The following is a 56990-nucleotide window of genomic DNA, read 5'->3' on the forward strand; positions in this document are numbered from 1 at the left end:
GGCCTCGGCGCGCGCGATGACGGCGTCGCGATGCAATATCTGATTCCGAACTGGAAGTTCGACAACAAGAAGCCTTGTCTCGTGCGTTGATGGACCGGAAAGCCGTGAGCGGCGTCGGCTCGACGCCGCCATACCGTCATGACGAAGCGCCGTCCGGCCTCGCTTCTTCGGTCGCACGCGCGGGACTGAATCGTACTGGCCGCCGGTTGCCCCGCCACACGCGCCTGACGATCGCAGGGCCGAGCAGCGACGACGGCGGCATCATCAGATTGACGACCTTCAGAAATGCAGTCGCCAAGTCACTGTCACGTGTCGCGGCGAGATGAAGCTTGCCGAGGTACCAGTTGATGAAACGCAGCATCGGAGGTCGCTCACCCTTGACCTGGGGATGACGAAGGTCGTTGCCAACCGCGATGTGCCACGGAATATCGACGATCCTTTCGACCGCGCCGAAGAAGCGGCGCGCGAGATCGGCCGTGCCTGCCCGCAAGCACCGATGCAGCGCCAGCGCTTCTTCCGCCGCGACCGTCATGCCCTGTCCGTAGACCGGATTGAAGCTGCAAATGGCGTCTCCGAAAGCCAGATAACGTTCGGGGAAGCGTGCGAGCCGCTCATACCGCCGGCGCAGACTGGCGACGTGGCGGTAGCGCCTGTAATCGCTTAGCGGCTCCGCCCGTGCGACGACGTCATGAATCTCCATCGTCGGCAGCGTCGCCAGATAGGCGAGGAAGCCTTCGTCGTTGTCCGGTGCGTCGTCGCCGAGATAACCGCCGGTACTGACGATCCAGCTTTCGTTTTCCTGCGCGAGCATGACGCCGTTGCGCCAGTTGGGCGCACTGCCGGCGACGACGATTCCCTGCTTGCCGTCGAGATCGGTCGGCCGACGCCGATAGGTGCGGGTCATGTAGCCGATTCCGGTTTCGACTTTTTCATCGACGGGAGGCTCGTAGCCCAGTTCCGCGAGCCACGCGGCGCCGCATGAGCCGCGCCCGGTCGCATCGACGACGAGGTCCGCGTCGATGATCTCTTCCGGCTTGCCATCGGCGCAGATGCGTACGCCCGTCACGCGCGTGCGGGCGGGATCGGTGACAAGCCCCCGCACAGCGCAATGCTCGATGGCGTGCACGTTCGGCAACGCCAGCAGCCGCCGGCGCAGATGGCCTTCGAGCACGGGACGGCTCGCGAGCAGCCCGATCAGGTCGCTCGCGCCATTGGCCAGTCTGACGTTGCGACCGATCCAGATCACGTCGTTGGCGACATCGCCGACAAGACCGCCGCTTTGCGTGACGACCTCGTGGTTATATCCCGGGAAGAGCTGCTCGAATATCGCACTCCCGCGCGCCAGGAGCCCGTGGGTATGGCGACCCTGCGGCACGCCCTTGCGCGGCGTGTCGGCCAACGGAAACGCATCGCGTTCGAGCACGGTCACGATCGCATGGAACTCAGACAGCACGCGGGCGGCCAGGAGCCCACCCATGCTGCCGCCGATCACGATCGCATGTTCGCCCAGCTTCTTCATGGCAATCCTCCGGTTGAATCTGTCGCGATGAGCCTGCGGCCATCGTCTGCAGGCAATGCTAGGATTGCGTCGTCCCCTGAGCGTCCCCCGGACGCCGTCATCGAGGGTCGCCTCGCCATGGCCTTGTTCAGCGTCCGAACGCTTGGATTTCCGGAGATTCGCCGGGACGGCCGGCTGTGCCCAGTTGCCTTGCGCAAGGGCTTGGCGCTGCTGGTCTTTCTGGCCGAAGCGAAGACGTCGGTCGGGCGCGACGCGCTCGCCACGATGTTGTGGCCCGAAGACCGCGAAGAAGTGGTGCGGGCGCGGTTGCGTCGTCTGTTGCATCGCCTCCTGCTCACGCTCGGCGACGATGTCCTGATCACGGACAGATCGACCATTCGATGGTCGCCGGCGATCGACCTGCAGGTAGATTCCCGGCTATTCGAGCAAGCCTGCGACCGCGGCGAGTTCGAGCGGGCGTGCCGCGAATATGCCGGTGACTTTCTCGACGGTTTTTCGCCCGGCAACTGCCCCGCGTTCGACGAGTGGGCTTTCTTTCGCCGCGAGGCTTTGCGGGGCCGGGCGATTCAGGCGTTCGAGCGCGTGGTGCACGACAGGAATGCAGCCGGCGACTACGCGGCGGCGGTCGGACATGCGAGCCGGCTTGTCGAGTTCGATCCCCTCAGCGAGGTGTACGGCCGTCACCTCATCCGCAACCTTTTGCTCGCCGGAGACCGGGCCACGGCCCAGCGGCATTTCGAAGCCCTGACGCGACGCCTTCGCGACGAGCTGGGCGTGGCGCCCGAATGCGAGACTCGCGCGCTATTGGGCACCAGCGCTGCATCGGCGATCGAGAATCTTCCGTCCACACGCTACGCCAGCGGTGACGGCATCCATCTCGCGTTCCAGACCCACGGCGCCGGACGCTTCGACGTATTGGTGCTGCCCGGTTTCGTGTCCCATGTCGAACGGGTCTGGGAGGAGCCCCGTTGCCGCGCGTTTCTGTCCGCGCTCGCCGGAATGGGCCGCCTCATCCTGCTCGATCGTCGCGGCATCGGGCTTTCCGATCGTGTCGGCTTCAATCCCGGCGTCGATGCGACCGCGCGCGACATCGGCACCGTGCTCGACGCCGCCGGCAGCCGTCGGGTCGTGCTGTTCGGCGCGTCGGAGGGCGGTCCGGCATGCATCAGGTTTGCCGTCGATCACCCCGATCGTGTCGCGGGCCTCATTCTGTTCGGCTCGCTGGCGAAGGGGACCGCAACGCACGACTACGCTCACGTGCTGCAGGCAAGTCAGTACGACGCGTGGCTGAGCCAACTCATTGCAGGGTGGGGCGGTCCCGCGGGCATCGAGACATTCGCCCCAAGCCTGTCCGGAGATCCTCAGGCGAGAGCCTGGTGGGCTGGCATGCTCCGGGCGGCGTCCAGTCCGGGCGCCATCAAGGGCGTGCTCGAGACCTTGCGCGATATGGATGTGCGGCATCTGCTGGATCGCGTATCCGTGCCGACTCTGGTGTTGCACCGCCAGGGCGACCGCGCGGTTCGCATCGGCGCGGGGCGACATCTCGCCAGCCATATCGCGCAGACGCGCTTCGTCGAACTCGACGGGGCCGATCACTGGGCTTTCGCCGGAGACCAGCAAGCCGTGCTGGACCACGTCAGGCGGTTTGTCGGCAGCCTTGCCGCGTAGGTGCAACCTGCGCCGACTTGCTTGCGGCATGCCAGCCGTATAGCTTTAGATAAACAAAAATGAAAGCTCACGTACCAGGAGACACGCATGGTCATCACGAACTCGCAGTCGTCCACGAACGTCGAGGAAATCGCCGCTGGCGTGTATCGCATCAACACGCCGGTGGTGCTGCCTGGCGACGCAGGCGGCTTCTCTTTCAACCAGTATCTGATCGTCGACGACGAACCGCTGCTCTTTCATACCGGTCCGCGCAGGATGTTTCCGCTCGTGCTGGAAGCGCTCGCGAGCGTCATCGAGCCGGCGCGTCTGCGGCATATCGCGTTCTCGCACGTCGAAGCAGACGAATGCGGTTCGCTCAACGAGTGGCTGGCGGTGGCGCCCGATGCTGCGCCGCTGTGCGGTACCGTGGCGGCGATGGTGTCCATCACCGATCTCGCCGATCGCGCGCCCGTCGCGCTCGCCGATGGACAGGCGGTTTCGCTCGGACGGCACAGCGTGCGATGGATCGACACGCCTCATCTTCCGCACGCGTGGGAATGCGGATTCATGATGGAGGAAAGCACGCGCACCCTGCTGTGCGGCGACCTGTTCACGCAAGGCGGCGCGACGCTGCCCGCGCTCACGACGTCCGATATCCTGGGTCCAAGCGAAGCGTTCAGGCGCAGCATGGACTACTTCTCGCACACCCGGAACGCCGACGCGATGTTCGAGCGCCTCGCTCAACTCGAACCCACGACGCTCGCTTGCATGCATGGCAGCGCGTGGAGCGGCGACGGCGCCGGATTGCTGCGCGCATTGGCTCGGAGTGTGCATCAATGAAACGCGCTCGCGTGGCGTTTCGTTCGATGGACGCTAGCGACGCCCGCTGCGGCCCCATACATATCGCACCCATCGCTGCCATCGGCTTTTTGGCGCGATGGTGCTATGCGCAGCCTGCGCCTCACGGTCTCGCTGGACGGACTTCTGCACCTGCTCGTGAATCTGCCGCAATGTCATGCCACCCGGGCCTTTTAGATCATCGGGATCGGATGGAGGATCGCTGTCGGAATGGTTCGTCATCGGAGTCGCCTGGCGAGAATATCGGTCGTCTTGGAAGAGCATGAAAGAAACGCGTATCGTGTCTTACCTCCAGAACCTTCCATCTGCTTCATGAATAACTCTATTCGCATTGCCCGGGCGCGGACAGTCACGATTGCCGTGGCCGTCTTCATGCTTGCGCTGACAGGTTGCGCATCCTCGTCTTCCGATTCTTCACATGATTCGCAATCCCTCGATGCGGCCATAAGCGGTTCGCAGCGCAGCGACAGGGCACGCGCCCGCGACGTCTATCGCCATCCGAAGGAAACGCTGCAGTTCTTCGACCTCGGCTCGGCCCAGACGGTGCTGGAAATCGCGCCGGGCGGCGGATGGTACACGGATATTCTCGCGCCGTATCTGCGCGACGCTGGCCGGCTCTATGAAGCGCAGTATCTCAGCACCTCCGCCGATCTCGCCGCCGAGGACAACGCGACCGATGCCGCCTACCGGCGCAAGCTCGCGGACAATCCGGCGGTGTATGGAAAGGTCGTCGTCGGCACGCTGCACGCGGGCCAGTTCATGGGCTTCGATGCGCATGAACGTTTCGACCGCGTGCTCACGTTTCGAAACATCCATAACTGGATCAAGGACGGACAAATCGATGCGAATCTGCGCGCGTTCTATGGCGCACTGAAGCACGGCGGCGAACTCGGCGTCGAGGAGCATCGCGCGCGGGCGGGGGCGTCCGTGCAGCAGATGATCGATTCGGGTTACGTGACGGAAGCGTACGTCATCGAGCACGCGCAGGCGGTCGGGTTCAGGCTGGTCGCGCGCAGTGAGATCAACGCGAACGCGAAGGATACGAAGGATTATCCGCACGGCGTGTGGTCGCTGCCGCCGACCTACGAGGGCGGTGATGTCGACCGGGCGCGCTATGCGGCGATCGGGGAATCGGATCGCATGACGCTCAGGTTCGTCAAGCCTTAGAAAGGCGCTCGGGGGCGAAGTCTTCGAACGCGAAGGTTCGCGTGTGAAGATCTCGCTCCACGGCCATGAATGGCGCTGCCACCGGCCGCACCCAGGCAAGGAAGCGAAGCGCTATCAGGTTGAAGAAGGCACGGAGTTTTTCGAACGAGCGGGAGTCAGGCCATGAACACCATGCACTACAGCGGATACATCCACGCGTCGAATTCGACGAGCGCGACGAGATCTTCGTCGGGCGCGTGCTCGGCGTGAATTCGATCATCAGTTTTCACGGCGAGTCCGTTACAGAGCTGCGAACCGCGTTCGTTGATGCAGTCGACGATTACCTCGCGGACTGCAAGGAGCGCGGCGTTGCGCCCGACAAGCCCGCATCGGGAAAGCTGATGCTACGTATCGATCCGAACGTTCACGCAGCGATCAGCGTCGCGGCGTCCGCAGCCGGCGAGAGCATCGACCAATGGTCCGAGGAAGTTTTGGGTCGGGCCGCGCGCGAGGTCCTTGCTCGCGCTGTGCACGCGTAAGTCGCGCCGTGCACCACGACGAACCAAGACACAGCAGGGCGAAGGTCGACGGCGCGATCGAGGCGATGAAGTAGGACGGCACGTACCTCAGGAATGGCCAGCGCTACCTCGACTTCGACATAACGCGCAGTTGAGCGCGGCCCACCATCCTCAAATCAGCAGTTCGACGGAACGCAGGACATTGCGCGTTTGCTGCGAGGAGGATTCCAGCCCATCGCGAATCGTCCCGATCAGGCACGCGATGAAACACTCGGACGCTTCGCTGAGCGGCTGGCCGCTGCGCGAGATGACGCCGACCATCGCGTCTTCGAGCTGCTCGCGCAGCGGAAACGCGCACAGGCGTTCGCGCGGCGCGCTGAGTTCCACGAGCGGCCAGGGAAAGACGCTCACCATGTCGGTCTGCCGCAGCAGCGAAATGGCGATCGAGAACGAATGCGCCAGATGAATCTTGCGCGGCATCGCCATGCCGTGCCGAGAGAACATGTTCTCGACGTGCGGTCCGTCATTGGCCGGGTCCCACGTGAGCACCCAGTCGAGTTCGCCCAGATCCGCGAGCGCGTGACAGCCGAGCAGCGGATGACCTTCGCGGCCCACCACCGCGCATGTCGAAGAAAAGAGCGGCCGATAGTTGAATTCGACACCCGACGTGCCCGGCGCCGGCCGGCCGATGAAGAAGTCGAGGCTGCCGTCGCGCAGTCGCGGATTGGCGATCGACAACAGGCCTTCGAAGAATTCGAGCCTTACGTCGGGCATCTTCTCGCAGAACCGCGTGATGGTTTCCGGCAGGAACGTCATCGCGATCCACGGCGTCACGGCGACCGTGAGCTTGCCGCGCGGCGCCCCGCGCAACGCGCCCATCGCTTCGTGCGCGCGTGTCATCTGACCCACCATCAGCCGCGCATGAACCAGCAGCGCCTGGCCCGCCTCCGTCAGCATGACCCCCGATGACGTGCGGTTCACGAGCGCCAACTGCACGTCTTCTTCGAGCTGGCGCAGGCTTTTCGTGATCGCCGCGGGCGATGCGTCGAGCAGGCGCGCGGCGCCGCGAATGCCACCGGCCTCGGCGACGGCCACGAGTGTTCGAAGTTGCTGGAGCTTCATGCGGCGCCGGGTGTTAGCCATTGGTTGTCACGTTCACGATTCTAGCTCTCCCCCGCCCGATTCTGTCGCGCTACGTTAGTGCCATCCCCAGAGCCTTCGCCTGCCGGAAAACCCTGACATAGCGAGACATAGCGAGACGCGAACGATGAATGCTCCAGACGACTTCCTTGCGATCCGCGATGAAATGATCGCGTTGCGGCGCCAGATTCACGCCCATCCCGAACTCGGCTACGAGGAGTTCATGACGAGCGATCTCGTCGCGCAGCGCCTGCTCGACTGGGGCTACGAAGTCCATCGCGGACTCGCGGGCACGGGCGTGGTCGGCACGCTGAAATGCGGCGACGGTCCGCGCCGGATCGGCTTGCGCGCGGACATGGACGCGCTGCCGGTCCATGAGCGCACCGGTCTGCCCTATGCCAGCGTCACGCCCGGCAAGATGCACGCGTGCGGTCACGACGGCCACACGGCAATGCTGCTCGCCGCCGCTAAAGAGCTGGCCCGCACCCGCGACTTCGACGGCACGCTGCACCTCATCTTCCAGCCTGCCGAAGAAGGGCTCGCCGGCGCGCGGCGCATGCTCGAAGAGGGACTGCTGGAACGCTTTCCGTGCGACGCCGTGTTCGCCATGCACAACATGCCGGGCTATCCCGCCGGTCATCTCGGTTTTCGCGCGGGACCGTTCATGGCGTCGGCCGATCAGGTGACCGTGCGAGTGATCGGTCATGGCGGCCACGGCGCGATGCCGCATATGACGATCGACCCCGTCGTCGTGTGCTCGGCGATCGTCCTCGCGCTGCAGACCGTGGTGTCGCGCAACGTCGCGCCGCTCGACATGGCCGTGATCACCGTGGGCGCGATCCATGCGGGCGAGGCGTCCAACGTGATTCCCGACGAAGCGTGCATGAACATCTCGGTGCGGGCTTTGCGCCCCGCCGTGCGCGACGAACTGGAGCGGCGCATCACGCAGGTGATCGAAAGCCAGGCCGCTGTGTACGGCGCACGCGCCGAGGTGAACTACGAGGCGAGCTATCCGGTGCTCGTGAACGACGCGGAGATGACCGCGTTCGCGCAGGACGTGGCGCGCGAATGGCTCGGCGACGATCGCCTGATCGCCGATCTCCAGCCGTTCACCGGCAGCGAAGACTTCGCGTGGATTCTGCGCCAGTGCCGCGGCTGCTACCTGATCATCGGCAATGGCGACGGCGCAGGCAGTTGCATGGTCCACAACCCCGGCTACGACTTCAACGACGACATCCTCATGACGGGCGCGCGTTACTGGGTGCGTCTCGTCGAACGCTTCCTCGCGTGACGCGCGCCGCGCCCGAGCATCCATCCCCACACTTCGGAAATCGCTATGAAACGTGCATTGCTTCCCGTGTTGCTCGCGCTCGTCATGGCGCCCGCGATGGTGCAGGCGCAGGACCCCCAGACGCTGCGCTTCGGCGTCGATCCGAGTTATCCGCCGTTCGAGTCGAAGGCGGCGGATGGCTCGCTCGTCGGCTTCGATATCGAGCTCGGCAATGCGATCTGCGCGCAACTGAACCAGAAATGCGTGTGGGTGGAGCAGAGCTTCGACGGCATGATCCCGGCGCTGAAGGCGCGCAAGTTCGACGCAATCCTCTCCGCGATGTCGGCCACCGAATCGCGCCGTCAGCAGATCGACTTCACGCATCGTCTCTACAACGGCCCGTCGGCGCTGATCGCGCGTTCGGGCACGAAGCTGCAGCCGGATGCGAAAGCCTTGCAGGGACAGCGCGTCGGCGTCGTGCAGGGTTCGACGCAGGAGAGCTTCGCGCGCACCGAATGGGCGGCGAAGGGCGTCACGCTCGTGTCCTACCAGACGCAGGACCAGATCTATCAGGACCTCGTGACGGGCCGCCTCGACGCCGCGTTCCAGTCGTCGGTGCAGGCCGACTACGGCTTTCTGCAGACGCCGCGCGGCAAGGGCTTCGCGCTGGTCGGCGAGCCGGTGAAGGACAATCGCGTGGCGGGCGATGTCGCGATCGGTCTGCGCCGTGGCGACGCCGCGCTCGAAGACCGCCTCAACCAGGCGATCGACGCGATCCGCAAGAACGGCAATTATCAGCGCGTGGCGTCGAAGTACTTCAACTTCGACATCTACGGCAATTGAATGCATGATCAACCCACTCACAGGGAGCGAGCGATGCACGAAAGCCTGAAAGAGCGTCTTGCCCGTGCCGTGACGCCGGCGCTGACGGACGCGTTTCGTCGCGACGGCGCCGTGTGCGTGCGCAATATCTTCACGGAAGAAGAAGTCGCCTTGCTGCGCGACGGCATCGAGCGCAATCTCGCCGCGCCGAGCGAACGCGCCAAGGTCGCGAGCCGGCCCGACGATCCGGGCTGGTTTTTCGAGGACTTCTGCAACTGGCAGTCGAACGATGCGTACCGGCGCTTCATCGGCGGGTCAGCCGCGCCTGCGGTGGCCGGCGCGCTGATGGGCTGCGAGACCGTGCGGCTGTATCACGACCATGTGCTCGTGAAGGAGCCGAACACGCGACAGCGCACGCCGTGGCATCAGGATCAGCCGTACTACAACATCGTCGGCGGGGACAACGTGAGCATGTGGATTCCCGTCGATCCCGTGGCGCGCGAGTCGACGCTCGAATTCGTCGCGGGCTCGCATCGCGGGCCCTGGCTGATGCCGCGCACGTTCATGGAAAACGAGGCGAAGTGGTTTCCGGAAGGCAGCCTCGCGGACCTGCCGGACATCGAAGCCGATCGCGCCGCGCATCCGATCGTCGGCTGGGCGCTCGAACCGGGCGACATGGTCTGCTTCAACATGCTCACGCTGCATGCGTCGGGCGGCGTCGGCGGCAGCGTGCGGCGGCGCGCGTTCTCGATCCGCTTCATCGGCGACGACATCCGCCACGCGCCGCGCCCGTGGCGCACCTCGCCCGAGTTTCCCGGACTCGCCTCCGTCCTGGCCGACGGCGCGCCGATGGATCATCCGCTGTTTCCGGTTTTGTGGACCGCGCGTGACTGATATCAGGATTCCTGTTTTTCAGACTGCGTACGCATCGCACGCGACAACGCATCGAGACTCGCGGTGAGCCGTTCGACGGGCAATGCATCGAGCGACATCACGATGTCGGCCAGCTCACGCGCCGCATGCCGAATCTCCCGCGGACCATCGCCTGCCGCATCGAGACCGACCATCACGCCGAACTTGCTGCGGATCTGCGCATCGGAAAAACGCGTCGCCGATGTCCACGGATCGCCGCTCGCATGATCGGCCGTGGCGCTGAACACCGCGCCGCGCGCATGGATGTCGACGCCGCCCGGCACGCCGCGCCATTGACCGCCCGTCATCCATTCGGCGATGTTCGATGACGAAGGCTCCGCCGTGACCGTCACGCGCTCGCGGAAGGCCGCGATGCGCGCATCGTTCATCGTCGCGGCTTCATACCAGCGCGGACCCGGCGCAATCGCATAAGCAAGGGCGGCGAGCGCATGCGCATGACTGAACTCCGCGCTCAGCGGATCGCGCGGCTGCTGTTCGCGGAAAATCGGCGTGAGCGCGAACGGGTTGGCGCGCACCACGACACGTGTGATCTCGTCCGGGCGCAGCGCATGCCGGTCGAGCAACTGCGCGAACGCGCTCAGCGGATGATGAATCCAGCGGCAGCAGGGCCAGGGCTTGTACGTCGTGTTGAGAATCTGCCAGTCTTCGCCGAGGCCGGCGAGCAGCGCGTGATCGTCGTGACCCGGCGAGCCGTAGAACTTCCAGAACGCGTTGTCGCCGTCGAGTATGTCCGTGAAGCCCGTACTGCCGAGCCGCGCGAGCAGGGCGGACGATACCCCGATCTCCGCGCACCAGCCGGCGTCGGCATATTTGTACATCGGCTGTTCGACGGATTCCGCCCACTTGCGCAAGGTGGGCTGCGGCGAATTGCTGCCGCCGATGCCGAACGCGTGATTGGCCTGTCTCGTGTCGAGCCGCGCGATGTGCGCCGACGCGCCGATGGCCGCCCACGCGATCGTCGCGGCAGGCCCGCCCAGCTCGTTCCAGCCGATCACCTCGCCGTTCTCGATCTGCATGGGCGCACCCATCCAGCTGCCGATGCGCGCGCCCACATCGAAGCCAACGGCAATCGCGCCAAGCAGATCGCGGCCGCTGCGCCGGTCCAGCTCCGCCAGCGCCAGCGCCGAGAACACGGTGGCGTTGCCGAAGTGCGTCGAGGTCGGGAAGGTGTCGTCGGCGTCGAGCACGTTGGCGAGGCGCGCGTTGGCATAGGCGGCCGCCGTCGCCGAGCTGCGCCGTGGCGAGCCGACGACGCTCGCGTGCGGCGCACCGCCGAGCGTGTTCACGTACTCGAGCGCGATCCTGCCGCTCGGCGTATCGACCGCGCCGAGCGCGCAGCCGATCGTATCGAGCAACAGGCGCTTTGTTTCGTGCACGACGGCTTCCGGAAGGTCGTCAAAGCGCGTCTGTACGGTGAAATCGGCCAGTGTCTGTGTGAGCGAGGTCATATCGAATCATCCTTAGCGAACACGCTTCAGAGCGCGTCCTGAAGTTGCGGCAGCGCCTCGAACAGATCACCGACGAGGCCGTAGTCCGCGACCTGGAAGATCGGCGCATCGGGGTCCTTGTTGATGGCGACGATCACCTTCGAATCCTTCATGCCGGCGAGATGCTGGATCGCCCCCGAGATGCCGACGGCGACATACAGTTGCGGCGCGACGATCTTGCCCGTCTGCCCGACCTGCAGATCGTTCGGGGCAAATCCGGCATCGACGGCCGCGCGCGATGCGCCCACGGCTGCGCCGAGTTTGTCGGCGAGCGGATAGAGCAACGCGAACCGTTCTTCGCTCTGCATGCCGCGCCCGCCGCTCACGACGATCTCCGCCGCGTCCAGCTCCGGGCGGTCCGAGCGCGCGATTTTTTCATCGACGAAAGCCGATGTACTGCTCGTCGCCACGGTCTCGACGGGCACGATGTCCGCGTTGCCGCCGCTCGCGTCCACCGGTGCGAAGGCGCTTGCGCGCACGGTCGCGCAGATCACCGACGCGCACGACTGCACGGTCGCGATCGCGTTGCCCGCGTGAACCGGGCGCTTGAACGTATCGGCGGCAAGGACCGCGATGATGTCGGAGACGGGGTCCGCATCGAGCAGCGCGGCGACGCGCGGCAGCACGTTCTTGCCGTGCGAGGTCGCCGCGCAGAGGACGTGGCTGTAGTCCGCCGCCAGCGATGCGACCAGCGGCGCGAGGTTCTCCGGCAACCGGTGCGCGTGCGCGCTGTGATCCGCGACGAGCACTTGCCTGACATGCGCGATGCGCGCCGCCTGCCGCGCCACGTCCTGCACGTCGTGACCGGCGACGAGCAGCGCGATGTCGCCGCCGATCGCATGCGCGGCGGCGACCGCGTTCAGGGTAGCCGCGCCCAGCGCGCCGTTCGAATGTTCAGCGATTGCGAGAATAGCCATCAGATCACCTTTGCTTCCGTCCTGAGCCTGTCGACGAGTTGCGTGACGGACTCCACCTTGATGCCGCCCTTGCGGTCCGCGGGCGGCTCGACGCGCAGCGTGCGCAGCGTGGTGCCGGCGGGCACGCCGAGCGCGCTGGCCGCGAGCGTCTCGAGCGGCTTCTTCTTCGCCTTCATGATGTTCGGCAGCGTTGCGTAGCGCGGCTCGTTGAGGCGCAAGTCCGTCGTGATGACGGCAGGCAGTTGCAGCGACACGGTTTGCAGCCCGCCATCGACTTCGCGCGTGACCGCGATGCGTTGCCCGTCGAGCTCGACGGCGGAGGCGAACGTGCCTTGCGGCCAGTCCAGCAACGCGGCGAGCATCTGGCCGGTCTGGTTGTTGTCGCTGTCGATCGCCTGTTTGCCGAGCAGCACGAGCCGCGGCGCTTCGCGTTCGACGACGGCCTTCAGCAGCTTCGCGACGGCAAGCGCGCCCGGCGTCTCCCGGGTTTCGACCAGAATCGCGCGGTCCGCGCCGATCGCGAGCGCCGTGCGCAATTGCTCCTGCGCGGCGGCGGGTCCGATCGACACGGCGACGACTTCCGTCGCGATGCCCTTTTCCTTCAGACGCACCGCGTCCTCGACGGCGATTTCGCAGAAAGGGTTGATCGACATCTTCACGTTGTCGAGTTCGACGCCGCTGTGATCCGTTTTCACGCGCACCTTCACGTTGTGATCGACGACGCGCTTGACCGTAACCAATACCTTCATGCTGACGACCTCATTGCTCGGCTCCTGAATAAAAAATGAACGGGATCGCTAGTGCGTCAATTGCGGACCACCGACATCCACGTAGCCTTCCTCGCGCGTTTCGGCATTGAAGCGTTCGAGTTCCGCATGCGCGGCGGCCTCGCCCTGCAACAGCGAACGGCTCGCGAACAGCAGCGCGCCGATCGAAACGGGCAGCACGCCGATCGCGCAGAGGATCGCGAGACGGAGATCGCCGGATGCGTCGCTCACGAGACCGACGAAGTAGGGTCCGAGACCCAGACCGAAGATGTTCGGGCCGAGCGAGAACGCGGCGAACGCCGTGCCGCGCAGGCGCGGAATGACGAGATCCTGCGTGGTCGCCTGAAGCGGGCCGAACCACATCGGCACGAAGAACGTCGCGACCGCGTAGGCGCAATAGAACAGCGTGACGCTTGGCGTGAGGTACTGCAGCACGGTCGCGGCGCTGAATGCGGTCGCCGTCACGCAGACGAAATACAGCCGGCCGAACGCGTGCTTGCGCTTGGCCCAGTCGCACAGATAGCCGCTCAGGCTGATGCCGGCGCCGCCCGCGATGATCGCGATGATGCCGAGATGCAGGCCCGCCTGCGCCGTCAGGCCGAGCGTGCGGCTCGCGTAGACGAACACGAAGGCATTGACGGCGTTCATCGCGAACGCGAGAAACGCGCCCGCCACGGTGACGGCCGCGAACGTGCGCGAGCCGGTGATGAGACGGTGCGCGTAGGCATCGCCGAGACGCGTGGCCTGATACCAGTTCGAGCACACATAGAACGCGACCGCGATGGCGATCCACTGCACGAGATTGCTGGTGATATCGAAGCCGCCGACCGTGGCGATCACGGCCTTGCGACCCGCGGAGAGCACCTGATTGCTGCCCCAGGTGGCCACGATCACCAGCGCGACGGCAAGCAGCAGATAGACGACATTGCGCAGATATTCGCGACGCGGCGCGCCGAGCGCCTGCAGGCGCATCCAGCTCCACGGCGGAATCATCGCGCCGAGATCGCGCAGCGCGCTCGCGAACGGATGCGGGTCCTTTCTCGCGGGCACGGTGTCGAGCCTGCCACGCACCGGCTCGCGAACGGTCAGCATGACGACCAGTGCGAACAGGATGCCCGGCACGCCGACGCCGATGAACGACGCCTGCCATCCAGTCAGTCCGAACGGCGCGTTGCCGCCCGCGAAGGTCCGCTCCCACGCGGACACGATCGAGCCGCCGATCGCAAGCGATGCGCCCGCGCCCACATACACGCCGACGGAATAGAGCGCGAGCACCGTGCCGCGCCGCGCGCGCTCGAAGTAGTCGCCGAGCAGCGAGACCGCGGCGGGCGTCGCGCTCGCCTCGCCGATACCCACGCCGATGCGCGCCGTGCCGAGCTGCACGAAGCTGCGTGAGAGCCCCGACAGCGCCGTCATCAGCGACCAGAACGACAGCCCGAGCGCGAGCGTACGCACGCGGCTCCAGCCATCGGCGAGACGCGCGAGCGGGATGCCGAACACGCAATAGAAGAGCGCGAACGACGTGCCGTACAAGAGGCCGAGCTGCGCGTCGGATACCCCGAGATCTTTCTTCAGATAGGGCGCGAGGATGGTCACGATCTGCCGGTCGACATAACTGAAGGCATAGATCAGCGTGAGGATGAACAGCACATACCAGCGATACCAGGGGCGTTCATGAGTCGTCATGGCGAGCCTTTGAAATGCGGCGCCGCGGCGGACAGGCGCGCGGCGCGGATGCGAATCGACGGCCATGCGCTCGCGCTTGCGGGCAGGCCGGCCTGTTTGAAAAGCGTCGTGCGAGGCGACTAGCCGGAACGGTTGATAGGCATGGCGTCGTGTCTCCTGATCTTGTTCGTTATCGGTGCCCGAGCGTCTGCGCTCATCGGCTGGTTCACAGAATAGCCATGCATATCGCCCCGAAACCAATACGTTTTTCCGATCCAATGAGAGGAAGAACCTTGCGTGCGTATCAGAGGGAAATCCTCTGAATTCCTCTGCAAACAGTATTGGTCGAGCCACGGGAGTGCTTGCTAGAGTGGCTTCACATCGAGGCGCCGCTGTGAGCAAGCGTGGCGGCGCGACGTAGGTTCTAACGACACGTAAAGCGTGATGGAGCATTCAGCTATGGCAAGAATCGAAGCGAACGGACGTGTACCGGTCGTCATCGTCGGAGCGGGGCCGGTCGGTCTTTCCCTCGCGGGCGATCTCGGCTGGCGCGGCATTTCCTGCGTGCTGATCGAGCGCGGCGACGGCACCGTGTTTCAGCCCAGGATGGACATGGTCGGCATTCGCACGATGGAGTTCTGCCGCCGCTGGGGCATCGTCGACGACGTCGAAACCGCGGGCTACAACCGCGACTATCCGCAGGACTACGCATGGGTGTCGCAGCTCGCGGGCGGCTATGAATTCGGCCGCGAACCGTTTCCGAGCGTGCGTGACGAAGCGCGGCCCGAGCAAAGCCCGCAAAAGCGCGAGCGCTGTCCGCAAAATTTCTTCGATCCCGTGCTGACGCGCTTCGCGAAGAAGACCGGCAGCGCGCAGATCCGCTACTGCACGGAATACGTTTCGCACGAAGAGCGCGAGGACGGCGTCACGGTGACCGTGCGCGATCTCGCCTCGGGCAAGGAAGAAACCATCGAGTGCCAGTATCTCGTCGGTTGCGACGGCGGTGCGAGCCGCGTGAAGGAGCGTCTCGGCATCCGCATGACGGGCACGCCCGCGCTCACTTACACGACGAACGCGATCATCGAGTGCAAGGGGCTCGAAGCGCTGCACGACAAGAAGCCCGGCTACCGCTATATCTTCATCGGGCCGGAGGGCACGTGGAGCACGGTCGTCGCGATCAACGGGCGCGACTGGTGGCGTTTCTCGATCGTCGGCGACGGCACGATGCGCACGCTGTCGGAAGACGACGTGGCGGCGGCCTTCCGGCGCGCGGTGGGTCGCGACGATGTGGAGTTCAGGATTCTCTCGGTGATGCCGTGGATCCGCCGCCAGCTCGTCGCCGATGACTACGGCACGGCCCGCGTGAAGATTGCCGGCGACGCGGCGCATCTCACCTCGCCGACGGGCGGCTTCGGCATGAACATGGGCATTCAGGATGCCGTGGATCTCGGCTGGAAGCTGCAGGCGATGGTCGAAGGCTGGGGCGGCGCGCATCTGCTCGACACCTACGAATTCGAGCGCCGTCCGGTCGCGATACGCAACGTCAACGAGGCGACCAGCAATCTCAAGCTGATGCTCACGCCGCGCGAGAACCTGAGCGCGGCCGTGTTCGAGCCGGGCGAAGCGGGCGACGAGGCGCGCCGCATCTTCGGCGACGCCTATACGGCGATGATGAAGCGCGAGTGGTACACCATCGGCATTCATCTGGGCTTTCGCTACGAAGGCTCTTCGATCGTCGTGCCGGACGGCACCCCCGAACCGGAGGACACGGTCAGCACCTATGTGCAGACCTCGCGCCCCGGCCATCGCGCGCCGCATGTGTGGCTCGCGCCGGGCCGTTCCACGCTCGACCTGTTCGGCCAGACCTTCGTGCTGCTGCGCTTCGATCCGTCGCTCGACATCGAAGCGCTGCGCGACGCCGCGCAGCGCGCGGGCGTGCCGCTCACCGTGATCGACGTCGGCAACGATGCGGCGCGCGCCGCCTACGAGCGCGCGCTGGTGCTCGTGCGTCCCGACGGCCACGTTGCATGGCGTGCCGACGCCGCGCCCGAGGATGCGCAAGCGCTGGTCAACGTGATTCGCGGCGTCTATCCCGTGAAGCCCGAGGCAGTCGTCAGCGAAGAGGTGGTCACGCGATGAAGCTCGTTACCTTCGACCAGGGCCGCATCGGCATCGTGGCTGGCGAGCGCGTCATCGACGTCACCGATCTCGCGGACGCGCAATCCGGAGCATGGCCACCCGTCGGCATGGTGCGCCTGATCGCCGAGTGGAAGCAGCGCGGCGGTGCGCTGCGCGACGCGCTCGCAAATCGCAAAGCCCAGCCGCTCGCGGACGTGCGACTCGAAGCGCCGGTGCAATGGCCGAACAAGGTCATCGCGTTTCCGGCGAACTATCACGCGCATATCGACGAAATGAAGCACGGCACGGGCAGCGGCGTGATCTCGACGTTCAAGGCGAGCGGCCAGGGTTTTTTCCTGAAGGCCAGTTCGAGCCTGAGCGGTCCCGCCGACGACATCGTCCTGCCGCCGCTTGCCGGCCGCGAGATCCACCACGAATGCGAGCTGGGCATCGTGATCGGCAAGCGCGGTCGCGGCGCCACGCGCGCCGAAGCCCGCGACTACGTGTTCGGCTTCACTTGCCTGCTCGACATGGTCGTGCGCGGCAAGGAGGAGCGCGTGATGCGCAAGTCGTTCGACACGTTCTGCCCGACCGGACCGTGGATCGTCACCGCTGACGAGATCGCCGATTTCGACGCCATCACGATGCGTCTCTACGTCAACGGCGAGGAGCGCCAGCGCGCGTCGACCCGCGATCTGATCGTCGACATTCCCGAGATGATCGCGATGTCCTCGGCGGTGATGACGCTCGAACCGGGCGACATCATCGCGAGCGGCACGCCGGCGGGCGTCGGTCCCGTCGTGGACGGCGACGTGCTCGACATCGTGATCGACGGCATCGGCGCCATGACGCTGCGCGTGCGTCAGGGCGAGCTCGGCGCGCATCCCGTGTGGGACGAGGCGAAGGCCGGTCTCGCGGTGTGACGGACCAACGAACGGAGAACAGTGATGTCGCACACGCTCACGCAGGCGCCGCGCGCGCCCGATGGCTATTTCGATGACTTGCAGGCCCGCGCGCTCTCGCCGGGCTGGGCCAAGAAAGCGCCGCAGATGTGGCCCGCGCCGCGCCCGCGCTTCGTGCCGGCCGTGTGGCGCTACGCCGATGCGCGCGCCGCGCTCGATGCCGCCTGCGCATTCGTTTCGCCCGAGCAGGCGGAGCGGCGCAACCTGATCATGGTCGATCCGATCGCCGACAACATCTACCCGACCTGCCGCAACCTGGTGGCGGCCTATCAGCTCGTGCTGCCGGGCGAGACGGCGCGCTCGCACCGCCATTCGCCGAACGCGCTGCGGCTGATTCTGGACGCGGGCGAGTGCACCTTCACGATCGTCGACGGCGTGAAGATCGATGTCGCGCCCGGCGACGTCGTGCTCACGCCTTCGTGGCACTGGCATGGCCACAGCAATTTCGGCGACGAACCCGCCTTCTGGATCGACTTCCTCGATGTGCCGCTGGTGCAGAACCTCGAATGCATGTTCTTCGAGGATCACCCGCAACGCAACGAACCCGTGACGACGCATGCGCCGGATTCGCCGATGCGACACCAGCGCGCGGAGCTGGAGCGCGGCGCGCGGGAACACGGCGCGTTCGAACTGGACACGCAATGCCTGAACACCATCGGCGTGCATTCGATCGGCCTCGTGCACGGTGCGCGGCAGGACGAGCGGCCGCGCATCGACAACAACCTTTACACCGTCATGAGCGGCCAGGTGCGCGTGAGCGTCGAACCGCTCGGCGCGGTCGAGCTTACGCGCGGCGATGTGATCGCCATTCCGTGCTGGCACGCGTTCACGCTCGAAAGCCTGTCGGAACACGCGCAACTGATACGCGTGACCGACGAGCCCGCGCTGCGCGCGCTCGGCTTTCGCGACGTGACCCGGCCCTGACGCGGCGCACATGAGGAGAACAACGTGAAGTTCAGCGAAGAACAGGAGATGCTGCGAGACATGGTCCGCAGGGTCGCCGACGAACAGGTGCGCCCGCTCGTCGCGGAAATGGAAGAGACGCGCGACTTCCCGGAAACGCTCGTCGAGGTGTTCGGCGATCTCGGCCTGCTGCAGATGTGGGTGCCGGAGGAATACGACGGCCCGGGCGGCGATCTGACGTCGGTGTGCATCGCCAAGGAGGAGATCGGCAAGGTGTCGCTCGCCGCGTCGACGTTGTGCGCGAACAATTCGATCGGACTGATTCTGCCGCTGCTGCACTTCGGCACCGACGCGCAGCGGCAACGCTATCTGCCGGAAGCGGCGAAGGGCCGCACCATCTCGTGCGTGGCGATCACGGAGCCGGAGGCCGGCTCGGATGTCTCCGCGATCCGCACCGTGGCGCGCCGCGACGGCGCTTCATATGTGATCGACGGCCAGAAAAGCTGGATCACCTGGGCCGCGCAAGCACACACGATGCTCGTCTTCGCGCGCACATCGGAAGGACGCGGACACGAAGGCATCAGCGTGTTCCTCGTCGATACGAACACGCCGGGACTCAAGATCGGCCGCAAGGAAACGAAGATGGGCCGGCACGGTTCGCCGAGCTATCAGGTGTTCTTCGAGAACATGCGCGTCGATGCGGATTGTCTGCTCGGCGAGGAGGGCAACGGCTTCAAGGCCTGCATGAAGATTCTCGACCTCAACCGGCCATCGGTCGCGGCGTCGTCGCTCGGACTCGCGCAGGCCGCGCTCGACGAATCCGTGCGCTATGCGAAGGACCGCCGCCAGTTCGGCAAGCGCATCGGCGACTTTCAGGCGATCCAGTTCAAGCTCGCCGACATGGCGATGAAGATCGAGGCCGCGCGCACGCTGCTCTACACCAGCACGCAGGAAATCGACGCCGGCGACACGAGCCGCCTCACGCTGCTTTCGTCGATGGCGAAGTGCTTCGTCACCGATGTCGCCATGGAGGTCGCGCTGGAAGCCGTCCAGGTGCACGGCTCATACGGCTACTCGACCGAATATCCCGTCGAGCGCTTCATGCGCGACGCCAAGCTGAACCAGATTCTCGAAGGCACCAACGAGATTCATCGGCTGATCATCGCGCGGCAACTGCTCGGCAAGTGATGCGGGACCACTCCATTGACCTCGAAGGACTCTGACATGACGACGAATATTCATCCCGCGCTGGGGGAAGCCGCGCGCGCGTTTCTATCGCGCGAGCATCAGTTGCTGATCGACGGCCGCATGATCGCATCCGATGGCGGCAGACGCACCGAGATCCTCGATCCCGCGACGGGCGAGGTTATCGCCACGGTGGTGGAAGCGACGGCCAGCGATGTCGATCGCGCGGTCGCGGCGGCGCGCGGCGCGCTGGAAGGCGCGTGGCGCAAGGTCACGCCGGCCGAACGCACGCGCATGATGCTGCGCTTCGCCGGCCTGATCGAAGCCAACGCCGACGAACTCGCGCAGCTCGAATGCATCAACAGCGGCAAGCCGCTGCCGTTCTGCCGCAATGGCGACGTGCCGGGCATCGTCGAGATGCTGCGCTACATGGCGGGCTGGACGACGAAGATGGGCGGCGAGACGCCGAACGTTTCGCTCCCCGGCGAATGGCACGCGTACACGTTGCGTGAGCCGGTGGGCGTGGTCGGGCAGATCATCCCCTGGAATTTCCCGCTCAACATGGCGATGTGGAAGATCGCGCCCGCGCTCGCGGCGGGTTGCGCAGTCGTGATGAAGCCTTCGGAGCAGACGCCGCTCACGGCGCTGCGGCTCGGCGAGCTCGCGCTGGAAGCGGGCATACCGCCGGGCGTGCTGAACATCGTGACGGGCTTTGGCCATCCGGTGGGTTCGGCTCTCGCCGCGCATCCGGGCGTCGACAAGGTCGCGTTCACCGGGTCGGGCGAAACGGGACGGCGCATTCTGCAGGCGGCGAGCGGCAACCTCAAACGTGTCTCGCTGGAGCTGGGCGGCAAATCGCCGGTGATCGTGTTTCCCGACGCGAACCTCGAAGCGGCGGCGGCGGGCGTGTGTTCGTCGATCTTCTTTCACGCCGGGCAGATCTGCGCGGCGGGTTCGCGGCTGTATGTCCACGAGCGCGCCTACGAACCGATGCTCGAACTGATCGCGAAGCGCGCCAACGGCATGAAGATGGGCCACGGCCTCGATGCGGGCACGGACATGGGCCCGGTGATCTCGCGACGCCAGCTCGACCGCGTGGCGGGCTACATCCATAGCGGACAGGAAGAGGGCGCGACCTTGTACGCGGGCGGCGGCGCGTCCGGCGAGCGCGGCTTCTTCGTGCAGCCGACCGTGCTGACGGGCGTGAAGCCCGGCATGAAAGTGCACGACGAGGAAATCTTCGGGCCGGTGCTGTGCGCGATGTCCTTCGACGACGACGATCTCGATCGCATCGCGGCCACCGCGAACGCATCGACCTACGGGCTCGCGGCAAGCATCTGGACCAAGGACATCGGCCGCGCGCACAAGATGGCGCGCCGCATGCAGGCGGGCATCGTCAACGTGAATGCGTTGTCGTCGCCCGACGCGACCTTGCCGTACGGCGGCTACAAGCAATCGGGCTGGGGCCGCGAGCGGGGCTTCGAGGCCATCGAGCTGTACACCGAGGTCAAGGCGGTCGCGATCAACCTGAACAACTAGGAACGGGAGAAGACACATGACAGGCAGCATCGACTACGTCGCGAAGGATGGCCGGGCCTATATCACGATCGATCGCCCGGAGAAGAAGAACGCGATGACGAGCGCCATGCTCGATCAGCTGATGGACGGCTACGACCGCGCCGAAGCCGAAGACGACGTGCGCGTGGTGGTGCTTCGCAGTGCGGGCGACGATTTCAGCACCGGACACGATCTCGCGGAAGTGGGCACCGAATACGGCGCAACGACACTGGACGACAAGGGACGTCCGCGCAAGCCGAGCCAGCGCGCGCGGCTCCTGCACGACAAGCGCTATATCGAACGCTTCGAGCGCATCTTCAAGTTTCTGAAGCCGACGCTTGCGCTCGTGAAGGGCTATTGCCTCGGCGCGGGCCTGTATCTCGCGGAAGGCTCCGATCTCGTGATCGCGGCCGACACGGCGAAGATGGGTCATCCGGAACAAAAGCTCGGGCTGTCGGGCGCGGCCTACTTCGCCGCGTGGGAAATGATGGCGTTGGGCCCGCGCAAGGCGCGCGAGCTGTTGCTGATGGCGGACGTGTGGGATGCGCAGACGTGTCTCGCCAACGGCCTCGTCAACAAGGTCGTGCCGCTCGCGTCGCTCGACGACGCGGGCGAGGAATGGGCGGAGCGCATCGTGCGGCTGCCGCGCGATGGCATCGTGGTCGGCAAGGCGGCGACCAATCTCGCGATGGATTCGCTCGGCATCGCGAGCCAGTTCGCCTACGGTCACGTGCTGCACGCGCTCGCGACCAACGTGCGTTACGAATCGGACGAATACAACTTCATGAAGCAGCGCCGCGACAAGGGCGTGCGTGCCTCGAACCACGAGCGCGAAGCGTTCTACACCGAGAAGGAAAAGGCATGAAAACGGCGCTGCAAGGCCTCAAGGTGCTCGACTTCACGCAGATGATGACCGGCCCGTTCGCAACGATGATGCTCGGCGACTGCGGCGCCGACGTGATCAAGGTCGAGCAGCCGGAGGGCGATCCGTTTCGCCGCTCGGGCGAGACCACGCTCAACGGCGACGGCGCATTCTTTCTCGGCGTGAATCGCAACAAGCGCGGCATCGTGCTCGATCTGAAGACAGAGGAAGGGCAGGCCGCCGCGCGCGCGCTCGCCGCCGAGGCCGACGTGCTGGTCGAAAACTTCCGTCCCGGTTTCACGGAACGTGTGGGCATCGGCTATGAAGCGTTGCGCGAGCTGAATCCGCGCCTCGTCTATTGCTCGATTTCGGGCTTCGATCGCAACGGGCGCGACCGCAACCGTCCCGCGCTCGACATGATCATCCAGGCGATTTCCGGCGTGATGCAGGTCACGGGCACGGAACAATCCGGGCCGCTCAAGACCGGCTTTCCGTTCTCGGATCTCGTGACCGCGCTGCTCGCCGCGATCGGCATGCTCACCGCATTGCAGGCGCGCGAGCGCACGGGCGAAGGCCAGCGCGTCGATCTGTCGATGCTCGACGCCAGCATCTTCAGCCAGGTGCCGCGCGACGTGTACTTCGACCTGACGGCGCAGACGCCACGGCGCATGGGCAACCAGCACTGGGACATCGTGCCGAACAACACGTACGCGACATCCGATGGCCGCGACATCATGATCATCACCATCAACGACAAGTTCTGGCAGGTGCTGTGCGATGCGCTCGATGCGCCCGAACTAAAGACCGATGAACGATTCGCCACGAAGGCCGCGCGCCTCGCCAACCGCGAACTTGTCAACGCACGGCTCGCCGCGATCTTCGCCACGCGCGATCTCGACGCGTGGGACGAACGGCTCTCGGCGGCGGGCGCGATCTACGGCGCGGTGCGCACCTGGCCCGAAGTGTTCAGCGATCCGCACGTCGTCGACAAGCTGCTGAAGACTCTGCCGCATCCGAAGGGCGGCGAATTCAGGATCATCAATAACCCGCTGAATTTCTCCGGCACGCCGACGCACATCGACCGCTCGCCGCCGATGCTCGGCGAACACAACGGCGAAGTGCTCGGGCGGCCCGGCCGCGCATGGCCCGCCGTGGGCGCGTGATCAGGTGACGAACAGCAAGGAGGGCATCGTGGAGCAGACCTGCATCATCGTCGGCGCGAGCCATGCGGCGGCGCAACTCGCGCCGAGTCTGCGGCAGGAGGGCTGGCAAGGGCGCATCGTCGTGATCGGCGACGAACCGCATCTGCCCTATCAACGGCCGCCGCTGTCGAAAGCGTATCTGCTCGGCGAAAAGGACAGCAACGATTTGCTGATCCGCACGGCCGATGCGTATGCGAAGTTCGGCATCGAATTCCGTCTCGGCGAGCGGGTCGTGTCGATCGACCGTGAGCGCAAGTCGGTGACTTTGCAGGACGGCAGCGCGCTCGCTTACGACAAGCTCGCGCTGTGCACCGGCACGCGTGTGCGCACCGTGGCGCTGCCGGGCGCGCAACTGGAAGGCGTGCATTACCTGCGCGGCATCGCGGACATCGATCGCATTCGCCGGCATGTACAGCCGGGCGCGCATGCCGCGATCGTCGGCGGCGGCTATATCGGGCTGGAGACGGCGGCCGTGCTCAATCGGCTCGGCATGCGCGTGACCGTGCTCGAAATGGCGCCGCGCGTGCTCGCGCGCGTGACCGCGCCGGACGTGTCCGCGTTCTTCGAGCGCGTGCACCGCGAAGAGGGCGTCGATATCCGCACGGGTGTCACGGTCGATCGCTTCGAGGGTGACGCACGCGTCGAGCAGATCGTGCTGCGCGATGGAACGACGCTCGCCGCGAGTCTCGTGGTGGTCGGCGTGGGCGTGGTGCCGAACGTGGAACTGGCGCAGGCGGCCGGACTCGATGTCGATAACGGCATCGTGGTCGATGCGTGCGCGCGGACTGCGGACCCGGACATCGTCGCGGCCGGCGACTGCTCGTTGCATCCGTCGCCGTATTACGGGCGCATCCGGCTCGAGTCGGTTCCCAATGCGACCGAGCAGGCGAAGGCCGCCGCCGCGGCGCTGTGCGGCAGGGACAAGCCGTATCGCGCGCTGCCGTGGTTCTGGTCCGACCAATATGACATCAAGCTGCAGATCGCGGGTCTCAACGCGGGCTATGACCAGGTCGTCGTGCGCGGCTCGCGCGACACGGGCCGCAGCTTCAGCGCGTTCTATCTGAAGTCCGGACGGCTCGTCGCGGCGGACTGCATCAACCGCGCGCAGGAATTCATGCAGAGCAAGCGTCTGATCGCCGAAGGCATCGCCGTCGATGCCGCGCGGCTTGCCGACGAGACGTTTTCATTGAAGTCGCTGTTCGAAGCGGCGCAGCAACAGTCCGATTGATTCAGGTTGATTCAGCCAGAGAGAGGTGTGCAATGCCAGTCGTCAAATACGTGCAGGTGAGCGGCGAAACCACGGAAGTCGATGTTCCGCTCGGCAGTTCCGTGATGCAGGGCGCGGTCGACAACATGATCGCGGGAATCGTCGCGGAATGCGGCGGCGCGTGCAGTTGCGCGACCTGCGAGGTCCATGTCGACGCGACGTGGATGCGAGTGGTCGGAGAAGCCTGCGACATCGAACGTGAAATGCTCGAAGGCCTCGGCGAGCCGCGCAGCAACAGCCGCCTAAGCTGCCAGATCGAGATCACGCCCGAGCTGGACGGACTCGTCGTCGCGATTCCGGGCTGACGGGGAGGGCGCATGGCGGTGACGGTGAGCGATCTGCTGTCGGTATTGCGCGTGCGCGAGGGGCAGCGTCATGTGTTCTCGGGCGAGTCGCTCGTCGACGGCGTGCGCCGCATCTACGGCGGGCAACTGCTCGCGCAGTCGATCATGGCGATGGGACGCACCGTGCGCGACGCACACGGCCTGCATTCGATGCAGGGCTATTTCGTGCATCCCGGCGACGTGACGAAGCCGCTGCGCTTCGACGTGGAGCCGGTGCGCGATGGCCGCAGCTTCAGCACCCGCCGCGTGGTCGTCACGCAGGCGGCGCGCGTGGTGTTCATGGGCGCGGCGTCGTTTCAGGCGGCTGAAGGCTGTCACGAGCGATTGCCCGCGACGCCGGACGTGCCGCCTCCCGATCACATGCCCGCCGAAGCGGAATTCTTCGCGCGCGAAGCGCACTTGCTGGAACGGCGCCGCTCGCACGTCTCGACGATCATGCAGCTCTTCGAACGGCGCAGCGAGATGTGGCGGCCCTGGCTCGATCCGGGCGTCACGGCGCCCGTCAACGGACTCTGGTGCAGATTGCGCGAGCCATGCGGCGACGACCCGCTGCTGTGTCACGCCGTGCTTGCGTATGCGTGCGACCTCGATCTGATGACCACGGCGATGCGTCCGCGCGGCCACGGCACGATGGACCGCCGCACCCGCTCCGCGAGCCTCGATCACGCAATGTGGTTCCACGCGCCCGTGCGTCCCGACGCGTGGTTCTACTACGACATGACCGGGCCGTGCGCATCGAACAATCGCGGGCTCGGCGCGGGCGCGCTGTATCAGGATGGCCGGCGCGTCGGCACTGCGATGCAGGAAGGGCTGATGCGGGTCATCGAGGACGAAGCACAGTGAGCGACACGATGGGTCAGTGGAACGACAAGTTCGAGCGCGCCGGGCGCAGATGGTCCGAGTGGACGATGCACGAGTACGCGCAGACGGATCGCGTGATCGGGCACATCATCGAGGACAAGGCGCGGCGTCATCCGCATCACGAGGTGTTCCGGTTTCGCGAGCGAACGGTCAGTTTCGAGGAACTGAACGCGTCGTCGAACCGGGCGGCGAACGGCTTTCGCGCACTCGGCATCGGTCCCGGCGACAAGGTCGCGCTGATGCTGTCGAATCGTGTGGAGTTCCTGTTCGCGTGGTTCGGGCTGAATAGAATCGGCGCGGTATGCGTGCCGATCAACATCGCGTTGAAGGGCGAAGGTCTCGCGTATCAGATCGATCATGCCGATTGCGTCGCGCTCGTCGTCGAACCTGCGTACGCCGACGCACTCGGCGCGATCGCGGACCGGCTGCCGAAGCTGCATCACACGATCGTCGTGGATGCGCGCGCGCAACCTCGTTTCGCCGCCTGGCCAGGGCGAGAGACCCTGCATTTCGACGAACTGATGTCGCATGCGGAAACCGCGCCCGGCGTGTCAGTGGACTTCAGGCAGTTGTCGACCATCTCGTACACGTCGGGCACGACGGGACGCTCGAAGGGCGTGCTGATCAGCCATCACTACTGGTACGAGATCTGGGCGCAAGCCGTGAAGTACGCGCGCTATACGGACGAAGACGTCCTCTACACCGGTTTGCCGTTCTTTCACACGAGCGCGCACGGCACGACCGGCCCCGCGCTCCTCGCCGATGCACAGGCCGTGTTCGTCGAACGCTTTTCGGCGAGCCGCATGCTCGACGATTGCCGTCGCTGGAACTGCACGTCGGCGAAATTCATCGGCGGCATGCTGTCGATCTTGATGAAGCAGACCGCTTCGCCGCTCGATGCCGACAATCCGCTGCGCCTGATGGTGGGCGCCGCCGCGCCGCCGCATCTGTGGCATGCGTTCGAGGCGCGCTTCAATACGCGGCTGCTCGAACTGTACGGCATGACCGAATGCAGCAGCTGTCTCGTGAATCCCTACGACGAGCGTCGCGCGGGCGCATGCGGCAAGGCGATCACGGGCTATGACGTGCGCGTCGTCGACGATCTCGACAACGAAGTCGCGCAAGGTCAGGCAGGCGAGCTGGTCGTGCGGCCACAACGTCCGTTTCTCGGCACGAGCGGATATTACAAGGATGCCGAAGCAACGCTCGACCTGTTTCGAAATCTGTGGATGCACACCGGCGATCTCGCGCGGCAGGACGAAGACGGCTACTTCCACTTCGTCGACCGAAAGAAGCAGGCGCTGAGGCGGCGCGGCGAGAATATTTCATCGTTCGAAGTCGAGGCCGTGATCGGCGCGCACCCGGCCGTGCTCGAATCGTGCGTGGTGGGCGTGCCATCGGAACTCGGCGAAGACGACGTCAAGGCCGTCGTCGTGCTCAGGCGCGGCGAGCAACTGTCGGAGTGCGAGCTGATCCGCTGGTGCGAGCCGCGTCTCGCGTACTTCGCGATACCGCGTTATGTCGCGTTTCGCGACAGCCTGCCGAAGACGCCGAGCGAGCGCGTCGAGAAGTATCGGCTGCGCGCGGAAGGCGTCACCGCCGACTGCTGGGACCGCGAGCGCGCCGGCGTCGTCATCGATAGGAATTCGGTCTCACGATCCAGCAAAACAGTATTGGACCTGCAACGCCCGCTGCGCGAATCTTGAGCCTGAGCCGCTCGAAGCAGAGCGCGAAGATAGATGATCCGGTTCAAGAACATATCGTGAGAAGAGGTGACACATGACATCGAACGTTGCAGTCGTGACAGGCTCGAACGGCCTGACTGGACAAGCCATTTGCAAGAACCTGAGCGAGCGCGGCTATACCGTCGTCGGACTCGATATCGCCGAGTCGGGCAAGGGTGAATACGCCTACCGCGCGTGCGACGTCACCGATATCGAACAGATTCGCGCGGCCGTCGAAGCAATCGACGCGCAGTACGGCACCATCCGCGTGCTCATCAACAATGCGGGCGTGTGGCACGGCAAGACCTTCTTCGACATCTCGCCCACCGACTACGACTTCACCTACGGCGTCAACGCGCGCGCGCCCTTCTTTCTGAGCCAGGAAGTCGCGAAGCGTCTCGTCAAGGCGGGCGGCGGCGGCGTGATCGTCAATCTTGCGTCGATCGTGGCGACGGCGGGCAGCGGCGTGACCGACTACGGCGGCTCCAAGGCGGCCGTCATCAACCTGACGAAGAGCCTCGCCAAGCCGCTCGGTCCGCACGGCATCCGCGTCGCGGCGGTGTCGCCGGGCACGATCAACACGGCGATGGGCGAGAAGGTGCCCAAAGAGATTCGCGACAGGCTCATCGCCGGCTCGGGTCTGCAGCGCGCCGCCGAGCCCGAGGAGATCGCATCGGCGATCGGCTTTCTCGTCAGCGACGATGCGCGCTACGTGACGGGCGCGACGCTCGACGTCAACGGCGGTCTGTGAGCGGTTCCCGACATGAGCTCAATCATTCAATGGATGTGACGGGAGGCGCGATGTCTGGATGTCCTTTCAGCAAACCGGCGTTCCCGATGCCACGGCAATGTCCGTTCGTTCCGCCTGCCGAGTACCGCGATTATCAGCAACAGCCGGGACCGGTGAAAGTGCGGATGTGGGACGGCAAGGACGCATGGCTTTTCACGCGTTACGACGACGTGCGCGCCGTGCTCGGCGACAACCGCTTCAGCGGCGATCCGCACGTGAGCGGCTTTCCGAGTCTCTCGCCCGCCCGCAACGCGGTGCTCGATCTGGAGCCGGCGTTCATTCGCATGGACCCGCCGCAGCACGGCCATTTTCGCCGCATGCTGACCAAGGAGTTCATGATCAAGCGCGTGAGCGAGATGCGCCCGCGCATCGAATCGATCTTCAGCCGGCTCGTCGACGAACTGCTGGAAAAAGGGCCGCCCGCGAATCTGGTCGATGATCTCTTCCTGCCGCTGACCTCGGAAGTGATCGCGGGCCTGCTGGACGTGCCCGCGCGCGATCACGGCTTCTTCCAGGAGCAGAGCCGCCTGAAGGTGCTGCTCGATGTCGATCCGTCGATCCCGAAGGCGGCGTCGGACCGCATCCTGTCGTATCTCGACCGGCTCATCACCGAGCGCGCGCAGGATGCGGAGAAGCGCACGGACCTGCTGAGCCGGCTGATCGTCGAGCAGGTGCGGCCGGGGCATCTGACGCATCGCGAACTGGTCATCATGGCCGAACTGCTGCTGATGGCCGGCCACGAAACGACCGCGAACCAGATGGCGCTCGGCGTCTTCAGCTTCCTCACCAACCCGGACCAGTTGCAGTTGTTGCGCGACACCCCTTCGCTGCTGCGCAACGCGGTCGAGGAAATGCTGCGCTTTCATACCATCGTTCACTACAACGCGTTCAGGGTCGCGACGGAGGACGTCGAAGTGGCGGGACAGATGATCCGCAAGGGCGACGGCGTCATCGCGCTGATCTCCGGCGCCAATCACGACGCCACGGCGTTCGAGCAGCCCGAGCGGTTCGACATCACACGCAAGGCCGATCATCACGTCGCGTTCAGCTACGGCATTCATCAGTGTCTCGGGCAGCCGCTCGCGCGCGTCGAATTGCAGGTCGTGTTCGCGTCGCTGTTCGAGCGCATGCCGGGCCTGCGCTTCGCCGTGCCGCTCGAAGCGATCGAGGGCAAGGGCGATCATTTCGTGCAGGGTCTCGAAGCCTTGCCCGTCACCTGGTAACCAACCGCAGCGCGCATTCGCGCGATGAAGGAGAGTAGGGCATGGCAAACGGAAACTTCAAACTGCGCGTCGCCGTCGATCAGGATGTGTGCGTCGGCGCGGGACTGTGCGTGCTGTCGAGCGCCGACGTGTTCGATCAGCGCGACGAGGACGGCGTCGTCAAGCTGTTGCAGACGGAGCCGGACGAGGCGCTGTACGAAAAGGTGCTGGGCGCGGCGCGCAAATGCCCGTCGAAGGCGATCAAGGTCGAGAAGTTCATCGACGATGCGGCCGCGCAGGAGAGCGGGCAGTGAACGCGCGGCCCGAATCGGTGGTGATCGTCGGGGCGGGGCAGGCCGGTTTGCAGGCCGCGGCGTCCTTGCGCGATGAAGGCTACGAGGGCGTGATCCGGCTCATCGGCGACGAAGCGGGTCTGCCGTATCAAAGGCCGCCGCTGTCCAAAAGCTTCCTGACCGGCGACGTCGCGGCAGACGAACTGAGCCTCGAAGAAGCACACTGGTTCGACGACGCGCGCATCGAATGGCTCGCGGACGAGCGCGTCAGTGCGATCGATCGCCGGCGCAGGCGTTTGTCGCTGGCGTCGGGGCGCATCGTTCCCTACGATCATCTCGTGCTGGCGACGGGATCGCGCAATCGCACGCTGCCGTTCCTGACGCAGCCGACGCATGGCGTCGTGTCGCTGCGCTCCGTATCCGACGCGCAGCGGCTCAGGACTGCGCTCGGCGAAGCGCGCCGCGTGGTCGTGATCGGCGGCGGCTTTCTGGGTCTGGAAGTCGCCAGCATCGCGGCCGCGCGCGGATGCGACGTGCATGTCGTCGAGTCCGTCGATCGCGTGATGAAGCGCGCGATCTCGGCAGAGATGTCGGCGGCGTGCGCGGCGCATCATCAGGCGGCCGGCGTGCGCTTTTCCTTCGACGCGCGGGTGGCGGGCATCGTCGGTCACGGCGAGTCCGTGAGCGCGGTCGAACTCGCCGACGGCGCGCGGCTCGACGCCGATCTCGTGCTGGTGGCTGCGGGCGTGGCGCCGAACAGCGAGCTTGCCGCGGCGTGCGGCCTGTCCGTGTTCAACGGCGTCATCGTCGACGAGCGGCTGCGCACGTCCGACCCGGCCATCTCCGCCATCGGCGATTGCGCGGCGTTTCCCTACGCGTTCGATGGCGGCGATCTGCTGCGGCTCGAATCGGTCCAGAACGCCGTCGATCAGGCGCGCCATGTCGCGCGTTCGCTGCTCGGCGATGCGACGCCGTACGACCAGACGCCCGTCTTCTGGAGCGATCAGGGCGGCGCGCGGCTGCAGATCGCGGGCGTCGCGCGCCGGCTCGACAGCAGCGTCGTGCGTGGCGATCCGGCATCCGGCGCGTTCTCCGTGTTTCGCTACCGGCATCATCGGCTGACGGGCGTCGAATCGTGCAACCGGCCTGCCGATCACATGTCCGCGCGCAGGCTGCTGCAACGGCGCATCAGCCCGTCGCGCGAGCAGGCCGCCGATCCGTCGTTCAACCTGAAGCTGCTGTTGACGACCGAGGAAGCGGTCTGATACCCGCCGCGAGGAAAGACTTTCATGGCTGCATCGTCCATTCTCGACGGCGTGCGCATTCTCGACATGACGTCGGTGATCTTCGGCCCGTATTGCACGGCGACGCTCGCCGAAATGGGCGCGGATGTCATCAAGATCGAGCCGCTCTCGGGCGACGAAATCAGGCGCGTCGGACGGCCGGCGCAGACGCGCGGCATGGGACCGGCGCACATGACGCTCAATCGCGGCAAGCGCTCGGTCGTGTGGGATCTGAAGACGGCGCGCGGCAAGGCATCGCTCGTGCGCCTGCTCGGCCGGTGCGATGTGTTCATCCACAATCTGCGCCGCGACGCGATCGCGCGGCTCGGTCTCGGCTACGACGCCGTTCGCGCGCTGCATCCGCGTCTCGTGTACGTGCATTGCACGGGCTTCGGCGAGGACGGCCCGTATGCGGGACGGCCCGCTTATGACGACATCATCCAGGCCGCATCCGGCGCGGCGAGTCTCTTGCCGCGCGCGGACGGCAACCCGGCGCCGCGCTATCTGCCGATGGCGATGGCCGACAAGGTCGCGGGCCTGCACGCAACCTATGCCGTGCTCGGCGCTCTGCTGCATCGGGAGCGCACCGGGTCCGGGCAGTCTGTCGAAGTGCCGATGTTCGAAAGCTTCACGCATTTCCTGTTGCAGGAGCATCTCTACGGCCGCGCGCTGATTCCGCCGACGGAGAGCGCGGGCTATCCGCGCCAGCTCGATCCGCTGCGCCAGCCGTTGAAATGCCTCGACGGCTATATCGCGATTGCGCCTTATACGGACGAACGCTGGGTGCGCTTTTTCTACGTGACGGGTCACGCGGATTTTCTGCAGCGCGAGAAGCTGTGCACGGCGCGCGATCGCTTCCACGCGCTCGACCGCATGCACGCGGAAATGGCCCGCATCGTCGCGGGCAAGCCGTTGCGCGACTGGCTGATGCTGTTCGCCGAATGCGATATCCCCGCATCCGAAGTCAGGGATCTCGATGGCGTGCTCGCCGATCCGCATCTCGCGGCGACGGGCTTCTTCGAGCGCAGGACGCATCCATCGGAGGGCGACTATGTGCAGATGCGTCCGCCGGTGCGCTTTCACGGCGCGCCCGCAGCCGAGGTGCGCGCGGCGCCGCATCTGGGCGAGCACAGCGACGAAGTCGACGACTGGCTGCAAGAGCCGCGCTGAACGCGTCAATGAGCGCGTCAGGCGGCCGCTGCTTCGACCAGACGCGGGGAAGAGGTATCGATGAAGTATTGCGGATGACGCGCGATCAGTTGCGCCGCATTGGTGCGCGCCGCTTCCCGCCATGCATTGAGCAGCGGCGGCACGCGATCCTTGTGCCAGGCGAGCGACAGCGACACGCCCGGCGTGTCGACCGCGAGCGGCCGGTAGGCGACGCCGTGCGGCTGCATCAGCTGCATGATGGCGGGCACGACCGCGACGCCCACGCCCGCCGCGACGAGGCACGCGGACGTATGCATGTCGTAGGCTTCCTTGGCGACATTGGGCTTGAGATTCGCATCGTCGAAGAGGTCGAGAATCTTGTCGCCGTAGCCACGCTCCGTCGCCGTGCCGCGCGCGACCGCGATCAGCGGCCAGCGCGCCAGATCGTGCAGATCCACGGGGCCGGGGACGTCGTACTCGCTGCCCGCCGGCACGGCGACCACGAGCAGCTCGCGATACAGCAGCTCGGTCACGATGTTGTGATCGAACACATGCCCGCGCACCAGCCCGACTTCGATGAGGCCTTCCTTGAGACCCGCGATCTGCTGCGAGATGGTCATTTCCTGCAGGCTGACGTCCGAGTTCGGCGCGAGCGTGTTGAAGATGCGCAGCGTGTTCGGCAGGAAGCAATAGATGGCCGTGTAGATGGAGCCGACGATCAGATGCGCGCGCGCCCCGCGTCCCGACGCGCGCACCGCGGCGATCGCCGCCGTCGCTGTGTTGAGCACGCGCTGCGCATGTTCGACGAGGATTTCGCCCGCAGGCGTAAGCAGCACCTTGCGCTTTTCGCGCGTGAAAAGCGGCGTGCCCAGTTCGTCTTCCAGCGCGATGATCTGCGCGCTCAATGCGGGCTGAGCGATGTTCACGCGTTCCGATGCGCGCGTGAAATTCAGCTCGGCGGCCACTGCGAGGAAATACTGGAGTTGGCGCATGTTCATGTCGGCGTTCCTTCTCTGCTATTCGCGCTGCCGACCGTGACGACCGGCCCGCGCGGATTCGATCCCGTTGCGCCGAGATATTCGGCGACGAGCCATTCATCGGCGGCCTGACGGATGGGGTCCGTCATGTACAGGGCGAGCGACAGAAAGCGTGTCAGGCGTCGCGCGCACTTCGGCGGACAGCGGTGCTCGTGTGCGGCTCGCATGGCGCTGCGGCGCTCAGTGCACGCCACGCCACGCGAGCGTGCCGGCGTCGACGCTGAACGTGCTGCCCGTCGAGAACGACGCTTCGTCGGACGCGAGAAAGCACACCAGCTTCGCGACTTCTTCCGGGCGCCCCAGGCGTTTGAGCAGATGCGTACCCCACAGGCGCGCGCGCGCTTTCTCTTGGTCCCCTGCGTGCTCCACGCTGTGGCTCAGCATGGGTGTATCGATCGCGCCCGGCGCGTAGGCGTTGCAGCGTATGCCGGCGTCGGCGAGATCGAGGGCGATCGCTTTGGTCAGCATCGCGACGCCGCCCTTGCTCGCCGCGTAGGCGGGCAAGCCCGGGTACGCGACGCTGCCCGCGACCGACCCGCCGTTGACGATGGCCGGACTCTGCGTGGAGCGCCGCAACCACGGCGCGGCGAATTTGCTCGCGAGCCACATCGCCTTGAGATTGACGTTCATGACCGTGTCCCAGACCGCTTCGGACAGGTCTTCGATCGTCGGCGCGCGGCCCGTCAGGCCGTCGTCGGTGACGCCAGCGTTGTTGACGAGCACGTCGATGCCGCCCGCGAGGCGCGCGGTTTCGTCGATCATGTGGCGGATCGCCGCCGTGTCCGTGAGGTCGGTGCGGATGAAGCAGCTCTTCGCGCCCGCCTGTTCGACTTCGTGAGCGGCCGTCGCGCCGCGATCTTCCTGCACGTCCGCGAGCGTGACCCACGCCGCACCCTGACGCGCCGCTTCGATCGCGATGGCGCGGCCCATGCCCTGTGCCGCGCCCGTGACCACGACCACCCGGTCCTTGAGCTTCATTACGTGTCTCCGTCTTGTTCTTCGCCGGTGAATGCACCGGTCGTTGGGATACAAGTTAAGGCAACGCAATGAGTTAATCTATAAGAGTCCGTCTACGAAAATTTATCGATCGTCTCAATATGGACATCCTGACCGATATCATCCGACTCATGCGGCCCCGGGCGATCAGCTGGCGGACGGTCGAGGCGCAGGGCCGCTGGGGCATGAGCGTGCCGTGCCGGGACATTCCGGTGTTCTGCCTCGTCGTGACGGGGCAATGCTGGTACGTGCCGCGCCACGGCCAGCCGCTGCTGATGCGCCAGGGCGACTACCTCCTCATGCGCGCGACGGCCCGCTACTGTCTCGTCAGCGACCCCGATGCGAGCGCCACGCTGCACGCGATGGAAGACGGCGTCGCAGCCGATGCGTACGTTCGCTGGGACGAGGGCGCAGGCGGCGACAAGGTCCGTCTCGTCGGCGGGTACTTCGAAATCGGCCCGGAACACACGGCGCTCTTCTCGGGCATGCTGCCGGATTTTCTGTACATCCGTTCGTCGGACGAAGAGGCGGGTCGGCTGTCGAGGCTGATTGCGCTGATCGGCGAGGAGTCGAGCATCGATCTGCCGGGACGCGATCTCGTCATGAGCCGGCTCGTCGAAATCATGCTGGTAGAAGTGTGGCGGCGTCCGCTGACCCGGATCGACTCGCGCGAGGCCGGCTGGTTCAGCGGCATGGCCGATCCGCACATCCATCTCGCGCTGCAGAAAATGCACGCGGACGTCGCGCATCACTGGACCGTCGACGGGCTCGCGAAGGACGTCGGCATGTCGCGTGCCGCGTTCGCGCGGCGCTTTGCGGAACGCGTCGGCGTCGCGCCCGCCACGTATCTGTCGAACTGGCGCATTGCGCTCGCCAAGGATGCGCTGCTCAACAGCGAACGTTCGCTCACCGACATCGCTCTGTCCATCGGCTATTACTCGGACAGTGCATTCAGCACGGCATTCAGCCGCGTGGTCGGCGTCGCGCCCGCGGCGTTCCGGCGCGCGCGACAAGGCGAGCAGACTGCCCGATAGCCCGTCGATATTCCGCTTTCGCAGCTATACGCCGATCTGCTTGAATCATCGTTTTTTAGTATTTCCCCTCGTGCCTGTGTGGCCCGTATCTTGTGCTCATCGTATGCGCCTGCCATCGCATCTTCCATGCAGCGGGCGCGACTCATCAGCCATGCAAGAGAGCGGACCATGCAGAGGATATGCATTTTCGGAGGCGGGGCGATCGGCGGCTATCTGGCGGCGCATCTGGCGCGCGCCGGGCGCTGCGAGGTGAGCGTCGTCGCGCGGGGCAGGACGCTCGACGCCATCCGCCGCCACGGACTGAGCGTGAAGACCGCCAGCGAAGCGTTCACGGTGCCCGTGCGCGCGACCTCGGACACGCGCGAACTCGGCGAACAGGATTACGTGTTCATCACGCTCAAGGCGCATCAGGTCGATGGCGCGCTCGGGCAGATCGCGCCGCTGATCGGCCCGCACACTACCGTGCTGCCGCCGACCACCGGTATTCCGTACTACTTCTTTCATGCGCTGCCCGGACGTTTCGGCGGCACGCAGTTGCCTTCCCTCGACCGTGACGCACGCCAGTGGCGTGTCATGCCGCCGCAGCAGGTGCTCGGCTGCGTCTACTGGATCGGCGCACATGCGAGCGCGCCGGGCGTGATCGTGCAGGACGGCGCGAAAGCGGGCTGTCCGATCGGCGAGCTCGACGGCAGCGACTCCGGGCGCGTGCGCGCGCTGAGCGAATTGTTGTGCGCGAGCGGCATCGACGCGAAGGTGAACAAGGACATCCGTTCGGCGATCTGGGTCAAGTTCGTCAACAGCCTCTCGTTCAATCCCGTCGCGCTGCTCACGCAGGGCGCGCTCGGCGAGATGGCCGAGGCCGGCGGCGTGCTGGCCGTCGTCAAGGCGATGATGTCGGAAGCGGATGCCATCGCCACGCGACTGGGGCTTGCGATCGGTCCGTCGCCCGACAGGCGCATCGCGCTGACGGTGAGCGCGTCGCATCACAGGATGTCGATGCTGCAGGATCTCGAAGCAGGCCGTCCGCTCGAACTCGACCCGCTCGTGCACTCGATCCGCGCACTGCGCGATCTCACGGACGTGGCCACCCCCACCCTCGACATGGTGCTCGCGATGGCGCAACTGCGCGCCGTCACGGCGACGCACGCCCACACGAAACAGGAGCAACACGCATGACGAACCCATCCACCACGGCACCGACGCATGACGACGACGCCTTCAGGCGGCCTCTCGCCGGCGTGAAGGTCGTCGAAGCGTGCAGCTACATCTCCGGTCCGTTCTGCGCGCAGATGCTCGCCGATCTGGGCGCGGACGTCATCAAGGTCGAGCCGCCGTCGGGCGATCCGTACCGGAACTTCGGTCATGGCTGGAAGGGCGTGGGCACCGTCTGGACCAATGCGAATCGCGGCAAGCGCAGCGTCACGCTCGATCTCAAGTCCGCCGACGATCTCGCCCGATTCAAGGTGCTGCTGCGTGATGCCGATCTCTATATCGAGAACTGGCGTCCGCATGTGTCGGCGTCGCTCGGGCTGAGCTTCGAGGCGGTGAGCGCGCTGAATCCGCGCATCGTCCAGCTTTCGATCACCGGTTACGGGCCGGACGGCGAACTCGCCGCGGAACCCGCTTTCGATGCGCTGATCCAGGGCCGCACTGGCCTGCTCAGCTACGAGGCGGCAGGCGGCACGCCGCGCGCCACCAATACGTTCGTGGCGGACAAGGTCGCCGCGATCTTCGCCGCGCAGATGGCGCTGTCCGGACTGATCGCGCGGGACCGGGCGCAGAAGGCGATCCATCTGGAGACGTCGATGCTCGACATGCTGTCCTACTACAACTTTCCGGACATGTTCCACAACCGCGCGTTCGTCGACGACGCCTCGCCCGAAACGCTCGCGCCGCAACCGGTGCTCGCGACGAGCGACGGTCATCTGGTGGTGTCGCCGGTGTCGGGCAAGCAGTTGAGCCGGACGCTCGATGCGCTCGGGCATCCGGAATGGAAGGATGAACTGAAGAAGATCACCAGCAAGCGCGACATGACGCACGCGTTCTTCGAGCGCATCGCGGGGCCGCTCAGACAGAAGACGACGGCGCACTGGCTCGCGCGCTTTCGTGAACTCGACGTGCCCGCTGGTCCCGTCAACGCGCCCGACGCGCATCTGAACGACCCGCAGGTGTTGCACAACCGGCTTTACTCGCAACTCGAAACGCCCACCGGCACGGTGCGGGCGATCCGCTATCCGGCGCGCTTCAACGGACATCTGTTCGAACCCCGCCGGGCCGCGCCCGCGCTCGGCGAAGGCAATGCCGACCTGCTCGGTTCGTGAACCGTCGACACGGAGATTCAAGTGCCCATCATGCTGAGCGGCGTCGAAGGCATCCGTGCCTGTCTGGGATTCCACCTCGGTCACAGCGACTGGCTGGAGGTCGATCGGGTCACGATCGAGCGCTTCGAATCACTGACCGATGAACTCTCGCGGAGCCACATCGGCGAGGACATCGTGCCTTGCGGCGTCATGGTCGCCCTGCTGATTCCGATGCTCGAGGAGATCTACGTGCTCGAGGACACGCTGAATGTGGCGCTGCACAGGATCGAGCAACTGCAGTTCGTTGCGCCCGCGCCGACGGGCTCGGGTCTGCGCGTCGGCGCGACGGTCAGGGCCGTTCAGCCGGTGGGCGACCACTGGCATCTGAATCTCGAATGCGCGATGGAATGCGATGCCCTGGCGCAACCCGTGTTGCGCGCGAACGTGACGTATCGGTTCCGATCCGCTTCCGTGGCGGGCATGCCGCATCTGTCCTTGTGCAGGCCCGACCTGAGCTGCCGATGAGGAGATCGCAGCCGAATCGCATAACCGGGCAATCAGTTTATTAAGCAGGATACCAAAGTAAATAGTCTAAAAATATGAGACATGGAGACAGAGATGAAATACTGGAGATGGCCGTCCGCGGCGGCGGTGTTGTTGGTGTCAGCGCATGCATCGGCGCAAAGCAATGTGCTGATTTACGGCATCATCGATTACGGGCTGAACTTCGTCAACAATGCGCAGACCGCCGCACCGGGCGGGCGCACGGGCAGCCATCAGTACGCGATGAGCAGCAGCATCATGCAGGGCAACCGGCTCGGATTCCGCGGCACTGAAGACCTCGGCGGAGGCTATCAGGCGATCTTCGTGCTGGAGAACGGCTTCGATATCGGCACGGGCTCGCTGGCGCAAGGCGGTAACCTGTTCGGCCGGCAGGCCTATGTCGGGCTCGCGTCGCCCTACGGCACGGTGACGATCGGCCGCCAGTACGACTCGGCCGTGGATTACATCGGGCCGCTCACCGGCGCGGTCGGCAACGGCACCTACGCGCTGCATGGCAACGACATCAACAACTTCGGCAACACGTATCGCGTGAACAACGCCGTCAAGTTCACCAGCAACACGTACAACGGATTCAAGTTCGGCGGGCTGTACAGCTTTGGCGGCGTGGCGGGTTCGTTCGGCACCAACAGCATCTATTCCGCCGGAGCGTCCTATTCGAACGGTCCCTGGTCCGCCGCCGTGGCGTACCTGCGCGCCCGCGACCCGAACCGCTCGTTCTTCGGCAACAACCCCAACAGTTCCGCCACGGCCAACAATCTCGGCGCGACGAGCGGCGTGCAGACCAATCCGGTCTACGGCGCGTTTGCATCGGCGGCGTATTACCAGGTCATGGGCGCGGCGTTGCAGTACTCGGTGCAGAGCCTCATCGTCGGCTTCGATTACTCGCACATCACCTTCGGCGATCTGAACTCGCCTTCATCGGGCAATCTCGCGCTGACCAATCCGCGTGGCTATACCGGCAACGCTGCGTTCAACAGCTACAACCTGTTCGCGCGCTACGCCATCACGCCGTTCCTGTGGCTCAACGGCTCCTACGACTATCTCGTGGGCGGCGCGATCGACGGCAAGGAGAGCGCGAAGTACCACATGTTCAATGCATCGGTGGACTACTTCCTCTCGAAGCGGACCGATGTCTACTTCATGGCGAACTACCAGATCGCGTCCGGCGTGGATTCGACCGGACAGCCCGCGGTCGCGTCCTATCTCACGATCACGCCGTCCAATACGCCGCATCAGGTCGTATTGCGAGTCGGCATGCGGCACCGCTTCTAGCTTCTCAAACCAACAGCGAGGAAGGAATGAATACGTCCGAGACCACTGCCACATGCCCGTTCGCCACGGAACGCTTCCCGTGGCCGCGAGACGGCGCCGCGCCGCTCGTGCCACCGCGTCAATATGCGCAACTGCGCGAGCAGGCGCCCGTCGTACAAGTCAGTCTGTGGGACGGCAGTCTCGCCTGGCTCGTGACCGACATGGCGCATTTTCGCGAAGTCATGACGAGCCCGCACTTCAGCGCATCGCCGCTGACGCCCGGCTTTCCGTTCGTCTCGCCGTCGCGCGCCGCGCAGTCGAAGTCCTATCAGACCTTCATCACGATGGACCCGCCCGAGCACGGCCAGTATCGTCGCACGTTGACGAAGGAGTTCATGGCCAAGCGCATGCAGGAGCTGCGCCCGCTGGTTCAACGATCGCTCGACCAGCTTCTCGACGACATGGAGCGCACGGGCGCGCAGGCCGATTTCATCGGCGCTGTCGCGCTGCCGCTTCCGTCGCTGGTTATTTCGATCATGCTCGGCGTGCCCTATGAGGACCACGACAAGCTGCAGAAATGGAGCGGCGACCGCATGGATCTTTCGATCGCGCCCGAAGCCTTGACGCAGTCGGCGAAGCACATGAGTCAGTACATCGACGCGCTGCTGCTGGAAAAGGAACGCGATCCGGGCGACGGCAGCGACTTGCTGAGCCGCATGGCGATCGAATGGATCAATCCCGGCAAGGTGTCGCATGCGGATGCCGTGCAGATGGCGACCTTGTTCTATCTCGCCGGCCACGAGACGACCGCGAACCAGATCGGCCTCGGCCTGCTCAGTCTGTTTCAGCATCCGGAGCAGCGTGCGGCGCTGATGGCGGACGCGTCGCTGGTGAAGGGCGCGGTGGAGGAAATGCTGCGCTTTCATTCGATCACGCACATGAACTCCAATCGGGTCGCAACGGAAGATGTCGTGATCGGCGGTCAACTGATTCGCAAGGGCGAGGGCGTGCTGGCGCTCCTGCATGGCGCGAATCACGACCCGGTGGCGTTCCCCGAGCCCGAGCGCTTCGATATCCGCCGCGATACGAAGGATCAGTCGCACGTCGCGTTTTCGTTCGGCATTCACCAATGTCTCGGCCAGCCGCTTGCGCGCCTCGAACTTCAGGTGCTGTTCGAAACGCTCTTCAAACGCTTTCCGAAACTGCAGCTCGCCGTATCCGAGGACGAATTGCGCTACAAGGACAAGTCGTTCGTCTACGGCCTGAAGGCGCTGCCCGTTCGCTGGTAACCGGAGAAGGCGATGAACAGGCGTTCATGGATGAAAGGCTGGTCCGCAAACATCGATGTCCTGATCGCGTTGTGCGCCAGTCTTGCGATGACGGCTTAGCAACAACGGAGGAAACACATGGATCGAAATCTGGTCGGGAAAGTGGCGCTGGTGACCGGTGGCGCATCGGGCATCGGCCGCGCGACGGCGATCGAATTCGCGCGCAGGGGCGCGGCCGTCGTCGTAGCGGACGCCGACGCCACGGGTGGCAAGGAAACCGTTTCGTATATCGAAACGAACTGTGACGCGAGGGCGATGTTCGTCGGCGTGGATGTGACTGACGCGGTATCGGTCGAGGCGATGATTCGCTCGACGGTCGAGCATTTCGGCGCGCTCGACATGGCGTTCAACAACGCAGGCGTGCCCGATCGCGCCGCGAGCCTTCACGTATCGACGCAGGAGAACTGGGACCGCGTGATGTCGGTGAACCTGGAGGGCGTCTGGCATTGCATGAAGGCCGAACTCGATCAGATGCTGCTCGCCGGGAAGGGGGCGATCGTCAACAACGCGTCGCGTTCCGGGCTGGTCGGCGTGCCCTCCGACGGCGTGTACGGCGCGGCGAAGCACGGTGTCGTGGGACTCACGAAGGCTGCGGCGATCGAGTTTGCGGGCAAGGGCGTTCGCATCAACGCCGTGTGCCCGGGACTCGTGGAGACGGCGCTCACCCGCGCCCGCTTCGGCGATGAACTGGCGGCGCGCGCGAAGCTCGCCAATCCGCTCGGACGGATGGCGCAGGCCGAGGAAATCGCGAGCGCCGTCGTGTGGCTGTGTTCCGACGCGGCGTCGTTCGTGGTCGGTGTAGCGCTGCCCGTCGACGGCGGCGCGACGGCGCGCTGAACAGGCACATGAACACGCAAAACGACCGTGCCATCCTGTGCGCGACGCTCAGCGTGCACGAGTGCGATAAGGAGAACTTCGTCGCCTGGCACACGCATGAGCATCTGCCGGAGCGCATGGCGATTCCCGGATTCGTGCGCGGCCGACGCTTCGTCCGTACAGACGCGGATTGCCATTTCTTGATTCTTTACGATGTAGACAGCCTGTCGGTGCTTTCACATCCCTGCTATCTGGCGCGTCTGAACCATCCGACCGACTGGACTCGCGCGACGCTTCCGACGTTTCGCGACGGCCGGCGCTCGGCGTATCGCGTGCTCGCGAAAGCGGGAGGAACGCGAGGGTCGTACGTCATGTCGATCAGCGCCAGGCCCGACAGTCTCCAGGAAATCAACGTCGGCTTGCTCGACGACTGGTGCGGACATCCCGGAATCGCCAATATCGCGTTCGCCGAACCCGATCGCGCCGCTTCGTCGCATGTCACCGAGGAAAGCCGTCGAAGCGGAAACCGCTACGCCGAAGAATCGATTCTGTTGGTGGAGGGGATGTCCGAACGCAGTCTGCGAGAGTTTGCCTCGACCGAATGCAGCCGCTTTGGTTTCGACGCGAAGGAAACCGAACGACTATATCGTCTGCAAGCGAGCGTCGGAAGGGACTGATTCGTTACCGCGCTTTCGCACAGTTTTGAACCGAAGATTTATGCCCGCTACTACATGTGACAGGATCCGGACAGAGGCGGCCCGAGCAGCCAACGAAGAGGACGCCTCGTTGTGGCGCTGGTTTTCCGCCTTCTATCAGGACGGGAGAATTCGCTGGTGCAGATCATCCGACGGCTGGCTCGTCAGCGTCGATCATCAACATCTCGCGACGGAGTCTGATTTCGATGTCGCCATCCGGATGTCGAAGGAGCGGTATTCGAACCCCAGATCGAAATAGGCGATACGGGCCTCACGGCGCCGCTCAGTCGTCGAACTCGCCCGCTTCCAGAGCTTCGGCGAAATCGGTGAGCCAGGTGCCGAAGTGATCGGTGTCGTAGGTCGCCCGCTTGCCGTTCGTGACCCGCATGACCGAGACCTGCCGGACCGTCCCGTTTCTGGCGCCCGCGGAAACCTCGTCATTGTCCGCGATCTCGAAATCGCGCGGGTCGAGTCCCCGGTTGGCGAGTATGGCTTTGACGTCTTCCTGCTCGTCCCAGGAAAACTCGGAGAGTTTGTGAGTTGTCATGCGGTCTCCTCTGCGCTGTGAGCGAAAAGCATCCCTGCGATGCGTAATGATACGTTCGTCGCACGCGCTGGTTTGCCGTTTTTTTATCGGACCGGCGGCCTCGCATGAGGGTGCGTTTGGTACGTGAACGGGCCGTCGGGCATATTGGCGGCGGCAACGTGAACTGGCCGGAAAGCGATTCTCGGTCGCGGACCGAGGGGCTGCACACCTATTCCGCTGACGATACGAAAACGGATGCTGCCCGATTGTCATCGGGTGCCGTGGTAGCAATCGTGTCCTAGAATTTCAGAAGCCGGTTGCCGGACATTCGCGCTAACCAATCGAGAAGGACGGAGATGGACGAAAATCCTGTCGATGCTGCCGCGCTGCTGGGTGCAGCTCTGGCGGTCGTGCTGGCTGTGCTGATCGCCGAAGGCCCCTTCGATTACATGAACGCGGCGGTCGCCGTTACGGTCCTGGCGATTCTGTACGCTTATCAGTGGAATAGACCGCGGGCGAGATGGGAACTCAGTCTTGCCCTGAGTTGCACGATCGGCATCGTGGCGACTCTTCTGGTGGGATTAGTCGGCGAGATCATCGAAAGCAGAAGCGGATTTAATCTGGAAGGGCACATCGAATGCCATGCGGATGGCGATAATCCGGCGCATTACAAGTGTGCAATGGTGTCGAATCTCGCAACCTGGGTTACGCCTTGCTCATGGGTCATCATCACGGTAGCGCTTTTCGCGATAGATAGGGGCAGGCAAAAGCAGCGACGGACACCGGTTGACCAACTCGATCGCGACGATGGCCCGTCGGCGCGCACAGACGGCGGCGCTGCCGCGAAAGAACCTCCGCTCGAACCGGGAAAGTCCCCGTCCCAAACTGGCCAAGGCCATCGAGCGAAGGAAGGAAGCGCAAAGAGGAAGCACTAAAGTGAGTTGCCGCGCGCCAATCGTGAAGAGCGCCTTTGACTTCGCAATTTCCGGAGCGGCGACTCGTCACAAGTAATCAGTCTGCGCATGCCTATTTGTCACGCGACGCGCTTTGTGGACAACAACCCTTTGAAGTGAACTCCCCGCTGATCCAGCCAGATAGCCTGTCGATGTCGCGCCCGCCGGCGTCGTTCCGGTCAGTCCGGATCGTTTACAGATTTTTTATACCTTCCCCAAATCTCTTCGTAAGTCCTTTACGCCCGTTCTCCTATTCTCCACGCTGTCCTGAACCGCACTTGGGGAGAACATCAAAATGGACTTCGTTTATCTCGCCGGCATCGTCCTCTTCTGGGGACTCTGCCTGGCGCTCACGCACGGCTGCGAAAAGCTGAGCCGTCGCGCGACGGGAGGCCGTCCATGAGCGCCTGGATGATGTGGCTGGCGGCGGCCTCCACGCTGCTGCTGTTCGTGTACCTCGTGTACGCGCTGTTGCGTGCGGAGGATCTCGAATGAACACCAATACGTTCATGCAGACGGCGATCTTCATCGTCGTTCTCATCGCGCTCGCGATTCCGCTCGGGCGTTACATCGCCAATGTGCTCGACGGCTCGTCCGTCATCGTGCGCAAGATCGGCCGCCCGTTCGAAAACCTTCTGTATCGCGTCGCCGGCGTCGATCCCGAAGCCGAGATGTCGTGGAAGCATTACGCGATCGCCGTCATGTTGTTCAATGCGCTCGGCGCGCTGGTGCTCTACGCGATCCTGCGCCTGCAGGGCATGCTGCCGGCCAATCCGCAAGGCATGGCCGGCATGACGCCCGATGCCGCGTTCAACACCGCCATCAGCTTCGTGACCAACACGAACTGGCAGGACTACGGCGGCGAAAGCACGCTCGGCTATCTCGCGCAGATGCTGGGCCTCACCGTGCAGAATTTCGTCTCGGCGGCGACCGGCATCGCGGTGGTGATCGCGCTGATCCGGGGCTTCAAACGTCACACGGCGCAGACGATCGGCAATTTCTGGGTCGATCTGACGCGCACGACACTCTACATTCTCGCGCCGCTCGCGGTGATTTTCGCGCTGGTGTTCGTGAGCCAGGGCGCGATCCAGAACTTCAAGGCCTACGAGGACGTCCCGACGCTCCAGGTCACGACATATCAGGCGCCGAAGACGGACGCGCAAGGCAATGCCGTGAAGGACGAGAAGGGCAATCCGGTGATGCAGGACGCGAAGGCCGACAAGCAGACGCTGCCGATGGGCCCGGTCGCATCCCAGGAAGCGATCAAGATGCTCGGCACCAACGGCGGCGGCTTCTTCAACGCCAACTCCGCGCATCCGTTCGAAAACCCGACGCCGCTCTCGAACTTCATGCAGATGCTCGCCATGCTGATCATCCCGGCGTCGTTGTGCGTGGTGTTCGGGCGCACGGTAGGCGACAAGCGGCAGGGCTATGCGGTGCTTGCCGCCATGACCATCGCTTTTGCCGTCGCGTGCTGGGGCGAAATCTCGTCGGAGCAGGCCGGCAATCCGCTTTATGCGTCGCTCAAGGTCGACACCGCCGCGTCCGCGCTGCAAGCCGGCGGCAACATGGAAGGCAAGGAAACACGCTTCGGCATCGCGCAGTCGGGCATCTTCACGGTCGCGACCACGGCGGCCTCCTGCGGCGCGGTCGCCAATACGCACGATTCGCTGACGCCGCTCGGCGGCCTCGTGCCGATGCTGCTCATCCAGTTGGGCGAGGTGATCTTCGGCGGCGTCGGCTCGGGTCTGTACGGCATGCTCGCGTTCGCACTGCTCGCGGTCTTCGTGGCGGGCCTGATGATCGGCCGCACGCCGGAATACGTGGGCAAGAAGATCGAGTCGTTCGAGATGAAGATGGTGTCCATCGTGATTCTGCTCACGCCGCTGCTCGTGCTCGTGGGCACGTCGATCGCCGTGCTGACGGCATCGGGCACGGCAGGCATCGCGAATCCCGGCGCGCATGGCTTCTCCGAAGTGCTCTACGCGTTCAGTTCCGCCGCCAACAACAACGGCAGCGCGTTCGGAGGGCTTTCGGTGAACACGCCGTTCTACAACTCGATGCTCGGCATCGCGATGTGGTTCGGCCGCTTCGGCTCGCTCATCCCGATCCTCGCCATCGCGGGCTCGCTCGCGGCCAAGAAGCGCCTTGCCGTGACTGCCGGAACCTTGCCCACGCATGGCCCGCTGTTCGTGGTGCTCCTGCTCGGCACGCTGCTTCTGGTCGGCGCGCTGACCTATATTCCCGCGCTCGCGCTGGGCCCCATCGTCGAGCACGTCACGATGGTCACGGGCCATTGATTTTCGAGGACAGCATGAATCAACTCAATCAAACGCCGATGCACCGTCCCGAGAATCTGGGGCAGGCGCGCACGGCCGCGCGCTCGATGTTCGACCCGACGCTGCTCAAGCCAGCGATCGTCGATTCGTTCCGGAAGCTCGCGCCGCGCACGCAGTTGCGCAATCCCGTGATGTTCTGCGTGTATATCGGCAGCATCCTGACGACGGTGCTGTGGATCGCAGCGCTGGCGGGCCAGGCGGAAGCGCCGGCCGGCTTCATCCTCGCGATCGCGCTGTGGCTGTGGTTCACGGTGCTGTTCGCGAACTTCGCGGAGGCGCTCGCCGAAGGGCGCTCGAAGGCGCAGGCCGCGTCGTTGCGCAGCGCCAAGCACAACGTGATGGCCAAGAAGCTCAACGAGCCGCATCCGAAATCGCCGATCCGCATCACGACCTCGACCGATCTCGTGAAGAACGACGTCGTGCTGGTCGAAGCAGGCGACGTGATTCCCGCCGACGGCGAAGTGATCGAAGGCGTGGCGTCCGTCGATGAATCAGCGATCACCGGCGAATCCGCGCCGGTGATCCGCGAGTCGGGCGGCGATTTTTCGTCGGTGACCGGCGGCACGCGCGTGCTGTCGGACTGGATCGTGGTGCGCGTGACGGTCAATCCGGGCGAGGCGTTTCTCGATCGCATGATCGCGATGGTGGAAGGCGCGAAGCGTCAGAAGACGCCGAACGAAATCGCGCTGACGATTCTGCTCGTCGCGCTGACGCTCGTGCTGCTGTTCGCCACCGCCACGCTGCTGCCGTTCTCGATGTTCTCCGTCGAAGCGGCCAAGCAGGGCCACGTCGTGACCATCACCGCGCTCGTCGCGCTGCTCGTGTGTCTGATTCCGACCACCATCGGCGGGCTGCTTTCCGCCATCGGCGTGGCGGGCATGAGCCGCATGATGCAGGCGAACGTGATCGCGACCTCGGGGCGCGCGGTCGAAGCGGCGGGCGACGTCGACGTGCTGCTGCTCGACAAGACCGGCACCATCACGCTCGGCAATCGTCAGGCTTCGTCATTCACGGTGGCGCCGGGCGTGCAGGAACGCGAGCTCGCGGACGCCGCGCAACTCGCCTCGCTCGCCGATGAAACGCCGGAAGGACGCAGCATCGTCGTGCTGGCCAAGCAGCGTTTCAATATCCGCGAGCGCGACATGGCGACGCTCCATGCGACCTTCCTCGCGTTCAGCGCGCAGACACGCATGAGCGGCGTGGATCTGCCCGATCGCGAGATCCGCAAGGGTTCGGCCGACGCCCTGAAGCGCTATATCGACGAGCGCGGCGCGCGCTTCCCGCAGGAACTGCAGAGCGCGGTCGACGACGTCGCGCGCCGTGGCAGCACGCCGCTCGTCGTCGCGGAAACGGCGGGTGGCACGACGCGCGCGCTCGGCGTGATCGAGTTGAAGGACATCGTGAAGGGCGGCATCAAGGAGCGTTTCGCCGAGTTGCGCAAGATGGGTATCAAGACGGTGATGGTCACAGGCGATAACCGCCTGACCGCCGCCGCCATCGCCGCCGAAGCGGGCGTCGATGACTTCCTCGCCGAAGCGACGCCGGAAGCGAAGCTCTCGACGATTCGCGCGCATCAGGCCGAAGGGCGTCTGGTCGCGATGACCGGCGACGGCACCAACGACGCGCCCGCGCTCGCGCAGGCCGACGTCGCGGTCGCGATGAACACGGGCACGCAGGCCGCGAAGGAAGCGGGCAACATGGTCGATCTCGACTCGAACCCGACCAAGCTGATCGAGATCGTCGAGATCGGCAAGCAGATGTTGATGACGCGCGGCTCGCTGACGACGTTTTCGATCGCCAACGATGTGGCCAAGTATTTCGCGATCATCCCGGCCGCGTTCGCGACGACGTATCCGCAATTGCGCGTGCTGGACGTGATGCATCTCGCGTCGCCCGCGTCGGCGATTCTGTCGGCGGTGATCTTCAACGCGCTGATCATCGTGTTCCTGATCCCGCTCGCGTTGAAGGGCGTGAAGTATCGCGCGCTGGGTGCTGCTTCATTGTTGCGAAGGAACCTGCTGATCTACGGTCTGGGGGGCATCCTGCTGCCGTTCCCTTTCATCAAACTGATCGACATGGTCATCACGGCGCTCGGCTGGAGTTGATCCGCCGTTTGCAGGTATATTGAATCAAGGAATCGACATCATGAAAAACGTTCTTCGCCCGGCCCTGGTGCTGTTCGTCGCGCTGACGGTGGTGACCGGGCTGATCTATCCCGCGGTCGTCACCGCGATCGGTCAGGCGGCGTTCAGTCATCAGGCCAATGGCAGCATGATCGAGCGCGACGGCAAAACCGTCGGCTCGGAAATCATCGGCCAGCAGTTCGACGCGCCGCAGTATTTCTGGGGCCGCCTCTCTGCCACGACGCCGAATCCGTACAACGCGGGCAGCTCCAGCGGCTCGAATCTCGGGCCGACCAACCCCGCGCTCGCGGATGAGATCAAGGGGCGCATCGACGCGCTGCACGCGGCCGACCCGGACAACCAGATGGCGCTGCCGGTCGATCTGGTGACATCATCGGGCAGCGGGCTCGATCCCGAGATCAGCCCCGCCGCCGCGGCGTATCAGGTCACGCGCGTCGCGAAGGCGCGCGGCATGACGGTCGAGCAGGTGCAGGCGCTCGTCGCGCAGGCAACCGCGGGACGCCAGTTCGGCGTGCTCGGCGAGCCGCGCGTCAACGTACTCAAGCTCAACCTCGCACTGGATGCGGGCAAGGGCTGAAACGCAGAACCATGGACCACCACGAGCAAGAGCAATGACCCGCCCCGATCCCGATGAACTGCTCGACAAGCTCCAGCGAGATGAGGAGAAGCTTCAGCGCGGCCGCCTGAAAGTGTTTTTCGGGGCGTCGGCGGGCGTCGGCAAAACGTTCGCGATGTTGCAGGCCGCGCGGCGGCGGCGCGACGAGGGCGTGGACGTGGTCGTCGGCGTGGTCGAAACGCATGGCCGCAAGGAGACGATCGCACTGCTCGACGGGCTGGAGACGCTGCCGGCGGCGCGCATCGAATATCGCGGGCGGTTGCTTGCGGAGTTCGATCTGGATGCCGCGCTCACGCGCAAGCCCCAGCTCGTTCTGGTCGATGAACTCGCGCATTCGAACGTGCAGGGCTCGCGCCACATGAAGCGCTGGCAGGACGTCCAGGAACTGCTCGACGCGGGCATCGACGTGTACACGACCGTCAATGTGCAGCATCTGGAGAGTCTGAACGATATCGTTGGGCGCATCACCGGCATTCGCGTATGGGAGACCGTGCCGGACCGCGTCTTCGATCTCGCCGATGAAGTCACGCTCGTCGATCTGCCGCCCGAGGAATTGCTCGACCGTTTGCGCGACGGCAAGGTCTATCTGCCGACGCAGGCCGAGAACGCAGTGCGCAATTTCTTCCGCAAGGGCAATCTGATCGCGCTGCGTGAACTCGCGTTGCGCCGCACCGCCGATCGTGTCGATGCGCAGATGCGCGAATATCGCGCCGATCAGTCGATCGAGCGCATCTGGCGCGCCCGCGAGCGCCTGATCGCATGCGTCGGGCCGGGTCCGGAGAGCGCGGCGCTGGTGCGCGCCGCCGCGCGGCTGGCGGCGGCATTGAAGGCGGACTGGCTCGCGGTCTATGTCGAGACGCCGAAGCTTCAGCGCCTCTCCGACGATCAGCGCCGCCGCACGCTGGAGGCGCTCAAGCTCGCCTCCGAACTCGGCGCGGAAACCGTCACGCTGGACGGCGCGGACGCCGCCGCGACGCTCATCGACTACGCGCGCATGCGCAACGTGTCGAAGCTGGTGGCCAGCGCATCGTCCGCGCAAGGATGGCAGCGCTATTTCGACCGGCCGGTCAGCGAGCGCATCATCCGTCAGGCAGCGGATATCGACGTGACGCTCGTGTCGACTGGCGCGCGCGACGGGCAGCCGCGCCCGGCGCTCACCTTCGGCGCGCTTCGGGAGGGCATGCGCTCGCCGCCTCGCGCCTACGCGTTCGCGCTCGCAATCGGCGCGGGCATCACGCTCATCGCCAGCGCGCTTGCCGCGCAACGCTTCGCCGTCACGAACCTCGTGATGCTCTATCTGCTCGGCGTGATCTTCGCCGCCGTGCGGCTCGGGCGTGGACCGGGCGTGATGCTGTCGTTTCTGTCGGTCGCTGCGTTCGATTACTTCTTCGTCGCCCCGGTGATGTCGTTCTCGGTCGGCGACACGCAGTATCTGCTCACCTTCGCGGTCATGCTGCTCACCTCGCTGACGATCAGCCATCTCACTTCGAGCCTGCGGCGCGAAGCGCGGATCGCTTCGCAGCGCGAGCGCCGCACAGGCGCGATGTACGCGATGACCAAGGAACTCGCCGCCGCGCTGATGACCGAGCAGATCATCGAGATCGGCACCCGGCACATCGCCGAGGTTTTCCAGGCGAGGGCCGCCATCCTGTTGCCGGACAGCGGCGAGAAAGTACAGCAGAAGGTGACCGAAGTGAGCCCCGGGACGACACTCGACAGAACCGAACTCGACCTCGATATCGCGCAATGGGTTTATGACCAGCAAAAGCCCGCGGGGCGCAGCACCGACACGCTGCCTGCGGCGCAAGCGCTCTATCTGCCGCTCAAGGCGCCGATGCGCACGCGCGGCGTGCTCGCGTTCGCGTCGCAGCGGCCCTCCGATCTCGCCGTCCCCGAGCAACGGCGCATGATCGAAACCTTCGCGGCGCAAATCGCGCTCGCGCTGGAGCGCGTGCATTACGTCGAGATCGCGCAGGATGCGCTCGTCAACATGGAATCAGAGCGGATGCGCAATGCGCTGCTCTCGGCCATCTCGCACGATCTGCGCACGCCGCTGACGTCCATCGTCGGCTTCGCGTCGATTCTGGACGAGCAGGTCAGTGTCGGCGAACAAGGCTCGGCGCGTTCGCAAGAGCTCGTGCATGCGATTCACGACGAAGCGCTGCGCATGAGCGGGCTCGTCACGAATCTGCTCGACATGGCGCGACTGCAGGCGGGCGCGATCCGTCTCAACCGGCAATGGTCGATGCTGGAGGAAACCGTGGGAGCGGCGCTCGCCGGCCTCAGGCGCACGCTGGCGGGCCGCCGCGTGCAGACGCGCATCCCCGCGGACTTGCCTCTGCTGCAACTCGATGCCGTCCTGATGGACCGGCTGTTCGCCAATCTGCTGGAGAACGCCGCGAAATACACGCCGCAGGGCACGGACATCGATATCTCCGCGCGCGTGGAGCAGGATGCCGCGAAGCGCGTCGTGCGCGTGCGAGTCGACGATCGCGGCCCGGGCATTCAGGCCGGCATGCAGAAGCGTCTGTTCGAGAAGTTCACGCGCGGTGAGAAGGAGTCGGCGCAGTCCGGCGTCGGGCTTGGGCTCGCGATATGCCGCGCCATCGTGGAAGCGCACGGCGGCGAGATCGGCGCGGAGAATCGTATGGAAAACGGCAGCGTCGTGGGAGCGAGCTTCTGGTTCACGCTGCCGGCCGAGGGTACGCCGCCGTCCGTGGAGATGTCGGCTGATGAAGAGGCCGCGTTGGATGACGACATCAGCGGCCGTCGAACCGGGAAAGCCAACGAGACGAAATCGTGATCGACACCGAAGCAAGCGTGAGTTTCATGCGTGCTACCTGCCGGCGAGTTCCTTCCACTCGGCGCGATGACCGATGCCAGTCAGGAAGGCTTCCAATGCGTGCGGCGACAAGGCGATGCTCGCATTGTTCTCGAGCGGGTGGAAGAGAAGAGTCGATTCACGAATCAGCTCCGTGTCGAGAACCAGGCGAACACGTCCGGCCGTATCGTTGACCAGCGCCAGCGGGCTCAGGGAACCCGTGCGGATTCCCAACAACTCGAAAAGCTTGTCGGAGGACGCGAAGGACAGCCGCTTGCAGCCGAGCGCTTGCGCTATCGCGGTCAGGTCGAGTGCCTTCACGGCCGTTGTCACGATCAGGAAGTAGTGCTCCTTCCTGTCCTGGAGCAACAGGTTTTTGCTGCGCGTGCCTTCCAGCGAAAGCGTCAGTTTCCCCGATTCGGCCATGTTCAGCACCGGGCCGTGCTCCTCACACGAGAATGGAATCTCCCATTCGTCGAGGCGTTTCAGTAGTTCGTGTTTCCCGAGCATGCTGTCGTTCGATTCTCTCTACGAGCGGGCCGACGAGCGGCCCGCCTGGGTGAACCGCGCCATTCGCGCGGTCAGGCTTCGAACACAGGATACGAGGCCTTGCGAATCGCCGCCATCGTGGCATCCGACGAGAGCAATCCAGACTCGTCGAGAATGGTCACGAGAGAGCGGCCTTCCGCAACGGATTGACGTGCAAGTTTGCTGACACGCGCGTACCCGATCTTCGGGACCAACGCCGTTGCCACCGCCATCGACTCGATCAGATGCTTCTCGTTGCGCTCGACGTCCGCCTGAATGCCTTTCACACATTTCCCGGCGAACCGGCGGATGCCATTCGTAAGCAGGGCGATGCTGTCGAACACGCGCGACGCGACCACGGGTTCGAAATGATTGATTTCCAGTTCGCCATACTGCACGGCCTGCGCAACGGCGACGTCGTTTCCGACGACCGCGAAGCTCAACTGAATCATGGCCATCGGCAGAACGGGATTCACCTTGCCCGGCATGATCGATGAACCGGCCTGTGCCTCCGGCAGCTTCAGTTCGCCCAGGCCGCCGACGGGCCCGGACGACAGGACCGTCAAGTCGGACGCGATTTTTGCGAGTGAGACGGCCGTGGTCCGCAGTTCGGCCGAAACGCGGGAAAACACGTCCATGTTCTGCATCGCATCGAACGAGTTCTTCGGCGCCTGATACGCCACGCCGGTGATGCTGCCAAGGTGCGCGTAGACGGCGGCACGGTAACCCGCCGGAGCACCGAAGCCGGTTCCGATAGCGGTGCCGCCCAACGGAAGTGTGCGGAGCTTGTCGCGAATCACGGCAAGTTCTTCCGCCAGACGCTCGGTCAGCGATGCGTAGCCTCCGAACAACTGGCCCAGGCGCATCGGCTGGCCGTCCTGCAGGCAGGTGCGTCCGAGGTGAAGAACATCCGCGAATTCGATGGCCTTGCCATCGAAGAGAGCGGCGAGTTGAGAGACTTCCTCGATCAGCGGTCCGAGCATCGCATGGGTTGCGATCTTCAACGCTGCGGGATAAGCGTCGTTCGTCGACTGAGAGGCGTTCACGTGATCGTTGGGATGGACGATCTCATAGCTTCCCGCCGCGTGCCCCATGATCTGCTGGGCGCGGTTGGCAATGACTTCGTTGAAGTTCATATTGGTCGAAGTCCCGCCCGACCCTTCCATGAGGTCGACCACGAGCGAGGCGTCGCAATGTCCCGCGATGACATCCCTGCACGCCTGTACGATCGCCTCACATTGCGCTTTGCTGATCACGTCGTTATCGAGGTTGGCCAGGGCGGCGGCCCACTTGACCTGCGCGAACCCATCCCGGAACGCCGGATAGTGAGCAACGCCGATTGGCGACACCGTGAGGTTCTCGACACCGCGGACGGTGTTGACACCATAGAGCTTGTCGCCCGGAATGCCGACTTCGCCAACGTAGTCGCGTTCGATTCGCTGCTCGCCCTGAGTAAGCTCATTCATGATTGATCCTTTCGCCAACGGTAATAAGTGTCTCTATGTTCCCGCCGAGCGCTTTCAGTCTCGGCAAGAATGATGTTTCGATGACATCGCGTGCCGTATCGCACGCGTCATCGAAGAAAGCGTTGTATTCATCTCGTCGCGCCACCAGATAAAGCGAACGCTCCAGCCCCATCTTCTCGACGACGTGCGTGGTCACGCGTCCGGCATGCGTCACTGCCTGGAGAAGGCACATGGGGGATGTGATCGCCCATCCGATTCCTTCCGCAACCATCGACGTCAGGGCATCGGCGTTGTCGAGTTCGAGACGGTTCGGGGCGCGTACCTCGATACGCCGCAAGTACCGCTCGATCTGCAGTCCCACCTGAGAGGTCCGGTTGAATCTCACGATGGGCAAGCTGTTTGCCAGAGCGCGCAGATCCTCCAGCGTCCTGACTGGCTTTCTCAGATCCTTGGGTGTCACGACGAAGTAGCGCTCCGAGAAGAGCCGATACCGGACCACGTCATTCGCATCGATCAATGGGTCGCTCGTGACGATCAGGTCCAGGTCGCGACGCAGAAGCGCCTCGCCCTGCTGGGGACTCAATCCGGTACGTATCGACAACTGCGACACCTTGCTCAACAGGTTTTTCGTAAAGATCGACCCGCAGGTGGAAGCGAACGAATCGACCAGCCCGATACGTAAATCGGGTTTGATACCTTGTCCTGCTTCGACCACTTGCGCCTTCAGATTTGCAATTTCCTCGCTCAGCACGGCGCCACGGTTGCGAAGCGCGATGCCGAACGGCGTCAATGCGAGCGGCCGGGTCGTACGGTTCACCAGCACGACGCCCAGCTCGTCTTCGAGTTGCCGAATGATCTGCGATACCCCTGATTGGGAGATGCCCATTCTGGTTGCTGCCGCGGACATGCTTCCTTCTTCCGCGACGGCGACGAAGACCTGTACTGCGTGCATATCGATCGGCTTGTTGGGCGACATGACTCGTTTCCTTGCATTGAGCATCCACTTATCGTCACGCGCCTGATTGCCGGCATCCAGATGGACAAGTCAGATCCGCGTCGCTTCATGATGCTGCGCTTGCTGAGACGGCTCTTCGGCGGCGCTATCGGATTGAACGTCAGAGAGATTCTCGGTGCCGGTTTCGGGCGCCATCACGTGGCAGAACACGCCACCGAACAGCAGCACCGCGACGCAAACGCCCAGCGCCGAGTGAATGCCGACATGTTGAACCGCTATCGGCAGCAGGAACGTGCTGATGGCGGAGCCGAAGCGACTCGATGCAACAGCCAGGCCCACGCCGGATGCTCGCAAATGAGTGGGAAACAGCTCGGGCGGATAGACGAACTCGAGATTGGCCGCAGCCGAGAGAATGCAGGCGAAGACGCCGAACGCGAGCATCGTGCCGACGGGTCCGAAACTGGCGTAGGCGAGCACGGCCAGACCGAGCGCGGCAAGGTAGAAGGTCCCGATGAGAAAGGTACGGCGCGAGATCCTGTCGATCAGCAGCAGGCCGATGATGGCGCCCGCGAACAGCAGGACGTTGTAGACGAGGCCGCCAACGAACTTGTCTTTGACCTGCAGCGCCTCGAGCACCTTCGGCGCAAAGGTTCCCAATGCAAAGTAAGGGATGACCTGGCACGTGTAAAAGACGCATCCGACGAGCGTGTTCCTGCGCCAGCGAGGCGAGAACAGCTCCGACCACGCGCTTCGACGCTGCTGGGGCGAAGCGCCCGGCGTCGAGAGCATGACTTCGGGACCGAACTTGCGATGGACGATCGCCAGCGCTTCGTCGCCACGACCCCGTTTCATCAGCCACATCGGGGACTCGGGCACCACGAGACGGAACGGCAGAATCAGCAGGGCGGGAATGCCGCTCGCCGCAAGCATGATGCGCCAGGCGTCGGGGCCGATATCGCGCATCGCGAAGCCAGCGAGGTAGGCACCGACATATCCTGCCGCCCAGGCTGCTGCAAGCACGCTGAGCAGGCGTCCGCGATAGCGACGGGGCGAGTACTCGGTGACCAGAGACTTGCTGACGACGTAATCGGCGCCGAGGATGAGGCCAAGAACCAGGCGCAGAACGAGCAGTTGAGCGGGTGATGTGACGAAGTACTGCGCGGCTGAAACGATTGCAAAGAGCAGCATGTCGAATGCGAAAATCGTCCGGCGGCCGTATTTATCGGCGATGGGACCCGCGAACATGCTGCCGAAGAAAAGACCGGCCAGCGATGCCGCGCCGAGCAGGCCCATCCACAGCGCATCGAGATGCAGCGGTCCCGCTGCCATGCTGACGGCAATGCCGATGATGCCCAGCACGAAACCGTCGCTGAACTGGCCGCCCGTTCCGCTGAATGCGACGCCTACGTGGAATGGGCGAAGCGGTAGATCTTCGAGTAGTACCTGTTTGCTCACAATCGTCTCCTATCTCTCGTTCCTGGCGCCCAGTTCAAGTGAGCACCTTGAGAAACAGTCTATGTTGACGAATTCAAGAAAACAGCATGTCAAGCGGGAGTATCACGATTTCTAATACTACCTCGAAGCACGCCTGAACATGAGGTCGCGCTGAACATCAAAACCGATGGAACATGTCCTGCACGCGGGCGGGATTGCTGGTGATCGTAAGCGCAAGCATCAAGAGGATGCGAGCTTTCTGCGGATTGAGATTGTCTCCAAGAAGCCCGAGATAGGCCGGATCTTCGGGAACATAGCCGCTGCCGGTTCTCGAGGAACGGACGACGATCACGCCTTTGTCCACCGCCTTCTTGATGGACGGCAGCGCCAGAAGCGACTCGCTCCCGGCTCCCACACCCGCGACGACGATCCCGCGCGCGCCGTGAGCCACCGCTGCGTCGTACAGGTACCCGCCATCGTTCTGATGACCATAGACGATGTCGACTTCAGGAAGCGAGTCCAGCTTCGAAACATCGAACGGCGTTCGTGTCGTCTGAAGTTTCGTCACGGCGGTTTCGAAATGAGGCACCTGGTCGATCAGGGTTCCGATATAGCCATCGTCGGCGCTCTTGAAGGTATCGAGTGTGTTTGCGTTCGTTTTCGTCGTGTAGCGAGCTGAGCCGATACGGTCATTCAACACGACCATGACGCCGCGTCCGCGTGCATCCGGCGAGGCGGCCACGGTCACGGCCTGAAGGATATTGCCAGGCCCGTCCGCGCTGATCGCAGTCGATGG

53 protein-coding genes (1 of these 53 running past the window's edge) are annotated in these 56990 nt (G+C 64.8%); 38 read left to right on the forward strand and 15 right to left on the reverse strand.

Annotated features, from left to right (window positions below; genetic code table 11):
* Window positions 1–136: 136 nt before the first annotated feature.
* Entirely contained in the window at window positions 137–1519 is a 1383-nt protein-coding gene (locus AWB80_RS32690; protein ID WP_061178817.1) for an FAD-dependent oxidoreductase, read from the reverse strand.
* A gap of 117 nt (window positions 1520–1636) precedes the next feature.
* Between AWB80_RS32690 and AWB80_RS32695 the strand changes: the two genes are divergently transcribed.
* The 4 genes from AWB80_RS32695 (at window position 1637) to AWB80_RS32720 (ending at window position 5709) form a co-directional block, all read left to right on the forward strand.
* Window positions 1637–3187: a bifunctional AfsR/SARP family transcriptional regulator/alpha/beta hydrolase gene (locus AWB80_RS32695; protein ID WP_061178818.1), complete on the forward strand. Its 1551-nt coding sequence runs from the start codon at window positions 1637–1639 to the stop codon at window positions 3185–3187.
* A gap of 87 nt (window positions 3188–3274) precedes the next feature.
* Window positions 3275–4006 (forward strand): oxygen-binding di-iron domain-containing protein, encoded by a 732-nt coding sequence (locus AWB80_RS32700; RefSeq protein WP_061178819.1) that lies wholly within the window; start codon window positions 3275–3277, stop codon window positions 4004–4006.
* 390 nt (window positions 4007–4396) lie between these two features.
* Window positions 4397–5191: a class I SAM-dependent methyltransferase gene (locus tag AWB80_RS32710; RefSeq protein WP_087131780.1), complete on the forward strand. Its 795-nt coding sequence runs from the start codon at window positions 4397–4399 to the stop codon at window positions 5189–5191.
* Between the two features lie 65 nt (window positions 5192–5256).
* Window positions 5257–5709, forward strand: coding sequence for a type II toxin-antitoxin system HicB family antitoxin (locus AWB80_RS32720; RefSeq protein ID WP_341866849.1), 453 nt, complete (start codon window positions 5257–5259; stop codon window positions 5707–5709).
* Between the two features lie 150 nt (window positions 5710–5859).
* Here the strand turns inward: AWB80_RS32720 and AWB80_RS32725 are convergent, their stop codons facing one another.
* On the reverse strand, window positions 5860–6810 hold the full coding sequence (locus tag AWB80_RS32725) for a LysR family transcriptional regulator (RefSeq protein WP_061178876.1): 951 nt from the start codon (window positions 6808–6810) through the stop codon (window positions 5860–5862).
* A 145-nt stretch (window positions 6811–6955) separates the two neighbouring features.
* Between AWB80_RS32725 and AWB80_RS32730 the strand changes: the two genes are divergently transcribed.
* The 3 genes from AWB80_RS32730 to AWB80_RS32740 are packed head-to-tail and all read left to right on the forward strand — an operon-like array spanning window position 6956 to window position 9814.
* Window positions 6956–8119 (forward strand): M20 aminoacylase family protein, encoded by a 1164-nt coding sequence (locus tag AWB80_RS32730; RefSeq protein WP_061178821.1) that lies wholly within the window; start codon window positions 6956–6958, stop codon window positions 8117–8119.
* Window positions 8120–8164: 45 nt separating this feature from the next.
* The gene (locus AWB80_RS32735; RefSeq protein ID WP_061178822.1) at window positions 8165–8941 is read left to right on the forward strand and encodes an ABC transporter substrate-binding protein; all 777 of its coding nucleotides are present in this window, start codon (window positions 8165–8167) and stop codon (window positions 8939–8941) included.
* A 33-nt stretch (window positions 8942–8974) separates the two neighbouring features.
* Window positions 8975–9814, forward strand: coding sequence for a phytanoyl-CoA dioxygenase family protein (locus tag AWB80_RS32740; RefSeq protein WP_061178823.1), 840 nt, complete (start codon window positions 8975–8977; stop codon window positions 9812–9814).
* A gap of 2 nt (window positions 9815–9816) precedes the next feature.
* On the opposite strand, the gene AWB80_RS32745 is transcribed toward AWB80_RS32740, so the two are convergent.
* Genes AWB80_RS32745 through AWB80_RS32760 form a run of 4 tightly spaced genes read right to left on the reverse strand, consistent with a single transcriptional unit; the run spans window position 9817 to window position 14710 of the window.
* Window positions 9817–11301 carry an MmgE/PrpD family protein gene (locus AWB80_RS32745; RefSeq protein WP_061178824.1) on the reverse strand — a complete coding sequence of 495 codons (1485 nt, stop codon included), beginning with the start codon at window positions 11299–11301 and terminating at the stop codon, window positions 9817–9819.
* Window positions 11302–11327: 26 nt separating this feature from the next.
* Window positions 11328–12257, reverse strand: coding sequence for an electron transfer flavoprotein subunit alpha/FixB family protein (locus tag AWB80_RS32750; RefSeq protein WP_061178825.1), 930 nt, complete (start codon window positions 12255–12257; stop codon window positions 11328–11330).
* Window positions 12257–13006, reverse strand: a complete 750-nt coding sequence (locus tag AWB80_RS32755) for an electron transfer flavoprotein subunit beta/FixA family protein (protein ID WP_061178826.1) — start codon at window positions 13004–13006, stop codon at window positions 12257–12259. Before AWB80_RS32755 ends, AWB80_RS32750 begins: the two co-directional genes overlap by 1 nt.
* A 48-nt stretch (window positions 13007–13054) precedes the next feature.
* Entirely contained in the window at window positions 13055–14710 is a 1656-nt protein-coding gene (locus tag AWB80_RS32760; RefSeq protein WP_061178877.1) for an MFS transporter, read from the reverse strand.
* A 438-nt stretch (window positions 14711–15148) separates the two neighbouring features.
* Here AWB80_RS32760 and AWB80_RS32765 point away from each other — a divergent pair, with 438 nt between their 5' ends.
* From AWB80_RS32765 to AWB80_RS32840, 16 genes are all read left to right on the forward strand, one after another.
* Window positions 15149–16828 carry an FAD-dependent oxidoreductase gene (locus AWB80_RS32765; protein ID WP_061178827.1) on the forward strand — a complete coding sequence of 560 codons (1680 nt, stop codon included), beginning with the start codon at window positions 15149–15151 and terminating at the stop codon, window positions 16826–16828.
* Complete coding sequence (locus AWB80_RS32770) at window positions 16825–17730, forward strand: fumarylacetoacetate hydrolase family protein (protein WP_061178828.1); 906 nt, start codon at window positions 16825–16827, stop codon at window positions 17728–17730. The genes AWB80_RS32765 and AWB80_RS32770 overlap by 4 nt, the downstream gene beginning before the upstream one ends.
* 24 nt (window positions 17731–17754) lie before the next feature.
* The gene (locus tag AWB80_RS32775) at window positions 17755–18693 is read left to right on the forward strand and encodes a cupin domain-containing protein (RefSeq protein WP_061178829.1); all 939 of its coding nucleotides are present in this window, start codon (window positions 17755–17757) and stop codon (window positions 18691–18693) included.
* A 24-nt stretch (window positions 18694–18717) separates the two neighbouring features.
* Window positions 18718–19860, forward strand: coding sequence for an acyl-CoA dehydrogenase family protein (locus AWB80_RS32780; RefSeq protein ID WP_061178830.1), 1143 nt, complete (start codon window positions 18718–18720; stop codon window positions 19858–19860).
* A 36-nt stretch (window positions 19861–19896) separates the two neighbouring features.
* Window positions 19897–21396 carry an aldehyde dehydrogenase family protein gene (locus tag AWB80_RS32785; protein ID WP_061178831.1) on the forward strand — a complete coding sequence of 500 codons (1500 nt, stop codon included), beginning with the start codon at window positions 19897–19899 and terminating at the stop codon, window positions 21394–21396.
* Between the two features lie 16 nt (window positions 21397–21412).
* Window positions 21413–22279, forward strand: coding sequence for an enoyl-CoA hydratase-related protein (locus AWB80_RS32790; protein WP_061178832.1), 867 nt, complete (start codon window positions 21413–21415; stop codon window positions 22277–22279).
* On the forward strand, window positions 22276–23439 hold the full coding sequence (locus tag AWB80_RS32795; RefSeq protein WP_061178833.1) for a CaiB/BaiF CoA transferase family protein: 1164 nt from the start codon (window positions 22276–22278) through the stop codon (window positions 23437–23439). The genes AWB80_RS32790 and AWB80_RS32795 overlap by 4 nt, the downstream gene beginning before the upstream one ends.
* A gap of 4 nt (window positions 23440–23443) precedes the next feature.
* Complete coding sequence (locus tag AWB80_RS32800; protein WP_061178834.1) at window positions 23444–24706, forward strand: NAD(P)/FAD-dependent oxidoreductase; 1263 nt, start codon at window positions 23444–23446, stop codon at window positions 24704–24706.
* A gap of 32 nt (window positions 24707–24738) precedes the next feature.
* A complete protein-coding gene (locus AWB80_RS32805; RefSeq protein ID WP_061178835.1) occupies window positions 24739–25050 on the forward strand; it encodes a 2Fe-2S iron-sulfur cluster-binding protein in 312 nt (103 codons plus the stop codon).
* Window positions 25051–25062: 12 nt separating this feature from the next.
* Window positions 25063–25932, forward strand: a complete 870-nt coding sequence (locus tag AWB80_RS32810; RefSeq protein ID WP_061178836.1) for an acyl-CoA thioesterase — start codon at window positions 25063–25065, stop codon at window positions 25930–25932.
* The gene (locus tag AWB80_RS32815) at window positions 25929–27656 is read left to right on the forward strand and encodes an ATP-dependent acyl-CoA ligase (RefSeq protein ID WP_244206859.1); all 1728 of its coding nucleotides are present in this window, start codon (window positions 25929–25931) and stop codon (window positions 27654–27656) included. Before AWB80_RS32810 ends, AWB80_RS32815 begins: the two co-directional genes overlap by 4 nt.
* Window positions 27657–27729: 73 nt before the next feature.
* Window positions 27730–28425, forward strand: coding sequence for an SDR family NAD(P)-dependent oxidoreductase (locus tag AWB80_RS32820; RefSeq protein ID WP_061178837.1), 696 nt, complete (start codon window positions 27730–27732; stop codon window positions 28423–28425).
* An 86-nt stretch (window positions 28426–28511) separates the two neighbouring features.
* On the forward strand, window positions 28512–29687 hold the full coding sequence (locus tag AWB80_RS32825) for a cytochrome P450 (protein WP_244206861.1): 1176 nt from the start codon (window positions 28512–28514) through the stop codon (window positions 29685–29687).
* Window positions 29688–29728: 41 nt separating this feature from the next.
* Window positions 29729–29980, forward strand: coding sequence for a ferredoxin (locus AWB80_RS32830; protein WP_061178838.1), 252 nt, complete (start codon window positions 29729–29731; stop codon window positions 29978–29980).
* The gene (locus tag AWB80_RS32835; protein ID WP_061178839.1) at window positions 29977–31224 is read left to right on the forward strand and encodes an NAD(P)/FAD-dependent oxidoreductase; all 1248 of its coding nucleotides are present in this window, start codon (window positions 29977–29979) and stop codon (window positions 31222–31224) included. Before AWB80_RS32830 ends, AWB80_RS32835 begins: the two co-directional genes overlap by 4 nt.
* A gap of 24 nt (window positions 31225–31248) precedes the next feature.
* On the forward strand, window positions 31249–32412 hold the full coding sequence (locus AWB80_RS32840; RefSeq protein ID WP_061178840.1) for a CaiB/BaiF CoA transferase family protein: 1164 nt from the start codon (window positions 31249–31251) through the stop codon (window positions 32410–32412).
* A 17-nt stretch (window positions 32413–32429) separates the two neighbouring features.
* Here the strand turns inward: AWB80_RS32840 and AWB80_RS32845 are convergent, their stop codons facing one another.
* The 3 genes from AWB80_RS32845 to AWB80_RS32850 are packed head-to-tail and all read right to left on the reverse strand — an operon-like array spanning window position 32430 to window position 34406.
* Window positions 32430–33389 carry a LysR substrate-binding domain-containing protein gene (locus tag AWB80_RS32845; RefSeq protein ID WP_061178841.1) on the reverse strand — a complete coding sequence of 320 codons (960 nt, stop codon included), beginning with the start codon at window positions 33387–33389 and terminating at the stop codon, window positions 32430–32432.
* Window positions 33386–33595, reverse strand: coding sequence for a hypothetical protein (locus tag AWB80_RS43580; RefSeq protein ID WP_143328184.1), 210 nt, complete (start codon window positions 33593–33595; stop codon window positions 33386–33388). The genes AWB80_RS32845 and AWB80_RS43580 overlap by 4 nt, the downstream gene beginning before the upstream one ends.
* A 13-nt stretch (window positions 33596–33608) precedes the next feature.
* Complete coding sequence (locus tag AWB80_RS32850) at window positions 33609–34406, reverse strand: SDR family NAD(P)-dependent oxidoreductase (protein WP_061178842.1); 798 nt, start codon at window positions 34404–34406, stop codon at window positions 33609–33611.
* Between the two features lie 119 nt (window positions 34407–34525).
* Here AWB80_RS32850 and AWB80_RS32855 point away from each other — a divergent pair, with 119 nt between their 5' ends.
* The 8 genes from AWB80_RS32855 to AWB80_RS32890 all read left to right on the forward strand — a co-directional run bounded on the left by AWB80_RS32855 (window position 34526) and on the right by AWB80_RS32890 (window position 42394).
* Window positions 34526–35458 carry an AraC family transcriptional regulator gene (locus AWB80_RS32855; RefSeq protein ID WP_087131775.1) on the forward strand — a complete coding sequence of 311 codons (933 nt, stop codon included), beginning with the start codon at window positions 34526–34528 and terminating at the stop codon, window positions 35456–35458.
* A gap of 168 nt (window positions 35459–35626) precedes the next feature.
* Window positions 35627–36634 (forward strand): ketopantoate reductase family protein, encoded by a 1008-nt coding sequence (locus AWB80_RS32860; RefSeq protein WP_061178843.1) that lies wholly within the window; start codon window positions 35627–35629, stop codon window positions 36632–36634.
* Complete coding sequence (locus AWB80_RS32865) at window positions 36631–37779, forward strand: CaiB/BaiF CoA transferase family protein (protein WP_061178844.1); 1149 nt, start codon at window positions 36631–36633, stop codon at window positions 37777–37779. The genes AWB80_RS32860 and AWB80_RS32865 overlap by 4 nt, the downstream gene beginning before the upstream one ends.
* A gap of 30 nt (window positions 37780–37809) precedes the next feature.
* Complete coding sequence (locus tag AWB80_RS32870; RefSeq protein WP_061178845.1) at window positions 37810–38283, forward strand: hotdog family protein; 474 nt, start codon at window positions 37810–37812, stop codon at window positions 38281–38283.
* Between the two features lie 93 nt (window positions 38284–38376).
* Window positions 38377–39594 carry a porin gene (locus AWB80_RS32875; RefSeq protein ID WP_061178846.1) on the forward strand — a complete coding sequence of 406 codons (1218 nt, stop codon included), beginning with the start codon at window positions 38377–38379 and terminating at the stop codon, window positions 39592–39594.
* A 26-nt stretch (window positions 39595–39620) separates the two neighbouring features.
* Window positions 39621–40862, forward strand: a complete 1242-nt coding sequence (locus AWB80_RS32880; RefSeq protein WP_061178847.1) for a cytochrome P450 — start codon at window positions 39621–39623, stop codon at window positions 40860–40862.
* Between the two features lie 117 nt (window positions 40863–40979).
* Window positions 40980–41738, forward strand: a complete 759-nt coding sequence (locus AWB80_RS32885) for a glucose 1-dehydrogenase (protein WP_061178848.1) — start codon at window positions 40980–40982, stop codon at window positions 41736–41738.
* 8 nt (window positions 41739–41746) lie between these two features.
* Window positions 41747–42394 (forward strand): hypothetical protein, encoded by a 648-nt coding sequence (locus tag AWB80_RS32890; protein WP_061178849.1) that lies wholly within the window; start codon window positions 41747–41749, stop codon window positions 42392–42394.
* Window positions 42395–42695: 301 nt separating this feature from the next.
* Here AWB80_RS32890 and AWB80_RS32900 read toward each other — a convergent pair whose 3' ends face one another.
* Window positions 42696–42959 carry a hypothetical protein gene (locus AWB80_RS32900; protein ID WP_061178851.1) on the reverse strand — a complete coding sequence of 88 codons (264 nt, stop codon included), beginning with the start codon at window positions 42957–42959 and terminating at the stop codon, window positions 42696–42698.
* Between the two features lie 335 nt (window positions 42960–43294).
* Here AWB80_RS32900 and AWB80_RS32905 point away from each other — a divergent pair, with 335 nt between their 5' ends.
* From AWB80_RS32905 to AWB80_RS32930, 7 genes are all read left to right on the forward strand, one after another.
* Window positions 43295–43873, forward strand: coding sequence for a hypothetical protein (locus AWB80_RS32905; protein ID WP_061178852.1), 579 nt, complete (start codon window positions 43295–43297; stop codon window positions 43871–43873).
* A 313-nt stretch (window positions 43874–44186) separates the two neighbouring features.
* The gene (locus tag AWB80_RS44670; protein ID WP_208635721.1) at window positions 44187–44294 is read left to right on the forward strand and encodes a potassium ABC transporter ATPase; all 108 of its coding nucleotides are present in this window, start codon (window positions 44187–44189) and stop codon (window positions 44292–44294) included.
* Window positions 44291–44386 (forward strand): K(+)-transporting ATPase subunit F, encoded by a 96-nt coding sequence (kdpF, locus tag AWB80_RS32910; protein ID WP_061138515.1) that lies wholly within the window; start codon window positions 44291–44293, stop codon window positions 44384–44386. The genes AWB80_RS44670 and kdpF overlap by 4 nt, the downstream gene beginning before the upstream one ends.
* A complete protein-coding gene (gene kdpA / locus AWB80_RS32915) occupies window positions 44383–46191 on the forward strand; it encodes a potassium-transporting ATPase subunit KdpA (protein WP_061178853.1) in 1809 nt (602 codons plus the stop codon). Before kdpF ends, kdpA begins: the two co-directional genes overlap by 4 nt.
* Before the next feature lie 86 nt (window positions 46192–46277).
* A complete protein-coding gene (kdpB, locus tag AWB80_RS32920; protein ID WP_061178880.1) occupies window positions 46278–48335 on the forward strand; it encodes a potassium-transporting ATPase subunit KdpB in 2058 nt (685 codons plus the stop codon).
* A gap of 40 nt (window positions 48336–48375) precedes the next feature.
* Window positions 48376–48951, forward strand: coding sequence for a potassium-transporting ATPase subunit KdpC (kdpC, locus tag AWB80_RS32925; protein WP_061178854.1), 576 nt, complete (start codon window positions 48376–48378; stop codon window positions 48949–48951).
* Window positions 48952–48985: 34 nt separating this feature from the next.
* Window positions 48986–51793: a DUF4118 domain-containing protein gene (locus tag AWB80_RS32930; RefSeq protein ID WP_061178855.1), complete on the forward strand. Its 2808-nt coding sequence runs from the start codon at window positions 48986–48988 to the stop codon at window positions 51791–51793.
* A gap of 33 nt (window positions 51794–51826) precedes the next feature.
* Here AWB80_RS32930 and AWB80_RS32935 read toward each other — a convergent pair whose 3' ends face one another.
* From AWB80_RS32935 to AWB80_RS32955, 5 genes are all read right to left on the reverse strand, one after another.
* Window positions 51827–52321 carry a prolyl-tRNA synthetase associated domain-containing protein gene (locus AWB80_RS32935; protein WP_061178856.1) on the reverse strand — a complete coding sequence of 165 codons (495 nt, stop codon included), beginning with the start codon at window positions 52319–52321 and terminating at the stop codon, window positions 51827–51829.
* Between the two features lie 71 nt (window positions 52322–52392).
* Window positions 52393–53805, reverse strand: a complete 1413-nt coding sequence (locus AWB80_RS32940) for an aspartate ammonia-lyase (protein ID WP_061178857.1) — start codon at window positions 53803–53805, stop codon at window positions 52393–52395.
* The gene (locus AWB80_RS32945) at window positions 53798–54781 is read right to left on the reverse strand and encodes a LysR family transcriptional regulator (RefSeq protein ID WP_087131785.1); all 984 of its coding nucleotides are present in this window, start codon (window positions 54779–54781) and stop codon (window positions 53798–53800) included. The genes AWB80_RS32940 and AWB80_RS32945 overlap by 8 nt, the downstream gene beginning before the upstream one ends.
* 69 nt (window positions 54782–54850) lie before the next feature.
* Window positions 54851–56215 (reverse strand): MFS transporter, encoded by a 1365-nt coding sequence (locus tag AWB80_RS32950; RefSeq protein ID WP_087131777.1) that lies wholly within the window; start codon window positions 56213–56215, stop codon window positions 54851–54853.
* A 157-nt stretch (window positions 56216–56372) separates the two neighbouring features.
* Window positions 56373–56990, reverse strand: the 3' portion of a protein-coding gene (locus tag AWB80_RS32955) for a type II asparaginase (RefSeq protein ID WP_279628680.1). Its footprint extends 444 nt past the window's final position; only the last 618 of its 1062 coding nucleotides appear in the window; its start codon lies beyond the right edge, outside the window; it ends in the stop codon at window positions 56373–56375.

The sequence above is a fragment of the Caballeronia pedi genome, assembly GCF_001544915.2.
GTDB lineage: Bacteria > Pseudomonadota > Gammaproteobacteria > Burkholderiales > Burkholderiaceae > Caballeronia > Caballeronia pedi.

Excerpts from the sequence above, each read along its gene's own strand:
- AWB80_RS32690 (WP_061178817.1), bottom strand. The coding sequence starts at position 1,519 with ATGAAGAAGCTGGGCGAACATGCGATCGTGATCGGCGGCAGCATGGGT.
- AWB80_RS32695 (WP_061178818.1), top strand. The coding sequence starts at position 1,637 with ATGGCCTTGTTCAGCGTCCGAACGCTTGGATTTCCGGAGATTCGCCGG.
- AWB80_RS32700 (WP_061178819.1), top strand. The coding sequence starts at position 3,275 with ATGGTCATCACGAACTCGCAGTCGTCCACGAACGTCGAGGAAATCGCC.
- AWB80_RS32710 (WP_087131780.1), top strand. The coding sequence starts at position 4,397 with ATGCTTGCGCTGACAGGTTGCGCATCCTCGTCTTCCGATTCTTCACAT.
- AWB80_RS32720 (WP_341866849.1), top strand. The coding sequence starts at position 5,257 with ATGAATGGCGCTGCCACCGGCCGCACCCAGGCAAGGAAGCGAAGCGCT.
- AWB80_RS32725 (WP_061178876.1), bottom strand. The coding sequence starts at position 6,810 with ATGAAGCTCCAGCAACTTCGAACACTCGTGGCCGTCGCCGAGGCCGGT.
- AWB80_RS32730 (WP_061178821.1), top strand. The coding sequence starts at position 6,956 with ATGAATGCTCCAGACGACTTCCTTGCGATCCGCGATGAAATGATCGCG.
- AWB80_RS32735 (WP_061178822.1), top strand. The coding sequence starts at position 8,165 with ATGAAACGTGCATTGCTTCCCGTGTTGCTCGCGCTCGTCATGGCGCCC.
- AWB80_RS32740 (WP_061178823.1), top strand. The coding sequence starts at position 8,975 with ATGCACGAAAGCCTGAAAGAGCGTCTTGCCCGTGCCGTGACGCCGGCG.
- AWB80_RS32745 (WP_061178824.1), bottom strand. The coding sequence starts at position 11,301 with ATGACCTCGCTCACACAGACACTGGCCGATTTCACCGTACAGACGCGC.
- AWB80_RS32750 (WP_061178825.1), bottom strand. The coding sequence starts at position 12,257 with ATGGCTATTCTCGCAATCGCTGAACATTCGAACGGCGCGCTGGGCGCG.
- AWB80_RS32755 (WP_061178826.1), bottom strand. The coding sequence starts at position 13,006 with ATGAAGGTATTGGTTACGGTCAAGCGCGTCGTCGATCACAACGTGAAG.
- AWB80_RS32760 (WP_061178877.1), bottom strand. The coding sequence starts at position 14,710 with ATGACGACTCATGAACGCCCCTGGTATCGCTGGTATGTGCTGTTCATC.
- AWB80_RS32765 (WP_061178827.1), top strand. The coding sequence starts at position 15,149 with ATGGCAAGAATCGAAGCGAACGGACGTGTACCGGTCGTCATCGTCGGA.
- AWB80_RS32770 (WP_061178828.1), top strand. The coding sequence starts at position 16,825 with ATGAAGCTCGTTACCTTCGACCAGGGCCGCATCGGCATCGTGGCTGGC.
- AWB80_RS32775 (WP_061178829.1), top strand. The coding sequence starts at position 17,755 with ATGTCGCACACGCTCACGCAGGCGCCGCGCGCGCCCGATGGCTATTTC.
- AWB80_RS32785 (WP_061178831.1), top strand. The coding sequence starts at position 19,897 with ATGACGACGAATATTCATCCCGCGCTGGGGGAAGCCGCGCGCGCGTTT.
- AWB80_RS32790 (WP_061178832.1), top strand. The coding sequence starts at position 21,413 with ATGACAGGCAGCATCGACTACGTCGCGAAGGATGGCCGGGCCTATATC.
- AWB80_RS32795 (WP_061178833.1), top strand. The coding sequence starts at position 22,276 with ATGAAAACGGCGCTGCAAGGCCTCAAGGTGCTCGACTTCACGCAGATG.
- AWB80_RS32805 (WP_061178835.1), top strand. The coding sequence starts at position 24,739 with ATGCCAGTCGTCAAATACGTGCAGGTGAGCGGCGAAACCACGGAAGTC.
- AWB80_RS32810 (WP_061178836.1), top strand. The coding sequence starts at position 25,063 with ATGGCGGTGACGGTGAGCGATCTGCTGTCGGTATTGCGCGTGCGCGAG.
- AWB80_RS32820 (WP_061178837.1), top strand. The coding sequence starts at position 27,730 with ATGACATCGAACGTTGCAGTCGTGACAGGCTCGAACGGCCTGACTGGA.
- AWB80_RS32825 (WP_244206861.1), top strand. The coding sequence starts at position 28,512 with ATGCCACGGCAATGTCCGTTCGTTCCGCCTGCCGAGTACCGCGATTAT.
- AWB80_RS32830 (WP_061178838.1), top strand. The coding sequence starts at position 29,729 with ATGGCAAACGGAAACTTCAAACTGCGCGTCGCCGTCGATCAGGATGTG.
- AWB80_RS32840 (WP_061178840.1), top strand. The coding sequence starts at position 31,249 with ATGGCTGCATCGTCCATTCTCGACGGCGTGCGCATTCTCGACATGACG.
- AWB80_RS32845 (WP_061178841.1), bottom strand. The coding sequence starts at position 33,389 with ATGAACATGCGCCAACTCCAGTATTTCCTCGCAGTGGCCGCCGAGCTG.
- AWB80_RS43580 (WP_143328184.1), bottom strand. The coding sequence starts at position 33,595 with ATGCGAGCCGCACACGAGCACCGCTGTCCGCCGAAGTGCGCGCGACGC.
- AWB80_RS32850 (WP_061178842.1), bottom strand. The coding sequence starts at position 34,406 with ATGAAGCTCAAGGACCGGGTGGTCGTGGTCACGGGCGCGGCACAGGGC.
- AWB80_RS32855 (WP_087131775.1), top strand. The coding sequence starts at position 34,526 with ATGGACATCCTGACCGATATCATCCGACTCATGCGGCCCCGGGCGATC.
- AWB80_RS32860 (WP_061178843.1), top strand. The coding sequence starts at position 35,627 with ATGCAGAGGATATGCATTTTCGGAGGCGGGGCGATCGGCGGCTATCTG.
- AWB80_RS32865 (WP_061178844.1), top strand. The coding sequence starts at position 36,631 with ATGACGAACCCATCCACCACGGCACCGACGCATGACGACGACGCCTTC.
- AWB80_RS32870 (WP_061178845.1), top strand. The coding sequence starts at position 37,810 with ATGCTGAGCGGCGTCGAAGGCATCCGTGCCTGTCTGGGATTCCACCTC.
- AWB80_RS32875 (WP_061178846.1), top strand. The coding sequence starts at position 38,377 with ATGAAATACTGGAGATGGCCGTCCGCGGCGGCGGTGTTGTTGGTGTCA.
- AWB80_RS32880 (WP_061178847.1), top strand. The coding sequence starts at position 39,621 with ATGAATACGTCCGAGACCACTGCCACATGCCCGTTCGCCACGGAACGC.
- AWB80_RS32885 (WP_061178848.1), top strand. The coding sequence starts at position 40,980 with ATGGATCGAAATCTGGTCGGGAAAGTGGCGCTGGTGACCGGTGGCGCA.
- AWB80_RS32890 (WP_061178849.1), top strand. The coding sequence starts at position 41,747 with ATGAACACGCAAAACGACCGTGCCATCCTGTGCGCGACGCTCAGCGTG.
- AWB80_RS32900 (WP_061178851.1), bottom strand. The coding sequence starts at position 42,959 with ATGACAACTCACAAACTCTCCGAGTTTTCCTGGGACGAGCAGGAAGAC.
- AWB80_RS32905 (WP_061178852.1), top strand. The coding sequence starts at position 43,295 with ATGGACGAAAATCCTGTCGATGCTGCCGCGCTGCTGGGTGCAGCTCTG.
- AWB80_RS44670 (WP_208635721.1), top strand. The coding sequence starts at position 44,187 with ATGGACTTCGTTTATCTCGCCGGCATCGTCCTCTTCTGGGGACTCTGC.
- kdpF (WP_061138515.1), top strand. The coding sequence starts at position 44,291 with ATGAGCGCCTGGATGATGTGGCTGGCGGCGGCCTCCACGCTGCTGCTG.
- kdpA (WP_061178853.1), top strand. The coding sequence starts at position 44,383 with ATGAACACCAATACGTTCATGCAGACGGCGATCTTCATCGTCGTTCTC.
- kdpB (WP_061178880.1), top strand. The coding sequence starts at position 46,278 with ATGTTCGACCCGACGCTGCTCAAGCCAGCGATCGTCGATTCGTTCCGG.
- kdpC (WP_061178854.1), top strand. The coding sequence starts at position 48,376 with ATGAAAAACGTTCTTCGCCCGGCCCTGGTGCTGTTCGTCGCGCTGACG.
- AWB80_RS32930 (WP_061178855.1), top strand. The coding sequence starts at position 48,986 with ATGACCCGCCCCGATCCCGATGAACTGCTCGACAAGCTCCAGCGAGAT.
- AWB80_RS32935 (WP_061178856.1), bottom strand. The coding sequence starts at position 52,321 with ATGCTCGGGAAACACGAACTACTGAAACGCCTCGACGAATGGGAGATT.
- AWB80_RS32940 (WP_061178857.1), bottom strand. The coding sequence starts at position 53,805 with ATGAATGAGCTTACTCAGGGCGAGCAGCGAATCGAACGCGACTACGTT.
- AWB80_RS32945 (WP_087131785.1), bottom strand. The coding sequence starts at position 54,781 with ATGTCGCCCAACAAGCCGATCGATATGCACGCAGTACAGGTCTTCGTC.